This window comes from Pseudoalteromonas sp. MMG033, assembly GCF_057197785.1.
In genome coordinates this window covers 3,647,475-3,705,145 of sequence record NZ_CM170070.1, presented here as the reverse complement: position 1 = coordinate 3,705,145, position 57,671 = coordinate 3,647,475, and the positions used below count along the sequence as shown (strand labels likewise).

The window sequence follows — 57,671 nt, the reverse complement described above, 5'->3', positions numbered from 1 at the left end:
TTCCATGTGAAGCCATTTTTTAAGCCGATTAATGCTGCTGTAAACGTTGCGAACAATAACGCGATTTGGTTTGGTCCAGACGATGAACTGTCTCCATACAGATAAACTGCAGCGCCTAACAAGCTGACCAATACAATGATTGGTATAAAAGCATCCCACGAAGATGCTGTTTTTGGTTGTTTCAAATTTATGTACCCCTCGCACTCATTTTGGTGCGTATTATTATTTGACCGAGTATTTCCACTCTTTTACCAATCCGGTTTGATAATAATTCAACGCGTACTTTTCAGTATCGATTATCAAGACGGATTGATAAACATAGTCTATGTTGTCTTGTTGCGGCTGACGATAATAACAAATTTGCGTTCAGGAGTAACGAAAAAAGGCGCTATTGCGCCTTTTTTCGTAATACCAAACCATTAAATAGGTTTAAATATCGTTCTTTACAATCTTGCCAAAGTTAATCATATCTTGCGTGATTAATGCTGTTTCTTCCAAATACGGGTCTAGCTCCGAAATAACGTCAGGTACATCATCCAAATCTTTGATTGCTTCTAAGCCTAAACGCTTCAAACGTTCATTGGTTCTGGCAAGCGCTCTTTGATCTCTTTCCTCACGCTCTTTCTTTCTTTGCGCTTCGACTAATGAAATTGATACTTCGTTTTCTTTATCTTTATAACGTTTAATGTCGGCGTAAACGTATGAAAACTCAGGTTCTTTCGCTATACGTTTGGTGTGTTTTTCATTTAAATGCGCAATGACCGATGACAAATCATCAATGGTATTGTACTTGGCACGGGCAATACTATCCCACGGCAATGCGTTATCTTCTTGGCTTTCACCCCACTCTTCTGGCTCAATAAAAGACGGTAACAAAATATCTGGGATCACACCTTTATTCTGAGTACTGCCACCATTTATTCTATAAAATTTAGCAATTGTGTAGGTAATACTGCCAAGTGGGTTTTCGAACAAATCGTAAGTTCTTCTCAGCCCCTTATGTTGCTGCACAGTACCTTTACCGAATGTTTGCTCACCGATGACAATTGCGCGGCCATAATCTTGCATTGCAGCTGCAAAAATTTCAGATGCTGAAGCACTATAGCGGTCAACTAACACTGTCATAGGGCCGCTGTAATATGTTTTACCATCTTGATCTTTTTGTACGTCTAGACGATTTTGAGCAGTGTGAATTTGTACGATTGGCCCTTTATCAATGAACAGCCCTGACAGCTTTTTCGCTTCGTAAAGTGAGCCACCGCCATTCTGTCTAAGGTCAATAATAATACCATCAACTTTCTCTGCTTTGAGGGAATTGATTTCTTTAAGTACATCCTCAGAAAGGTTGTTATAGAAACTAGGTATTTCAATTACACCTATCTTACTCGTTAAATCAGAATACTGAGCTTTAAAGACTGATGATTTAGCGGCACGATCTTCTAACCTGATCTTGTCTCTAACTATTTCAACGACTTTCGGGGTACCGTGTGAATCGCTTCCTTTAAGGTATTGTAATCTGACTTTAGTGCCCTTTGGCCCTTTTATCAGATCGACCACGTCATCTAGTCTCCAACCGATAACATCTACAAACTCTTCACCATCTTGGGCTACCCCAATGATTTTATCGTCTGCTTTTATCTGTTCCGTTTTATCAGCAGGCCCACCTGGAACTAAGCTGCGAATAACAGTGTAATCTTCATCGTAACTTAATACTGCACCGATCCCTTCAAGTTCAAGGTCCATATCCATCTTAAATTGCTCAGCTCTGCGAGGAGAAAGGTAAGATGTGTGTGCTTCGATGCTTCTAGCGAATGCATTCATAACAATTTGATATGCATCTTCACTATTGGTTTGAACTAATCGCTTTTGAGCGTTTTTGTAGCGCTTAGTTAAAATCTCTTTAATGCCTTCCCAATCCTTACCCGTTAACTTTAATCGCAAGGCATCAGATTTGACTCTTTGGCGCCAAAACTCATTAAGTTCGGCTTGGTCTTTAGCAAAAACGCCCTCTTCACGGTCAAAGTAAAACGCATCTGGCGTATCAAATTTCATCTCTTTATCTAATAAAGAAATGGCATATTGAAAACGCTCAAAGCGTCTCTGTAAGCTCACATTGAACATTTCAAAAGCAAAGTCTAACTTACCATCAGCTAAGGCTTCATCAAACTTTGCTTTATGTTGTTCAAAACCATCAACATCCGACTGCAAAAAAATAGACTTGTTGTAGTCTAAGGTTTCTACATATCTATCAAAAATTTCTTCTGATAATGTTGAATTGAGTTTAAAACGTTTGTAGTGGTTCTGAGTAAATTTATCTGTCACTCTTTTCGTAGCTGTTGCGTGCTGTAATTCAGGTTTTAGCACAGGTATGTCTTTTTCTGTTACAACGCTATTAGCTGCAAAACACGTGTTTGCAACAAACAATGCAACTGCCCCAATGAGTGGTAAATTTTTACTCATACACTACTCCTTATAGAATAAATAGACTATCAGCCTTTGTCTTAACCTGCATACCAGTTACAAGTTCAACATGTACCTCGTCTTTATTGACTTCAGTAATCGTTGCGTTAACTAGCGCTTGGCCAAGTTTAACTTTTACTTTGTTATTAACCTTGACCTCATTTGCAGGAAGAGGTTCAACTTTTCCAGAGCTTCTGCGCTGCTGTTGTTGAGCTGGTTTCTTATTAACTCTAGGCTTTTTGTTAGCATGGCGTGCTTGGCCAGGCCCTTTTGATTTGTAAGATTTTGTGTCACCGTCATTGCGAGGTCTTTGCGGCTTCTTGCGCTTAGCCATTTTCGCACGGCTTTCTTCTAATGCTTTTTGTGCGTGCTCAACGTGCTCTTGCTCAACTTTCTCAGCTTGACCACCTTCTAAATCGACACGAAACTCATTTTTAGTCACAGCTTCTAAGTAGCGCCAGCTTGACGTGTACTTTCTTAAAGCTTGTCTTACTTGTGTTTTGCTCACTTTATCAGAGCCTTCGATCTTCTCAGCAATATCTTTAAAGATCCCGACCTTAAGTGGCTTGATACCATCCTTTTGTTTAAAACACTGAGGGAATTCTGAGTATAAAAACTCCAGAACCTCATTAATATCTTTTAGCTTGTTTGTGGTTTCCATGTCTAAACCTATTTAAATATCTTCATCAAGTGATGAATTAATATAGTGTGTAACCCAGTCTAAGAGTTCATCCAATTCGGTTTCAATTAAAGCCATGTCACCGCGTAGATGTTCCCAAATACCATTAATAATTTGATCAATTTGCTCACTTCCAAGATCTTCCGGTAATCTTTCCCAAGCGAAGTGGATAAGTTCGTTGAGCGTTTCTGCTACTTGCTCTTCGTCACCTTCCCAATCCCCAACATCAAAATTAGAAAACAAGTAATCTTGTACATTAAGCATATCTTTCATTTTAAAGTGTTTCCTCGAAGCTTTTAACTAACGCCTCTAAGCCCAGTTTATCTTGTTCATCAAACCTTGCCAAACTAGGGCTGTCAATGTCCAGCACAGCAAATATTTTACCCTGCTTATATACAGGTATTACAATTTCAGAGTTAGACGCCGCATCACATGCAATATGACCTGCAAAAGCATGCACATCTTCAACCAGTTGAGTTCTAGCCTCTGACACTGCAGTGCCACAAACGCCTTTACCAACCGGAATACGGATACATGCAGGATTACCTTGGAATGGGCCTAATACGAGTTCATTGTCACCATCCATAAGATAAAAACCTGACCAGTTGATATCTTCCATGTTGGTAAACAGCAAGGCACTTAAATTCGCCATATTAGCAATGTGGTTGTGCTCGCCTTCAATTAACCCTTTTGCCTGTTGATTTAACAGCTCATAAAATTTTTGCTTTTGCATTATTAATACTGAACATTCTTACATATAAACAGTAAAGGTACTCTTTCAAGCCAATAAATGAAACCTTTTCAGAGGAAAAAGTCCCAATTTATCCTCAATCTAACTGCAACTGTTCAATTTACACTCAAAGGAAATGTTATTGCCTTCTGAGACTGCATAAAAAAAGTGCGGATGCAAACGCACTCATAATCGCATTTGCAATGAGTATTGGCCCCGTAGACACTGCAAGCAAGTAAGTAAATGCTGTTCCGCCCAGCAGAGCTGTTGTTGTTAAGGCCGAATACGATAGCTTGTCACGTTTATACAAAAATAAATACGCCGGTAAAACACATAACGCCATGACCATACCCACAATATGTGCATTTGAAATCGCAGTGGTTAGCAGCTGAAAAAAAAGCTGCCCTTCTCCTGTCGAAATATAAAAGTATGCACCTAATACGCAGCCAATGATAAGAGGCGATAACATTGAAACGCCAATTGCAGTTGCGACTTTTTTCATTTCAAATTCCTTACAAGAATATGTCGTTAGTGAAGTCTTCTTTGTAAGTGAAATCCCATCAATAAGACTTTGGTCGCATGCTACTAGATTGAACTAAATATATTTTGAAAGTAAAAAAGCCCAAGCTAACTTAGCTTGGGCTTAATATGGCGGAGAGATAGGGATTTGAACCCTAGATACGCTATTAACGTATGCCGGTTTTCAAGACCGGTGCTTTCAACCACTCAGCCATCTCTCCAAGTTTGTAAAACAACACATCTCAAATGTGATGTTTATTGTAGTGGCGGAGAGATAGGGATTTGAACCCTAGATACGCTATTAACGTATGCCGGTTTTCAAGACCGGTGCTTTCAACCACTCAGCCATCTCTCCGAAATTTTTGATTGAACTGTCTTACTTTATCACTGCAAATCAATCATTATAGTGGCGGAGAGATAGGGATTTGAACCCTAGATACGCTATTAACGTATGCCGGTTTTCAAGACCGGTGCTTTCAACCACTCAGCCATCTCTCCGAAACTTTTATTATGCATAAGCACAATACAAATAGTGGCGGAGAGATAGGGATTTGAACCCTAGATACGCTATTAACGTATGCCGGTTTTCAAGACCGGTGCTTTCAACCACTCAGCCATCTCTCCGCAGCGGGGCGAATAATAGGGAAACCTTTTTAGAATGTGAAGCTTTTTTTTTGCTTTTTTTATCGTTTGGCTAAAATTCAGCTCGTTTGACGACAATTCCAGCTAGCTTGACGAATTTTTTATCAATCTTTTGTTATCTTTGAACTATTTACCTCAAAAAATGGTCTACTATTCGAGAAAGGTTTGCTCAACTATGTAACTCTTGGTAATCTTTGGAAAGTTTAATTATCGGAACATCGTGTTTCTATTAAGGAGCTATAATATGGCGTTCAATCATTCGTACACTACTGAAAAAGCAGTAATGTCAACGACTGAAACAAATAAAGTGCTTAAGAGCACTTACTTTCTTTTAGCAATGACTTTGGCATTCAGTGCCTTAACTGCTGCAATCTCTATGACTATGGCATTACCTAGATTTACAGGTCTTGTCTGTTCTCTTGTTGCTATGGGTCTTATTTTTGTTATCCAAAAGAAGGCAAACTCTTCTTCTGCTATCGGTCTGGTTTTCTTGTTTACAGGTATCCTAGGCTTTGGCTTAGGTCCACTGCTTAACTCATACTTAAACTTACCAAATGGTGGATTACTGATTGCACAAGCACTTGGTTCAACTGCATTGATTTTCTTCGGTTTATCAGCTTATGCGTTGACAACTAAGAAAGACTTCTCTTTCATGGGTGGCTTTTTAACAATTGGTATTTTAGTAACTGTTGGTATTTCTATCGTAAATATCTTCATCGGTAGCCCAATTGTATTCATTGCTATCAACGCTGTGTTTGTATTGCTTATGTCTGCAATGATCTTGTTTGAAACAAGCAGAATCGTAAATGGTGGCGAAACTAACTATGTCCTTGCGACAGTAGGCCTGTTCGTTGCTATCTACAACCTATTCACTTCCCTATTAATGCTATTAGGCGTTATGTCAAGTGATGACTAATCTTATCATTCTGATAAAATAAGCCCCATTAGGGGCTTTTTTTATGGGTTTTCTTTGAGCCAATTCATTATTTCGGTACATTGCGGTCCTTCAGATCATGATACTTTGCAATGTATTGAGCGCTTTGCTCGCGCCACACTCCAACAACAGCACTCGATCAAGTGTATTTTTCTATATCAAGATGCGGTACTCCATGCCACTCAGCATTTTGCGCTTGCAAGCGATGAGCTTCAAGTAAGCACAGTCTGGCAAAACCTTCATGACTTGGGTATACCATTAAAACTCTGTGTTACAGCAGCTGAAAAACGCGGTATCAATATATCCGATACAGGTTTATTTACTGTCGCTGGTTTAGCTGAATTCGCTATGGAAACATGTAAAGCTGATAAGTGGGTGCAATTTAAATGACAAAAAAAGTATTAGTTATCTGTGATGCTTCACCATTTGACAAGCAAATTATCCGCGACAGTTTAGATATGGCTCTGATTTTTGCAGCCATTGATCAAGAGGTAAGCTGGTTATTCAGAGGCTCTTCTGTGCTTGCATTGAAAGAAGGTCAAAAGCCTAACCAACTCGGTATAAAAGACTTTTTGAAACAGCTTAAAACACTCGAGATTTATGATGTGGATAGCATATTTGTGTGCGAGGACGCACTCAATGACTTCTCCATATCAAAAGAGCAATTGGCCATAGACGCAGATGTGTTAAACATAAATCAACAACAAGCGCTGTTAAAAGAGCAAGATCACGTGGTTAAGTTATGAGTTCAATAGTACATATTTTTTCTAAACCGATAAGCTATTATAGCAATGTTGATATGGGTCTAATTAGCCAAACAGATAAAGTGTTGCTTCTGCAAGACGCCTGTTATGACCAATCAAAATTCTTAATTAACAGCCCTGCCCCTATATTTATGCTAGAAACGTGCGCTTTAGCCCGTGGCGTTTTACCTGACAACTCCATCACACTTGTTGATGACTTGAGTTGGATTGACCTTATTGCAAGCAGTGACAAATCTTTAACGTGGTAATTATGTTAGAAGTAAACGATAGAACGATAGAAACAGATAAAGAAGGCTACTTATTAAATCACTTAGACTGGGATGAAAGCCTGGCACCAGTCATTGCATCTGGTGAAAGTATCACATTGACCGATGCACACTGGGAAGTCATTCGATTTGTACGTAGCTTTTATGAAGAATATGGTACTAGCCCAGCGATTAGAATGCTTGTAAAAGCGATTGCTAAAAAGCTAGGTGAAGATAAAGGCAAGAGTATCTACTTATACAAACTATTTCCGAAAGGCCCTGCGAAGCAAGCAACAAAGATTGCAGGTTTGCCCAAGCCCGCTAAATGCATATAAAAAGAGAAGGCTAAGCCTTCTCTTTTTTATCAAAGCTATTCATCTACTGGCCAAGTGAATGGCACATCAGGAACTGATAGTCCTCTTGCTACCACAGATTCAGCAACTGAGAGTGAAGGGTCCGTGGGTGACCACAAGTCTGTTACGAAACTAACACTTGCTGATTCACTGGCAATGTCACCTAAAACACCACTTGCATCAATATCGAATACAAAGCTGGCTGTACCATCATATTCACAAGAATTAGTCGGTGCATATTCAATATTTGCACGATGATCGGTACCTAAATACGTATTCGTCGATGAATCATATTCAAAAAATTGTCTTTGAGTAAAATCTTGTAAGGTGTGGTTATTGTTAGGCCCAGCCCAATTACAAATAAACCCTTGTACCATGCCATCTGTCACATCAATGTCAGTACCATAACCAAAATGCGCTTCGCCGTTTTCTAAAGATGCATCATTAAATCCAATATTTAAGATCCGACTATTTGAATCATTCACACCCGCTTGCCATGCATATGCATAAGCACCCGCTAAACTCGTGAGATTAAAATTCGCACCAAAAATTGCAAAATTCTCACTCCAGCCATCTGGGTTATCGGTATTATGGTATTTGTTTTTCACATCCACTTGTTGGTCACTGTTAAATGCCCCACTAATACCATGACCACAATTGATTGCCGATCTTGATTGCAAAGACATCTGCTCTGCACTTCGTTCGTAAGCTAGGGAACCCACCAATGTGCGTTCATTTTGACTACAATTACCACCGGGGAACTCTATACCTGTTACGCCGACTTCGCCTTCAACTGTAAAGTTTAATAGCCCAGTATAATTCATGGCATCACTACCTGGTGTATGTACCATAGATAACGTAATTCCATAATCTGACCCGGACACTGTATAGGTTAGATTAACGCGATATTCCCACACACCAGAAGCCAGCTCTATGCTCGCAGTATCAAAATTAATATCAGCTAATCCCTTACTATTCATCTGCGTGGTCAAATCAATCGAGCTGCCGTCAGATGGTAAACCCGCACCGTCATCAATAGCTGCTGAGACCATACTCGCCAAAGTCATCAATGCCATTCTTGTTCGCTCTCTCACTGCTCGCAGTTGAGCATTAGTTTGAGCAACAGCACACGCATTTCCATTTTTTGCACTGGCTAGCCACAAACCAAGATCCCCAGTCGGTAAAGTACCTGAGCTCATACTAGGATCAGTGGCATCAGGGTGGCCCTGATAGCTCACTTGGGGTCCAAAACAATCCGCATTTTCACTATTTCTATAAAAAGAACGAACTCGAAATACATCTCTTAAGGGTGTTTCACCACTTAACAATGCATCAATCCTTCTCGTCGCCCAAAAGTATGTTGGTGATGCTGGGCCTCTCGCCTCTAGCGTTCTGTAAACATATTGCCTATCTTGCTCATCACTGCTATCTGAAAACGGAGATGCGACAGCCAATGATTGCGGGAAATATACGCCACGATTATTCGTCACATCATTATCTGTACTTCCACTACTATCACCGGCATCTGCTTGTCCTGATGAATCATTATTCACATTTGAGTTTGTATCACTACTATTATCTGTAGATGTACTTGTCTGACTGTTTTCAGTTTCCTGAGTCGATGTTTCTTGCTGGGATGAATTGTTCACTTGACTGGGGCTATCACTTTCAGATGATGAGCAGCCTGCTATTAAAGACACCATAACTAAGGGGATGTAAGATTTCATGATTGCATACCTTCTTTGCCTAACCTGTACAAATAACTTATGCGAAAAAATACAATTGGACAAAGTAACTGACGTTAACACTTGTCAGTTACTGTTGATATATGACCCACTTTAGGATGAGTTTTAAACCGATAAACAAGAATAATTATTCAAGTTAATTGATAATTAATTGCAACTCAATCATAAAATGCAGAAATAACTACGTTTTCCAACTAATCTAAATGTTAGTTCATCAGAACATGCTTAATACAGTTTTTTACATCAAAAATTGAACTTTATGGAGAGAAATTTCGTTAAAAGCGAAAAAGGCGTTAAGCTAAGCAGTGATCGCCCTAGCTTAACTCGCATTGTTATTTAAAAATGCAGCTTGTCGCATCTAAATAAAGAGGTGTTACTTTACTCGTTTCCAGATTTCATATTCAACAAATTTACCATCTTCAACGAGTTTGTGATGCCAAAGATCACCTTTGACTTCATAAGTGAATGCCATCTTACGGCCGATTAAACTCTCAACATTGCCAAGTGTTACCGTCTCAATAAAATAATTGTCTTTAAGCTGATAAGTGCCGCCGCCAGCATAATGAAACTTATTGTCGCTACTGGTGATATAGCTAAAATGTGTATTATTAATGATTTTAGTTGAGGTGACTTGAGGCGCAGACGCTTTCACTCTGCCGTCTTTAGTCGCATATTCACCACTAACAAACTCCCAAGTCCCCATCAAAGGATTTGACAAGGCAAGTGGACTTGCAAGCGCGCACAATAACGTTAAACACTTCATAATCTTTCCCTATTTTATTGTCATTATTTTTAGCAATTATAAAGTTTTGGTGATGAAAACCTCAAATTCGAATTCTTCAAGTTGTGAGTCAAACCCTAAACAGCTTGACCACAATCAGATTCATCGATCACTTTATTAATCAGTTCAAATAACCGAGCAAGTGCCCTTTCAACATCTTGCCAATTTTCTTGTTTTAACAAGGAATCGATTTGGGATACTGTTTGATAAATTTCATGACAATCAAACATAGCCGAAGTGCCTTTTAGTGCATGAATAGAACGTGCAAGGCCCTCATAGTCTTTATATTTTAACTGATTTTGAAGCTGAACTAGCTGCTCATGCAAACCATCAATATATTGCATTTTGAGCTGCTTAAACTCTTCATCTGGTAAATTAAGATCATCATCTACTATAATATTCAAATAATGTGAAATTTTCTTGGCAAACTGTGCTCTGTCTATTGGCTTCGCTAGATGGTCAGTAAACCCAAGTTTAATATACCTTTCCACTTCATGACTCATGGTGTTTGCTGTCAAAGCAATAACAGGCGCAGTACACCCTGTTGCTTGAATAAAGTTAAATGCTTGCTCACCATCCATAACGGGCATTTGAATATCCATTAAAATCAAATCAAATTCATAGTCTAAAACTGCTTGCACTGCTAACTGGCCATTTTCTACCGCCGTTACATTCAAACCCATTCTTTCTAAAATCCGAGTTATCAGGCGACAATTATCACTGTGATCTTCTGCCAACAATACTTCACCTTTAAGATCCTCAGAATCTAACTCTGATTCAGCCTGTATGTAAGGCTCACTTTGATGATGTATTTCTTCAAACGAGTTTACCCATTTAGTTCGTTCAGTGGTGAATAAACTCAATGACAAGGTGAATGAAGTTCCAGATCCAACTTCACTGTCAACGACAATATCACCATCTAACTTTTGAGCTAAGCTCTTGGAGATATTAAGTCCTAATCCCGTTCCACCATACTTACGTGTTGTAGATGAATCCGCTTGATAAAATGCGCTGAACAATTCTTTTTGTTCTTCTGTTGTCATGCCAATACCCGTATCTTTAACACTGATATATAGCCTGTCGTCCTTACAGCTTACTTCAATTGAAATTTTACCAACCGATGTAAACTTCAACGCATTTGATGTCAAATTCAACAGTATTTGCCTCAGTCGCGTTGGGTCAATAACGACATAATCTGGCAAAGGGAATTGATAATTTAAATCAAACTCTAACCCTTTATCTCTTATTTGCTTGCCAAGCAGGGATTCAACATGCGCAATAGACTGAAATAAATTGGCCTCGATTAATTCAACTTCCAGTCTGTTGGCCTCAATCTTAGACATATCTAAAATATCATTAATTAATCCGAGTACATGCCGAGAGTTTTGTAATATGACGGTAATCGCATGATTGCGCTCGTGCGGTTTAATATCTCCTAGAATAATACCATCTGCATAACCAATTATTGAGGTCATAGGTGTCCTGATCTCATGGCTCATATTGGCCAAGAATCGACTTTTCGCTTCACTGGCATCACGTAACTCTGAAGCTAACTGTTCTAGCTCATAAGTGCGCTTCAATACCTTCGCTTCTAAGTTTTTATTGAGTTCAATATTTTCTTCACTGGTTAAACGTACTTTATCCGCAACGGCGAATGCCAAGAACATTGCATCCAGTGCCACACCAACCAAACCGAGTAAATACAAATTAACTGCTATTGGTGGTAACAAGCCCAAATTAGTGAAATTACCAATCATGTTAGGTACCGCCATACATACATAAGCTAAGATGAAATAGCGAGCAGGCTTAAACCCTTCTGAAATCCTTAAAATACCAACATAAAGACCCAAACATAGTGCAACACCTGTTGACATTGTCGCCCATAGAAAACCAAATCCAGGAAATAAAATACTGAAAGGCGTACCTATCGCAGCAATTACCCCAACCCAAATAGAGGCCGAAGATAAATTTGGATGCTTTTCTTTTAATTTAAGTAAGCAATTATAAAACAATGCATTACTAATTGGAGATAACGTAAAGCCTAGCCAATGCAAGTGGGCCGAGTAGAACCCAAAAAGCTGATCTGATATATGAAAAAAGTGGCTCCATGCAAACACCATAGTGGCTGCAAATATCGCATAATAAAGGTGTGTCAAATCTTTAGAGCCAATATAAATGAGTAAATTATAAAGGCCCAAAACAATGCCAACACTAAAGCAAATCATCATGATTAAGTTATCAATCACAACTTGCTCTTTAAATTCTTTGACTGGCACCAGCTCTAATTTAATAGGCGTATAAAAATAATCACTTTCAAACAAAGTAACGACGTAATAGTCTTTGTCTGGTAACAGCTCGATGGTGTTGCCATAATGAAACGCAAACTCATTAGGCACCATGCCTCCGGAGTAGTAGCGCTTAATATCATCTTTTGAGTATATTCTAGTCTCAATATTGGATAAAACAGTGTTGTATGGATATAAAACCAACTGCTCATAGTTAGAGATGTTTTTAATTTGAGTAACAAGCCAATAGCGCCCAGAGAATAATGCTCGCTCTTCTTGTTTCTCTAAACGACTCGCCCAGTTCATCACATCACCAAATGACTCAGGGAAACGCGTATCGTCCTTTGCAGCAAGCACCAAGCCCTTGTCGTGTAGATTGACACCTTTTTCGATACCATTGTACACGTACTGCTGGGCACTCACTGAGTGCGACATAACTAAAATTATTAAGCTAAGAGTCAGTCTAATCAAATACATTATTGACCTAAAAACCCATATGAATAAGCTAAGAGAGCTCTAAAAGTTATATGTAACATCAACACCAATTCTTTGCCCCTCGCCCTTAAAGTCTTCTAACATGCCAAGGAAAGAACTGAGATCAAACTTTAAGTGGCTGTACTCTTTATCGAATAAGTTTTTACCCCATAAACCGATCTGCCATTGCTGATACTGATAAGTAACATTAGCGCGCCATAACGCATAACTAGCTTGCATCGCATATGGATCCTGGTTTTGATCAAAGTAATATTCGGACTGGTAATCAACACCAATAACTGTTGCTAACTCGCCACTATTCAATTCATAAGAATACGCGAGCTCTGCAGAAACATTCCATTCGGACGTAAAAGGGAGTCTATTATCAGTTAATCGGTTACCGAGCGGATCTATGAACTCTTCAAAATTTGCTTCAGGAATGTAGCCAATGGCGACCCGCGATGTTACAGCCTCAGTGAACAAATATACTAGCTCAAGTTCTGCACCATAAATGGTCGACTCACCAACGTTTTCCAAAAGTTGCAAAGGTGGCGCATTGGGTGTTGAAGAGGCTTGGTTCATGAACACTTGCTGATTTTTATAATCGTAATAGAAAATCGCGCCAGAAAGAAAATAGGCATCCTCTTCAGAGAGCTTAAAACCGACTTCATGAGAGAGTGTTTCTTCAGGACCATAATCCGCTAACTCAGCTTGTTCTTTAGATGACAGTAGGCCTCCATTATAGCCTCCACTTTTGGTGCCATTTGCCAGTGAATAATAAATTAGCAAATCATCACGCGGTGTATAATTCCAAGCAACTTTCCCCGAAAAACCATCGTCTTTGACCTCTCCATTAACCGTATAAAAAGGAATAAGCGACCCCGCAAGCTCCCCTGGCGTTGTGATAAAGTTTAATCGTGAAATAGAGTCATATTTAACTGACTCGTCTGAATAGCGCGCGCCAATCGTTAGCATATGATGCTCGTTCACCTGCCACTCATACTGAGAGAACAAAGCAATCGACTTTGTGACAATCTCATTGTCGTAAAAAAAGGTTGTTGTTAACTCCGGCGAAAGAATACCTCTGAAGTCCCTTAAAATATCATTGTGATTATTTTGATAGATGCGCTCTTGGTATTGAAATAGACCAATTGTCCAATAGTCTTCATCTAATTGGCTTTGATATCTTAGCTCATTAGTTACAAGCTCACTTTTCAAGCCCAGCTCGCCTTCACATAAACGTTGAGGACTGCCATCACAATTAAACGTGTGGTCTCTATCAAGACGATTAAAACCATTTGAATAAGTTACGAATGCATCTTCATTTAATTGCCACTGTAGTTCAGCTGTCCAGCCTTTATAGATACTCAAATGAGGAGAGTCATTGTTTACACTTACAGCCCAAAAATCATCGCTGCCATCATTAAAGCCAAAACTATCTACACACACAGCACTTCCTGCCTCACTAGGTGAACATTTTACTGGAGCAGCAGGGTTTGGATCTTTGAATATACCAATATTACCGACCGGCTGTACTATGCCATCCCAATGACCGTAGTACCCTTTTACAAATGCGCTCCAATTGTCCCACTCTCCCAAGTAACTTAGCCGAAAATCACTTTGTTTTAGGCCTGCCTCTGGCGATGTTTCGAGCAGGTTATAACTTGTATACTCATAGTCTGCATGATTAAAAGCAAAACGAATGGCACTTTCATCATTAATTGTTGCGTTATAAGCGCCTTGCGCCCTTCGCCAATCATCTGTACCAGCTCCTAAGCTAACATAACCATAGTTGCCCGCATCAGGTCGTTTTGTTCTTACGAGCAATGCACCACCAGTACTGTTTCTACCAAATAAAGTCCCCTGCGGGCCCTTTAAAACCTCAACTTGCTCAATATCAAACAAGTTAGCTATTTGATTGTTGGCCGAGCCGACAGATACACCATCGACATACATGGCAATTGGTGAGGTATTTGCTGTGTTGTAATCTAACAAGCCAATACCACGAATATTAATTGCTGGCGGCGTGCCTTCAGCTGCATTTTGGCTGATTTTTAAATTTGCGACAAAATGACCCAGCTCAGTCGCATCTTTGATACCCTGACGGGCAATACGGTCGGCGCTAATCGTTGAAATCGATACGCTCACATCTTCGATATTTTGCTTTCGTTTTTGTGCATGGACCTCAATAATCTCGATTGAATCATTTGCTGCATAAGATAGAAATGAACTTAGAAGCACAGGCATTATGGATATAGAAATGGCAGAGAGTTTAAACATGTCCGTTCTCGTTAGTTATTGCAGTATTCACTTTGCACTACTGAGTATAGTCCAAAAGAAAAGACCTCCAATAAAATTGCAGGTCTTTTCTGTAACTTACCTAATATTATCTATCAAGTACCATCTGGCTCAAAGCCATTTTCACCACTTATTTCCTCAGGTAAACCGCAAATAGCACGTGATGTTTGCATGCCGGCCATCACAGCAGCCTCTACACACCCTGCATTAACACCTGTTTTGATCCAATCACCTGTTATAAATAAGTTTTTGAACACTGTGCCATCAGTCGCTAAGCGAAAATCGCTGCTACCTGTCACTGACAGAACATATCGCTCACTTGGGTCAACGTTGACGCGCCAATATTGTGAGTCAAACCTTTGCTCCGTGGGCGCAGCACTTGGGTCATAAATGACATCCCAAATAAACTGACCTACATCATTATATGCGGATGGCCACAACGGCTGCATTTCATGGTTCAATTTATTGAGTGAATTAACCTTAACGTTGGCTGTTTGTTCTGCAGGAAACGTATGCTCTGATGCTGGCGGGTAATAGTCGCAAGTAAAAGCACTACAAAAATAAGCGATATTACATGGCCCCGATGAAGGCCAGTCCTCTACACCAAGTAAATTAGACATTGCCGCCCATGTATCAAATGGCTGAGAAAACGCACTTAATATAGGCCGCTCTTCACTGGTCGGTGTATAGTTAAAACCTAACTGCTCATCCGTTTTATTTAACCAAACCTGAAACGCTTGCGTTGCGACTGTCTTTACCTTACTGCTTTGCTGCTCAAAGCCATAGTCTAACGCGAGTAGCTCTGGACAAAGATGCTCTAACGACCCAACCGAAATACCAAAAACGACTTTATCAAAATCACGCATTCTTGTGAGTGTCTTACGCGGCAAAGGTCGCTGATAATGCTGCTCGTATATAGCGGGCCAGTCAGTCCAGAATGATTCTAAGTTCACCTTATGTTGTCGAATGAGGTTAGCCTGCTCATCAACAATTTGATCCAAGTTTGGCTGTGAAGGCCAGCAAGGTAAACCTTTCACATCTACAAATGGCTGATATTGACCATTTTTAAGCTCGACTTGCTCAATAATAGAAATCTCATCTACGACATAGTTGCCATTTTCATCTTGTCCGGGTTTAAGCCCTTCAACTTGATTGAAGAACTCAAATTTAACACCTCTTTGGCTAAGTAACTCATAGATTGGTGAAAAGATGATATCACCCATCCCCGCCTGCATTTTCCACATCACACCGCCTTTGTAACAAAGCATAATGCGCAACATAGCCAAAGAAGCAACGCCGGCCTCGACGTCACCATTTTTAAAGTCCCCATCGACAAAACCAAAAACAAGATCATAGAAGCCTCGCACAGGCGCAGACTCAACAGCGTATTTTTTATCTGCACCGTTTCTAGCAAGCCAATATTTAAAGTCGTACTTATTTAGCACACCAAATCCATTGGCGTGTACTCTGTCCCTAATCATGCCAACTGTCATCGCTATGGCTAAATCAGCACAGATATATGCACGTCTCACAGCAGGATTATCATCAATCAGCTCTAACGCCTCTGAGCGCAGCCAACGCTTTAACTTTCTGACAATATACCAAGTAACAAGTCTATCTTTTGAATTTGATAGATTTTTATCCTTCGCTCGCAAGCTCATCAAATCATGTAGCTGAGATATAAGTAGTTTAGGGGTCGACAAGATATCTTGCGCTTCATCGATAGCGCTATCAAAAAAAGACTTAACAGAGTCTTCAACGCTGTCAAATGCGTCCGAGATCTCTCCGGCTAAATGTTGTAATAGACTTCTATCACGTTGTTTACGAGTTTGCAGCTGCGTTTGACGATTAGATGCTTCTATCGCCTCTTCTAACTCATCAATCCACTTGTGTAACCATGCAACAACCAGCTCTATCAACTGCCAAAAGTGAAGGTCTAATGTACCATCAGCGGGGTTTCCATCAATCAACGGAAAATCAACGGGCCAGGTCTCCCACTGATTGTCGATATACTCTTGTAAAACAACAAAACTATGGGGCTTTAACGCTTGCTGCCAAGTATGAATTGGCACGGTGGCCGGCCTGTTTAATTTGTCATACACAGTCTCAATCGCGCGAAATGAATTAACATATGCGCCAAACCATACATGCAAGCCATGTTCTTCAATTCTTTCACCAAAATGGGCGTTTCTGCCACTAGCTCCTTTCCCACCTAATCTCCAACCTAACTGATAAACCGTAATATCATACAGATCTTGCCAATTTTCCTTTTCAGTTAAGTAAACAGCAGCAGTCATCGCAGACACGCCACCACCTAATATAGCGATACGTTCTTTAGTCATGTTATGTCCTTACTCACTTCACAGATCGGCTGTTACGATTTCATGCGCACCATCTTGATCAAAATCCATACACAAAAAGTAAGGCAGTCTGGCGAACTGTTCACCCACCTTGATCCCAAACATCTCTTCTAAGGGAAATGCATCAACTTGGTTAAAAGTGACTTTATATTCATCTTTAAGAAAACCGAGTTTATGCACCTTTTTCACAGTTGAGGGAGAGTGAACAACCGCACTATAAACACTATTTTCTGCAAAGCCGTCAGGGAACTGTTTAAATAAAATTTGGGCAAGTTGCGGATTGGTAAAGCCACTAAATAGCTGTTTAAAAAAGTCTATACTAACGCCTAAATCATGCACACTGCCATGGATAAGTTCGGCAACTTCTTTGCCAATCTCTATCGCTTCTTCGAACCAAGTGTCATCATCCGCCACCCGGTCAATAGACAAAAGCTCATACCAAGCCATTTTTTTGTCTGCTTCAAAAGGTTGAAAAGTCTCAAGACTAAGCGAAAAATGGTCCGCGCGATGCTGGTTATCCGGCATTTGGTACTTACACAAGTATTTGTTATAACCCCAAGTCTCACGGCCATTAACTAACGCGTTGATATTGTTAACCGTAATAAATGCTGGATACCAATATAGATGCGTCATCTTGTTCTCTTGCTTGCTTATCTGTGCAATCGGCAACCAAACAATGATGTCAGTCTCTTGCATATAGCCGTAATTACTAAATGGCGGCACTTTAGACGCAATATTTTCTATATCTGTGAACGTTAAAAGGCAATATGATGATAATGCCCTAAACGCAATTGTTTCACTGGGTACGCTGTTAAGTGTTGAATCTACATAGCTTTGAATGGTTTCCAACTCCCCTTTAACAAAAAAGCCATACATCATTGCGTTAAGCATTCTGCATGGCGGTTTTGCGATTGGGTTACCTGGGAAGTGTCTGTAAGGAATACGAGGCTGATCTGACATACATAACTCCTTTTCATTATGATTTACATAGTCAATTCTAGTCCACTTTTTATCCTTCGGTTGGCTAATTTCAACTTAATTGCTTCGTCAATATTGTATTGGCACAAAGCAGTAAAATGCTGCAGAGCTGCGGCATCAAAATTGCTCGAAAGCGAGTTCATAAATCCATGCTCATAGCGTGTTCTATGGCAGTTTATCCCCGGCATGCCAGACAAATGATGTATAACAGGTTTAATATCAAAGTGATTCTCTTGATAAGGAAAATATATATCGACATCACATTTTGGGTGCAGCTGCAAATAGTTCCTTATCTGACCCGGATAAAACGCAATCAGCTTTGTGGTGCTTTTGATCGGCATGGCAGCTAGCGCTCTCCAACATGCAACTCCACCGGCCGAAAAGCCGATGACCAAATCAGGCTGTTTATCAGAAATCGCTTCAACTACTTTTTGAAAATATTTATCGTGGCCGACAGAATCCATGAACTGCTTATATGCTGTCTCTTCATCTCTATTCAAATGACCTTGTCTAAATGGATAAGGAGAGCAAATTGAGGTGCTGCCATCTAGCTCATTAACGAAGTTTTCTAAGCATTTTGTTTGCCCAAAAATATCACTGACGATAAGCGTATTCATAGTTTTCTCTTGTTATTGAAATTAACTTAGCTCGCCAACCTTGCATACTAACCTAAGTACGACTTTAAAACACTTTTAATCACAAATAAAAGACCAATCCTTGTTCAAAACCCATTGGCCACCACTTTAAATTGCTTTAAGGCTGGTGTTCGTATTTTAATGTAGCAAAAAGACACAAGTTGTAAAATAAATCACAAATAATAAACAAAGATTTTAACTTAATTACTTTTATAGCTGTTGGCAATTGAATGATCTTTGCTAAGCTTTAATAGTGACAATTATACGAGGGCGAAATGTGCGCAAAGCATTGCTACTATTAATGTTGTTAACCGGTGTGGCAGAAAGCAAAAGCATTGACTGGATTATCACTGACTTCCCTCCCTACTACATGATTAATGATGCAGACGAAGGTACTGGTAGAGATGAATTAATCATTGATTTATTCCACACGTACTTACCTGATTATGAAAATAATAAAGTCTACTTTCCTGCAAGTCGAGCTATTAGAGCTCTAAGTGATAAACGCAACACGTTTTGTATGCTTTCTTTGTACAAAACACCGCAACGTCAAAAATTCATTCGTTTCAGCCAAAACTATACCACCATTGGATTATCGCCAACCATTGCCACAACCACCGCAACCCTTGAGGCACTTGGTTTTGAAAACGCGTCAAAGGTCAGGCTTAAGCCGTTTATAGAGCAAAATAAACTGGTGCTCGGTGTTGTGATGCAACGTTCATACGGCAGTGCATTAGACCAAGTAATTAGTTCTATCGAAAAAGATCAGGTTGTTATCAGGCCTGGACAAGATGCGCTTGAAAGTTTGACCTACATGCTTAAAAAAGGTCGTGTCGACGCCGTTATTGGCTATCCCAGTGAACACTTTTACCTTCACAAACAAACGAATACTAAAGACGTGGTACAACTGCTTCTCGAAGACGTTGACCCTATTGTTCATGGTTATGTTGGTTGCACAGACAATAAAACTGGCAGAGAGATCATCAAAAAAATTGATTCTGTTGCTAATACTGTCGTTAATAGCCAAGAGTTTAAAGCAGTGATGCAAAAATGGTTGCCAAGTTATTTGGAGATAAAGCTCAGTAAATTAATGAAAAATAAGGAAGCGAGATAATAATGTGCCAAGTACCGCTGAGCGCGATACTTGGCACAAGACATTAATTAGATATTTGTCACATCAATAAACAAAGACTCATCAATGTTTGTTGATGACACTGTCGCTTCACTAAATTGATACTCATCTCGATCATTTTCCCTGTCGATTGGCAGGTTTTCAAAATCAAACAAGTTTGTATCCGCAAGCTGGCTTGGGCTAACGTTCTGTAGTGATTTAAAAATACTGTCTACACGACCAGGCGTCTTTTTATCCCATTCAACCAACATTGCTTTGATATTTTGTCTTTGCAGGTTTTCTTGAGAACCACACAAATTACAAGGAATAATTGGAAATTCTCTATGCTCGGCGTATTTTATTAAGTCTTTCTCGCGGCAGTATGTTAACGGTCTAATAACCACGTTACGGCCATCATCAGACCTTAACTTAGGTGGCATAGCTTTTAAGCGCGAACCATGGAACATATTTAAAAACATGGTTTCAACAATGTCATCCATATGGTGTCCCAAGGCAAGCTTGGTTGCGCCAATTTTTTCTGCAAATGAATACAGTGTGCCTCGACGCAGACGAGAACATAAACCACATGTTGTTTTGCCCTCTGGCACCTTTTCACGAACAACCGAGTACGTATCTTTATCAACGATATAATAAGGAATATTCAAGCTTTCGAAGTATTCAGGCAAAATATGCTCAGGGAACCCAGGTTGCTTTTGATCCAAGTTAACTGCGATAACTTCGAATTTAATAGGCGCAGCTTTTTGCAGATTAAGTAATATATCAAGCATTGCAAAAGAGTCTTTACCACCACTAATACAAGCCATCACAACATCACCTTCTTCGATCATGTTGTAATCTTTTATTGCGTTACCAACATTTCTGCGCAGTTTTTTCTGCAACTTATTAAATTCAAGTATTTCTTTTCTATCGTCTTTTTGATTCATCACGACTTCTCAAGCCTAAAACGGACGGCTTTTTAATTGCTACGGGTAAAAATTTTAAGGTGTGAATTATACGGGCTTTTAGACTGGGTTGGAACATATCAATGCAGATAAACAATTTACATAACATAAATATCTACCTCAAACAGAAAAATGCCCCAAAAGCGTGCACTTTTAGGGCATGTAAAGGGCCTTTACAAATCTGACTTAGCGCATCGCCATCATCATTTTCGCAGGTTCTTCCAGGTATGATTTCCACAAATTGTTAAATCTAGCAATCGTACCACCGTCAATAACTCGGTGGTCACCAGACCAACTCACTTGCATAATCGAACGTGAAACCACGTTACCATCAGCATCAAAGCGTGGTAGATGCTGCAATTTACCAAGTGCAACAATTGCTACTTCTGGTTTATTAATAATTGGTGTCGCAGTTGTGCCGCCAATTGCGCCAATGTTCGATATAGAAATTGTGCCGCCTTTAAGGTCATCTGGCGATACGCGCCCTTCTCTTGCTGCGTCAGTTAACTTAGTTACCGCCTCAGCAACATCAACAATAGACTTATTTTGACAGCCTTTAATATTTGGCACTAACAAACCTAACTTACTATCAACGGCCATACCAATATTATGATCATCAAAGTATGTAAGCTCTGTACATTCATCGTTAACTTGCGAGTTTAAGATTGGGAATTCTTTAATGGCAAGAGACAGCGCTTTAATAAAGAAAGGCATCATAGTGAGCTTAATACCTTGCTTTGCATATTGCTCTTTCAAAGAAAGTCGCAGCGCAATGAGCTCTGTTAGGTCAATTTCATCACTGTAAGTGAAGTGAGGAATTGTGGATACAGACGCAACCATTTGCTTAGCCATCGCGGCTTTCATGCCACGAATTGGTTCAACTCTAGTGCCACCCGTCACAGTGCTCACTGTGGTTGTCGCAGGCTGAGGAGCCGCTTCGCTAGCAACTGGTGCAGCAGGACTCGCGCCCGCGCTCAAGAACTTTTCAAGGTCTTCTTTATAGACACGACCATTCTTACCACTTCCAGGCACTTGACGAATATCAATATCCATTTCACGTGCACGTCGCCTTACCGCAGGTGAAGCGACCGCTTTACCATTAATAACAGGCTGTGAAGGCGAAGTTGAAGAAGAAACAGGTTGAGGCTTGTGGATTGCAAGCTCCTCTTCAACAGATTTAGCAGGTACTGCTTGCGCACCATTAGATTGTGCCAAACGTACCTGAAATAATGGGCTATGTACTTGTGCTATATCACCTTTTTGATAATACAATTTTTCCACAACACCATCATACTTCGCTGGAATTTGAACAAGCGCTTTGTCTGTCATTACATCACAAACAGCTTGGTCTTCTTTAATTTCTTCACCTTCGCTTACCAGCCACTCAACAATCTCACATTCAACAATACCCTCACCAATATCCGGTAAGATAAAATCCTCTAAGTGAGCGCCTTGTGTTGCTACTGGTTGCTCTTTTGCTGCCGAAACCTCAGCTGCCGCCTCTTCTACAGGGGCATCACCTTCCACATTCATCGCAAACAGTGGCTCGTGTACCTTTGCAATATCACCTTTAGCGTAATGCAATTGAGTGATAACACCATCATGTACTGCCGGGATTTGTACCAAAGCTTTGTCTGTCATCACATCACAGATTGGCTGATCTTCTTTGACTGTGTCACCAACAGCGACTAACCACTCTACAACTTCACATTCAACGATGCCTTCGCCGATATCCGGTAAAATAAACTCTTTAGACATGACTTATCCTTAAAATTCCACTGACTTCTTGATTGCTTCAAACACTTTTAAAGCATCTGGTACATATTCTTTTTCAAGAGCTAAAGGATACGGGGTATCTAGACCACATACGCGTTCAATAGGTGACTCTAAGTGCAAGAAACACTCTTTTTGGATAGTCGCAGCGATTTCAGCACCAAAACCATTTGTAATTGGCGCTTCGTGACTTATCACCAAACGGCCAGTTTTAGTCACAGACTTAATCAGTGTTTCAGCATCCCAAGGTAAAATTGAGCGAAGATCGATAATTTCACAGCTAATACCCGCTTCTTCTGCTTTCACAGCGGCCTGTTCAATGATCTCCATCTGTGCACCCCAAGCAAGTACAGTGATGTCAGAGCCTTCTTTAACAACTTCCGCTTTACCAATTTCAATAGTGTAATCTTCTTCTGGTACTTCACCAACAGATGCACGGTATAAACGTTTAGGCTCAAAGAAAATCACTGGGTTATCGTCTTTGATACAAGCTCTTAGTAAGCCTTTTGCTTGATAAGGATTACGAGGTACAACTAACTTCAAACCTGGAGTATGCGCAAAATACGCTTCTGGAGATTGCGAGTGATACAAACCACCGGCAATACCACCGCCGTACGGTGTACGAATAGTCAGATTACCAACATTAAACTCATTACCAGAACGGTAACGGAATTTAGCTGACTCGTTTACGATTTGGTCAAACGCTGGGAAGATATAATCCGCAAACTGAATCTCAGCTAGCGCTGGCGCGCCAAATGCCGCAAGACCATTGGCAAAGCCAAGAATACCTTGCTCTGTCAGTGGTGTATTAAATACACGATGCTTACCATACTTCTCTTGCAATCCAGATGTTGCACGGAATACCCCTCCAAAATAGCCAACATCTTCACCAAAGATACAAGCTTGAGGGTGCTCTGCCATACTAATATCAAGCGCCGAATTAATGGCGTGTAACATATTCATCTTAGCCATTATTTAATTCTCCCTGCTGTTACTGGATAGGCATCTGGGTATTGTTTGATATGCTCTTTTAATTCTTCGTATTGTTTTTGTAGCGCTGGAATTGGCGTGTCATACACATCAGAAACAAGTTCTTCAAGTGCTGGTTTTTGTACTTTTTCCGCTACTTTTAGTGCCGCCAAAATCTCTTCACGGATCTTGTCTTTAATTGCTTCGTCTTCTTTTTCATCTAACCAGTTTTGCTTCAATAACCACGCTTTAAATCTGGCAACTGGGCAGCTATTTTTAAACTCAGCTTCTTCGTCTTTAGTACGATAACCCGACGGATCATCAGAAGTAGAGTGAGCGCCAAGGCGATATGCAATTGACTCGATGAGCACAGGCTCACCTGTTGTGACTGCTATTTCACGGGCTTTTTTAGTCGCTTCATACACAGCTAGTGTATCAGCGCCATCAACACGAATAGTCTTAATACCGTAGCCAACACCACGCGCTGCAATACCGTCACCTTTAAACTGCTCATCCGCAGGTGTTGAGATTGCGTAGCCGTTATTACGGGCAAAGAAGATAACAGGGGCTTTGTGTACTGCGGCCATGTTAAGGCCAGCATGGAAATCACCTTCTGAAGCAGCACCTTCACCGAAGTAACAGATAGTTACGTTATCGATTTCAGAGCTTAATTCACCTGACTCTTTATCAATATGCTTAAGCTTTTGACCATAAGCATAGCCTGTAGCTTGCGGGATCTGCGTGCCAAGTGGTGAAGAAATTGTCAGATAATGTAATTCGTTAGAGCCATAATGCACCGGCATTTGACGACCCTTACCCAAATCTTTTTCATTTGAGAAAAGCTGGTTCATGAATTGTTCTAGTGTAAAGCCACGATAATGCAGTGCAGCTTGCTCACGATACTGAGCCATGATCATATCATCTTGCTTTAACGCTGCAGCACTTGCTGTAATTGCAGCCTCTTCACCTAGACACTGCATATAGAAACTAATACGGCCTTGGCGCTGAGCAGCTTGCATACGTTCATCCAACAAACGGATAAATCTCATCGTGCTATAAATTTTAAGCGCAGTTTCTTTATCTAACTCAGGTGACGTCGCGCCATCTAAGATCTCGCCTTGCTCACTTAAAATTTTCAATGTTGGGATGTTAAGCGCATGGCCATCGATAAATTCGAGTGCATGGCTTATGTTTAACGATATGTTATTGGGGTTAGTCATAACCTACCTTCTCTTGTTGTCATCGCCAATTTGCAATACTTGCAGTCAATAGCATTGACATAAAAGCCCGCGTGTTGAGTTTTGAATAATTAGTGCGGTAAATGCAAATTACTTAAATTAAAGCTTTTGCCACTTTACGTTAACGTAAACGGTTATTCAACTAATCCTAGATGAATAACCGGTAATTTGCATTTTTATTCTGGAAAGATTTCGATACGGTTACAAAAAAACTTTTATTTCAGTGGGTTAAACAAAGTTCTCGTTTACTTCCATTGGGATCACGGTTAATAATGCACGTTGGCCGAGGGCAACTTTAGCATTTGGGAAGATAATTGCTTCGCCTTCCACTTCAGCAAATATCTCAGTGTCTCCGTCTGTTGCAAGTAGCTCGCCTTTAGCGAATCCAGTAAAGTTCACCGCAGAATCAGGGAATGGAAATGAAAACGCTTCACAAGTTCGGTTAATCGTTCTATGCACTGTGAATAGCTCAAAATCTTTTGCATCGAATTCTTTATATTCAACTTCTTTTTGGCTAATTAATGCACTAAGCGTCTTCTTTGTTGCTTCAAAGCTTGCCATGTTATTTTCACCAAATGGCTTTACCTGACCCAGCTCTACTGTGAATGCATCCGCATCAAATTGCTTTGAAGAAAAATAACTGAAAGTCGTGGCGGCTGCGCGCATCATGAGTACAGTGTTTACACCGCATGACAATAAAAATTGTAGTTGCGACTTTTTCCAAGGTTTGCCATGCAAAAAAGGATACACGGCAAACTTTTCGTTTTTAGAACCACGAATAGCGGTGTGCAGATCATAATGCGCACGATAACGGCCCGCTTCTACGCTGGTGAAAAACTCACGCACATAGTTTTCTAAATTTGCTGCGCGAACCTGTTCTGGGTTATCAGTTTTATTGTCGTGTGCGCCATTGAATAACCGGTTTAAGTTTTCATCAACAAAACGCTGACCAATATTAATCGACTTCGGATTACCGTAGATAAACAAAACACGTTGTTTCAGTTCTAACTTGCCAGTGATTATGTGCTGGATCAGCTCATCACAAATTTCGATTGGTGCCGTTTCATTACCGTGCACAGCACTTGAAAAAACAAAGTCTTTTTGAGTTTCGCATGCAGGGGTAAATTGAATAACACCAGTGTCAATTACCTTGACCTCAGTACCGTTCTCCAAAGTAAATTGACAAGGTGCTAATTCAAACTCATTTTCACGAGTAATGGTTAAAAAATCGCCGGTTGCTTTTAATGTATCAAGGTACATACTGTCACCTTATGAGAGATGTAAAAAAGAAAAAGGCCATTAAAAAATGGCCTTTAATATCAGATAATTTAGCTAATTACACTGTCAACCAGTGCTTTTGCTTCTCTTTCAAGCTCAGCAAGATGTGCTTCGCCTTTGAAAGATTCTAAATAAATTTTGTAAATGTCTTCTGTGCCTGAAGGTCTTGCAGCAAACCAGCCAGAAGCAGTCACTACTTTTAAGCCGCCAATTGCTGCGCCATTACCTGGAGCATGGGTCAGAATATCGGTAATTTCATCACCTGCAAGCGCTGTGGCTTTCACGTCATCAACACTGAGCGCTTTTAATCTGGCTTTTTGCGCATCATTTGCTGGTGCATCGATTCGTTTGTAACTTGGTGCACCAAACTCTTGTTCAAGTTCTTTATATCGCTCAGAAGGTGTTTTACCTGTCACGGCTAAAATCTCAGCTGCGAGTAAGCCTAGAATAAATCCGTCTTTGTCAGTGTTCCAAACATCGCCATTTTTTCTTAAAAATGACGCACCTGCACTTTCTTCACCACCAAAAGCAAGCCACTTATCACTTAAGCCTTCAACAAACCATTTAAAGCCAACTGGCACTTCATACACTTCATTGCCATGGCTTTGCACAACTTTGTCAATCATGCCACTTGAAACCAGTGTTTTACCGACTTTGATGTCTTTTGCCCAGCCTCTGTGTTTTAGCAAGTAATCTATCGCTACCGCCAAGAAGTGGTTAGGATTCATCAACCCATCTTTTGTCACAATACCGTGACGATCATAATCAGGGTCATTACCGATACCAATATCAAAATCGTCTTTGATTTCAATGAGGTTTGCCATAGCAAACGGTGAAGAGCAATCCATTCTAATTTTGCCATCTTTATCTAGTGGCATAAATGCAAATCGAGGATCTACTTCATCGTTTACAACCGTCATATTTAGACCAAACTTTTCAGCGATAACAGGCCAAAAATTAATGCCTGAGCCACCAAGAGGGTCGATACCGATGCTAACATCCGCTTTAGCTATCGCTTCTAAGTCAATCACATTTGCTAAGTCTTCAACATATGGCGTGACCAAGTCTTCATATTTGATAAACCCCGAACGCTTCGCTTTAGCATAAGGAAATAGCTGCACTTCTACCAAGTCTTCACGTAATAACTGGTTAGCTCTTTGCTCAATCCAATTCGTTACATCTGTATCAGCAGGACCACCGTTTGGCGGATTGTACTTAAACCCACCATCTTCAGGCGGGTTGTGTGAAGGCGTTACAACAATACCATCAGCCAATTCATGTGGATGTGTTCTGTTGTGACACACGATCGCATGACTTACTACTGGCGTCGGAGTAAAGTCATCATTTTCTTGAGTAATTACCTGCACTTCATTAGCAACGAGTACTTCAATTGCTGAATTAAACGCTGCCTCAGACAATGCATGGGTATCTTTACCTAAAAAGAGAGGGCCAAATATATTATTTGCCTTTCTGTAATCACAAATTGCTTGCGTGATTGCAAGAATATGTGACTCATTAAACTTTACATTATAAGAACAGCCACGATGACCAGAAGTACCAAATGCTACGCACTGTTCTGGGTTTGTTTCAAGATCTGGCTCATTCAAATAATAAGCTGACACCAGCTTTGGAATATTTGCGAGCTGTGACTTGGGAGCTTTTTTGCCTGCGTTAGGATGGTTTGCCATCACATTTCCTTATAAGTAATCTCGAACTGTTTCTGCCTGCTGCTCAGTGTAGCCTAAAATTAGGGCCACTTCGTGCAACATCATCTTTTTACGCGTGGTGTTTGAATTTGTCATGACCCAATATTCACTGTCTGTGATATTTTTTGGGTTCATACTGCTCCCGCTTTCAAGCAACGCTTCTTTACTCATTGCAAAGTAAATTCTATCTCGCCCTTTTATTTCCAGTACTTTTTTAAACTGAGCTTTGTGCGTACGGTGAAATGCTGCAAGAATAAATAAAAAACGCCCTACTACGCCTTTTTGCATAGCAAGCTCTTCTTTATTTAGAATATTAAATACATTCGCAGACTCTTTTACTGGCTCAGGTTTAACTTCCGTTTTACTTTCCACTGGAACTGGCTCTACTTGTGACACCTCGGTTTGCACTGCTACCGAAGTACCCTGAACTGGCTCTAACTCTAGTAAACGACGCAGGATCTGTGAGGCGCTCTCTCCAATACTTTGCGTGTTGCTTGCAATGTATTGATAAAGCTCGTCATCTATTTCTATTGTTTTCATGCTTGTCCTGTCATTTTATACATATACCGCATTTGGGAGGGATTATATCTAAATTTTTCTTCTTCCTCTACGGCTTTGATTTTTGATTTAAGGCTGGCAAAATAGCGACACAAATTTGGAGGTAGTATGTTACTTAATTTTAAGCAAAGCGGACTAGAGCAAAGTAGCGCCAAAACTGTCATATTAATACATGGCTTATTTGGCTCATTAGAAAACCTAAACATCATAGCTCGAGCACTAGAGCCACAATTCAATGTCGTCAATGTAGACTTGCGAAATCATGGCCGTTCATTCAAAAGTGACGATATGAACTATCAGGTCATGGCGCAAGACATATTATCTCTGATTGATCACCTCAAGCTTGAACAAGTGATTCTTGTTGGGCACTCAATGGGCGGCAAAGTCGCGATGCAAGTGGCAATGCTTAATGAGCATAAGGTAAGCAAGCTGGTAGTGCTTGATATCGCACCTGTGCAATATCCCCCTAGACATGACAACATCATAGCTGCGCTAAATAAAGTGACAAACAGCGCACCAAAAAGTCGAAGTGATGCTGACAAAATCATGTCAGATAATATAGAAGAGCTTGGCGTCAGACAGTTTTTATTAAAAAGCTTGGCAAAGAATGCGGATGGTGAATTGGAATGGCGTTTCAATTTACCCATAATAGAAAAAAATTATTCTAAGATTATCGATAACATAGATACACCTCGTACCTGTTTGTGTGATACGCTACTCGTCAAAGGTAATAACTCCGACTATATACTACCAGAACACAAAAATGACATTGTAAATGCGTTTTCTAAAGCGCGCGCAAAAATCATTCAAGGGGCTGGTCACTGGCTGCACGCTGAAAAACCAGAAGCTGTCAATCGTTCAATTATTGATTTTATTCAATAATTGTCGGAGATTTTTATGTGGCTAAACTTAATTTATTGTAGTTAGGTATGCTATAGTACCCGCCGTTTAAGGTTTTAGTAGTGCAAAGATGATCAGTCAATACATAAATGAGTTTGAAACTCTTGGTTTTTACTTTGCGCTCGCATGTATATTTTTTCTTATTGGAATGGCTATTCAAGACGTTCTAAAGAAAGGTGACGTGCCTAAATTTGGTCGATACATCGTTTGGCTGGTGTTGTTTTTAGGTTGTTCAGGTTTTATAGCCAAAGGTGTAATACAAGTGTTTTGGCAAGGTGCGGGTGTTGGTTAATGGCCAAGTCTGAATTAGATAGAACAACTATCGACTTATTTGAAAATGAAAAACGCCCTGGTCGGCCCAAAACAAATCCCTTACCAAGGGAAATGCAGCTTAAGATCAACAAGCGTAATCAAATTAAAAGAGATAGAGCAAGGGGTTTAAAGCGCGTAGAGTTCAAAGTATCTTCTGAACTTTACCAAGCCTTGAGTGATATGGCTGAAGAGCAAAATATTAGCCGTAGCGCACTCATTGAGACCATCTTGCAAGAGAAATTAGCGATTAATAGATAAAGGTAAGTAATTAATGGCAAGCGTAGGTATTTTTTTCGGCAGTGACACGGGTAACACCGAGCACGTTGCTAAGCAAATCCAAAAAGAACTAGGTAAAAAGCTAATTGATGTTAAAGATATTGCGAAAAGCAGCAAGGCTGACATCGAAGAGTTTGACTTAATTCTATTTGGTATCCCTACTTGGTACTACGGTGAAGCACAATGTGACTGGGATGACTTCTTCCCTGAGCTAGAAGAGATTAACTTTGAAGGCAAACTAGTTGCTATCTTCGGTTGTGGTGACCAAGAAGATTACGCTGAATACTTCTTAGATGCGATGGGCATGGTAAATGACATCGTTACTGAGCGTGGTGCAATTGTTGTTGGTCATTGGTCAACTGACGGCTATGAGTTTGAAGCGTCAAAAGCACTTGTAGATGACAATAACTTTGTTGGTTTAGGTATCGATGAAGACCGTCAACCTGAGCTTACTGAGCAACGTATTAAGGCTTGGTGTGCACAGGTTTATGATGAAATGTGCCTAAGCGAATTAGAAGATTAATTCATTGAATTAATAAAACAAGCTTTGACTTGTTGCCCGTGCACGTTATTCTTAAGAAAATGGTCGTGCTTATTCTTAAGAATTGAAGTAAAAAGATAATAGATTGAGACAGATTAAATGACTGATCACAACTTAGAGCTTAAAAAGGCGGGCTTAAAAGTCACCTTACCGCGAATTAAAATTCTTGAGATTTTACAATCTCCAGAAAATCAGCATATCAGCGCTGAAGATGTTTACAAAATTTTGCTCGATAAGGGCGAAGAAATTGGTTTAGCAACTGTTTATCGTGTACTGAACCAGTTTGATGATGCCGGTATTGTGACACGCCACCACTTTGAAGGCGGCAAGTCAGTTTTTGAATTGTCTGGCAGCACACACCATGACCACTTGGTTTGTTTAAAGTGTGGTAAAGTTATTGAATTCGAAGACGAAGTTATCGAAACTCGTCAGGTCGAAATTGCAACAACTAACGGTATCAAACTAACAAACCACTCTCTTTACTTGTATGGTGAGTGTGTCGATGAAGAAGAGTGCAGAAGATTTACAGAATCTGATGATTCTTAATTCGATAGCGTATGCAATTTAAATTAAAAGCCAGCTTTATGCTGGCTTTTTAACTATATGATATTTGGATAATAAATCGATTAGGCTTTTTCAAGCCGATATAACGCATCAGCCACCTGCTTCAGATCAACTTCACTCACAAAGTCATTTGATAAAGTTAAAATAGCATTGAGATTATTTTTAAGCTTTTCATTACACATAGGCTCAGGCTTAAGAGCCGTTTGCAGCAAATGCAAAGACATATCAGCTATCAATAATCGTTGCTTTTCGGACCAGTCATCGTCCCCTTCAACGGCAGTGTGATGCACTATTGCTTGCTCAACTTCATCGTGGATCCCCCAACTCAAGGTTAAGATCTCCTGTCTTTTTCGTTTATCCATAGCTCCCTCCTATCCCTTAAGAGACTGCTACAGAGTCAGCCAGATTTCAATTGACAATTCGTCATATGCTAGTCCAAATTTTACTACTCATTGGCAGATTTACACTACTCGCAATAGTGCAAATCTATGACTTTGGATTTTTCGGATAGTAGTTATCAGGCTGTTTTGGACACAACTCAAATTCTCGGGTATTTTTGTAGGGAAGCTTCATAAAGCCTGCTACACCATAGTCTTGAATGCTCACCGTATACTGAATAATTTCTTTGAGCAACGCCGCAAAAGCAGCCTCTTGCTCTGCATCTAACAACCGATAATAATAGTGAATTTTTAATCTATCGCTCAGTGACTCGAAAATGATACAACCTGTGTGATGAATTTTATTCAGCTCAAAAACACATTGAATAATTTGCTTAGGCAGCTGCAACTGCTCATCAGGATCTTTACCATCTTCAAAATAGGAATGCGGCCTAGTTACTTCTGACGCCGCAACATGACTCACGGTGTACTGTAATTCTGGCAGCTGCTCAAAAATATATGCACCAGTTTCGTCACGCTCTAACTGAATCGTCTGCCTTGCGTCAAATAAGCAGCATTTGAATAAGCCCTTCTGCTCGATGCCCTGTGCCAGCATAACCGTAGCATTTACCGCATCCGTAAAAGCACTTTGCAAGCTTTCATCATGCAACATCAAGCTCGACTCAACATATAACGACTCTTGCTGCCAGTGGAAACTCAACCCGCCCACAACAGGATATTTCGCTAATCGACTAATAGAAGCTAAAAATGCTTTTTCCGTATCGCCAGTATCAAATAAGAACTCTTTATAATATCTGTCAAGCTGTGCATCATTTACGTCTAAAAGCTGTTGGTTATGATCAGCACGGCGCAAAAATTGCTTCCTAGAGCTGTAGACCACGGTATCAGGCAGATCGGTTTGCGTAGTCGTCCAAAACGGTATATTCGCTTTTATTTGAAGTGATTCTATATCTGGTAAATATACTTTGGCCATGGCAGGCATATTACGCATAAAATAATCACCTGCATTATCTCTGGTCATTTTATCTTTACTCAACATACCATCGATAACTTTTGCAAATTCAATAGGTAGCCCCAGGCTAGTCGCAGGGATCACCTGCGCGCCAAAGCGACAAGATTGCGCACTTGCCAATGCGTAAATCGTCGAAGCAACTCCCTGCTCATCAAATCGCGGTGAAGAGCGTGAGCCAGACATTTGCTCATCACCAATAAAATAGACATCCCCCATTCGGGCATTTGTGCTCGCAATATCAGAAGACATTAAATCCATGATATTGCTGGCTACAGGTTCTCCATGTACATCAATTTGTGCGTAAACAGAGCTGCCCCAATCAACCAATGAAAATGCATCTGAGTGCTGATCCCAAACAATATTCGAAGGTTTGATGTCACCATGTACCACAGGTTGCAAGGACATACCATTTTTTCTCTCACGTAAGTCTTGTAGCACATTTCGTAATTTCAGTGCTAAATGAACCAGAACATGGGGTTTTAGGTGCCCCTGCTTTAAAGAAACCTGCTCAAGATCTTCCCCTTGCGCTCTGGCCATCATTAAGATCCCTTGCTTTTTAACTCGTTCAAAAGCAAAGAACTTAGGTACCATTGGATTATTTATCTGGGATAACATATAAGCTTCGTCTTCAAGCCTATCCCTCACACTTTGCGCTAAGGTAATACGAGAAAATTTGAAAACCCACTCCTCACCGCTGTCTTCTATGCCTGCAAACACAAATCCAAACGCGCCAGAGCCTATTAATTCTACATCTTGATAGCCCAAGAGCGATAATTGCTTCTTACAGATATTGAGCCACTGACGATGTTTTTTTGCATCATGGTGAGATAGCAAATAAATCGATTGCTGTTCATTAATATAGAAGTTGTGAATTGACTGTTTGCTCACGGCGCGACTTAATAAAACTAATTTGATGAATATATTGAAAAAAAGGCCGACAAATGTCGACCTTTTTTGGAAAAAATAAAGTGTATTTAACGTACTTTATGCTTTTTCAATTTTCGCCCATGAATCGCGAAGCCCAACCGTTTGGTTGAATGTTAAGCTTTGTGACTTGTTATCACGACTATAATAGCCTAATCGTTCAAACTGAAAGCCTTGCTCTGGGCTTGCTTTTGCAAGTGATGGCTCTAATTTCGCATTTGCAATAACGACTAATGACTCAGGGTTTAGCGTAGTAGCAAAATCTTCAGCAGCCGCTGGGTTAGGTACATTAAATAGACGGTCATACTGACGTACTTCCGCTTCGATACAATGTGACGCTGAAACCCAATGAATTACGCCTTTAACCTTACGGCCATCTGCTGGGTTTTTACCAAGTGTATCTGCATCATATGTACAATAAATAGTCGTGATATTACCAGCGTCATCTTCTTCAATGCGCTCAGCTTTAATCACATAAGCATTACGTAAACGTACTTCTTTACCCAACACTAAACGCTTAAACTTTTTGTTCGCTTCAACGCGGAAGTCTTCACGCTCAATGAAAATTTCACGAGTAAATGGCAATTCACGCTCACCCATTTCTAATGTTGGGTGATTTGGTGCAGATAACATCTCAACTGTGTCTGCATCATAGTTTTCGATAACAATTTTAACTGGATCTAAAACAGCCATCGCACGTGGTGCATTTTCATTTAGGTCATCACGGATACATGCTTCAAGCATTCCCATTTCAACCATGTTATCTTGCTTTGTAATACCAATACGCTTACAGAATTCACGAATAGATGCCGGTGTGTAACCACGACGACGTAGACCCGCAATTGTAGGCATACGGGGATCATCCCAACCTTCTACCTGACCGTTCACGACTAAGTCGTTAAGCTTACGCTTTGACATCACGGTATATTCTAGATTTAGACGAGAAAACTCAATCTGCTGAGGTTGGCACTCAATGCTGATGTTCTCAAGTACCCAATCGTATAAACGACGATTGTCTTGGAATTCAAGCGTACACAACGAATGCGTGATCCCTTCTAGCGCATCTGAAATACAGTGCGTGAAGTCATACATTGGATAAATACACCACTTGTCACCAGTCTGATGGTGATGAACAAAACGGATACGGTAAATAATCGGGTCACGAAGTACCATGAAAGAGCTCGCCATATCGATCTTTGCTCTAAGTACACATTCACCTTCTTTGAACTCACCATTTTTCATTTTTTCGAAAAGCGCTAAGTTTTCCTCAGGAGACGTGTCTCTGTGCGGACTATTTTTACCTGGCTCAGTCAATGTACCGCGATATTCACGTGCTTGCTCGGGAGACAAGAAACATACATAAGCTAAGCCTTTTTCAATCAGCTCTACAGCATAGCCGTATAGCTTGTCGAAATAGTTTGATGAATAGCAAATTTCGCCATCCCAATCAAAACCTAGCCACTTAACATCTTCTTGAATTGAGTTTACGTAATCGATGTCTTCTTTTTCTGGGTTCGTATCGTCAAAACGTAAATTACAAAGGCCTTTATAATCTTGCGCTATGCCAAAATTAAGGCAGATAGATTTAGCATGGCCAATGTGTAAAAAACCATTTGGCTCTGGCGGGAAACGCGTATGTGTTGATGCGTGTTTGCCACTTGCCAGATCACCATCAATGATATTTCTGATGAAGTTAGTTGGGCGATTCTCTGTATCCGCCATAGGAGGTCTTTCCTCTGAATTTGTAGCTTGTTAACTGACGCATTATTACAAATTAATTTGGTAACTTACAGCGCTTATCGCCTCATAAAGTCGATTTATTTGATGTTTTTTATAGGCTGGGTAAATTACATGCAAAATTAGTCCAATGTAGGTGGCGTCTGACTAAAGTAATCCCCTAAAAGAAGTGATCTTGCATGCTTATCCAAACTAATTAAGCTGATTGAGAAGTATTTTTCTCACATTACAGTAACTTGAAAATAACACAAGCTCGATTGGTTTACTTTTTAAGCAGCAGTGATTAACTTAAATATGCCTGTTTAATATTTAGGCACATCTGGATTTTATCTAATTACTAATATGTAGAATCAAGGAAATATGATGAATCATAAAGTTTTAATTTTATCCGCTGCATTAGCTAGCACATTAAGCGTTGCTTCTTACTCATCCGCAGCGTCGGAAGCCAAAACCGAACAGATCAATGCATCACATTCTGTTCGCGTTTGCCATTATAAACTTACGTTACGTGGCCCAGGAAGTGATAGATTCCCATCATGGGAAACAAAAGAAGTGCTAGCAAACAAATCATGCCCAAGCGGCTGGACTGTCGGGTTTTATTGGAGTCGGGTTCCGGCTGGCTATTATGCTTATCAGTACAGTACGTATAGATAGTATTTAATTTTATAATCTATATTTGCCTGCCACATGTGCGTATGTGGCAGGTTTGTAATTAAATTATTCTTTTGATGCTGAGCCCTATTTACAGCTACATAAGTAATAAGAGCAATCAAACTATTGCGTTAATTTATAAATCGAGTCTTTTAAGTATTTCAGATTTCGGCGTAATTTTTATTCACTTATCGTTCATAATGTGTTCTAGTAATAGGGCCTAAATCAAACTCAATGGATGAGTTGAATTGTACAACGACCTGAAAGTATTTAAAGGAAATATGATGATAAAAAATATATTGGCACTTGTGCTTACTTTTAGCTTTATTTTTAGTGCATCAGCCCTAGGCTCGGACAAAGAAGCGACTAAAGCAAACTATAAAGTGTGTCATTATAAGCTGACCTCAGCAAAGAGTAATTCAACATATCCTTCGTGGGAAAAAAAGACTGTCCGACCTTGGCAAGATTGCCCACCTAGCTGGACAGTTGCAGCGCCCAATAGCAAAATAACTGTTGGTATTTACGTTTACCTCTTTACGACGTATCGCTAATGAAAAAGTATTTAATCTGATTTATATAAATCTTAATCAATGGCATTAAAGCTTTTTAGCATGCTCAAATATCACTTTTTCGCACTTTGAAAACCATCCTTTTTTACTGATTTCAGAATATTTTAAATATAAAAAAGCATTCATTAGTATTGATTTTTGAGTGTTTAGTACGCCTTATTTCTTCCCAATGTGCTTACACTTTTTTAGACCGTAAAAAACATGTAAAGGAAAACTAATATGAAATACTTCACACATACTGTGATGATTATGGGCATAATATCCGCGTTAAATACAACGGCTTTTGCTAATGAGCCCCAAAATTCAGCGATCCGTGTTTTGATTGACGACCAAGGTACACCTTACATTCACAAAGACGATGCGTTTGATCCTTGGCAAATTACGCCACTTCCTTATTATCAAAAAACGGTCGCCGCCTCAGGTGGTTACTTTCATTATCGCCCAAGCAGTGAAAGCTCCCCGGGGTACGCTTACAATGAAGGCGCTACGTTTGCAGTTGGGGAGTATGGCATGGTCTTTAGATATCAAAACGATACTTGGCAACATGTATTCGGTTGTTTGGGTGCCGCAGATGTTTCAACTTATAGCCCTAAACACGCATATTGTGTTACACAAACTGGGGATTTAAAGAAATTCAACTTGGTAGCTAAAAAGTTTGGTGGAAATTATGGGATCCCCAATAAGCGCATTGTAAAAATTGATGTGAATGAAACCGGCGCTATATGGGCAATCACAGATGATAATGAGCTTTACCAGCGGAACAACGGAAATTGGCATCAAATTAACATAAACTGCCCGCAAACATGCACCCTCAAAGATGTCGCTGTTGGTAGTGGTGAAGTCTATGTCACCGCGCATATATTTAAAAATACACGCGGTTCACAACAAGTTTACAAACTCAATGGTGATGAGCTAGAAAAGTTTGGGCACTTTTATAATATTGACGTCGATCGCGATAACACGATTTGGGCTATTTCATATGATTCAAAAACCCTTCACTATAAGCGCCCAGGCATGATTGATTTTGTAGAAGAGCAAAGAGTAAATCATACTACAGTTGTGGATATTGGTGGCTAATTAAACCATTTTTTGTGGCCAGATACATGAACTGAATCGGTCTGGCCAATAAAGCCTTGGGCTTAATATTTAGCAAGGTTCCCTTCATCCCTCACCTCATGTTATTATAAATCTTTACTAATTATAAATATTTCATTAAAAAAAGGGATTTAATTGCTAAAGAGCATCATATTATTCTTTGAAAAAATATTTGAGTGGCATTTATATTTTTTAGGGTGCCTTGTATTTCTACTCTTATATTTACAAATTGTGATTGTGCCAATATTCTTTATGGGTGTGCTTGGCTCCATTGCATATTTACATTTTGACCACTTTACTGCTTCAAGTTTAATAGTAGGTTGTTTATTGCTGGGGTTATTGGTTGGCATATATTGGGCAGAGCGAACTCGTCGTGGCCTCGGCATTATTACTTTCCATGCATACTTGCTCTCAACACCAGAAATCGATGGTCATGGAACACACCTTCGAAGCGAAATAAAAACACAACATAATAAAAAAGCTGCCTAAGCAGCTTTTTTATTATGTTGTGGTCAAATACGCTAAACGCTGTTTAAAACGCTCGCTTGGCACCTTGTGCCACAACTCTCTGTCAGACATCTCTTTACTGAATGCTTCAAGGTCATTTTGCACAACATAACGTTGGATCCGTCTACGGGTAGTCGGAGTATAATCACCGCGGTAACGCAAATCGATTAAGATCTCTTTAATTTTTGGATGTAAATTATCCCAATTTACCGGCCCGTATACCTTAACGCAATCAGCTTTATCACAGATGCGTTTAACATCTTTTGCCATCACTTCATATGTCTGCTCAAATAATAGGACTTGCTCTTTCGGGCTGACCTCAAAGCCTTGTAATCCATGTTTTTCTATAAACTCTTTTGCCTCACTGCCATACAAGCCCGATGCCTTTGCCAGCACTTGGGCGTCTTCAAAAGCCACCCCAGCAAGTTTTAAAGCTTGGATAATTTGCTCCGAACTGCGATGCTTCAAATCAAAGCCTCTTCCAATAGTTAGACCAGAGTACTGAGATGGCACGTGTAAGACACGGCTGTGGTATCTACCACCCTCTTGCCCTTCTTGTTCAAATGTAAATTGGCCCACGCTAGGCTGCTGTATACTCATGCCTCTTTCCCTAAAAATATTATTTTGACTAGATTTAATCAGTCAAATGATTACTCTATTGATTTTCTATATTGGGTAAATTTAGTAAAATTCAACCCTATTGGTGCAGGGCATGCTCTTTTTGCATATTGCCAACAAGAGAAAAATAATTGATACCTGCAATGATCCAATCATGTAATTTATCCGCAGGTATTTGGTTTATTCGATGCAACGTTTGCTCGCACATTTGGCTACTTGGTGAAATACCATAATATTTTTGCATTTCAAGGAGCATCATCGCTAAAAGACCATGCGCGTTAAGCAGCAACAATAACTCTGCTGTTTTTTGGTTCTTTATGCGTTCACCTTTAAACTGTCGCCAAAGTTCCACCCCGTAGACTTGCTTAAGTAAAACTTGGATTTCCTTATCATTAAAACCTTGGCTATATAAGCTGTCCAAACGCATAGTTTGATAATTAGTATCTTGGTTATATTTAAAGTTTTCTTCAAAAACATATCTAAACGCTTCTTGATAATTTGCCACAGAGTCTCTCCTTAGGTTCTTTAAACACTGACGCAAAAACTTTTTATATGTGACAAAAAACCAAGGCGTAATTTATTTAATTTAACTTAACTTCCCTCTGATCTGTAAAAATACCAAACTCAAAAAGTCTGACAACATTGACTTAAATTCGCTATGGTCTTCAAAATTAGGGGGGAATGGGAAGTGCGGAAATTGGTTTTCTGACGGCATATTTTGATAATAATAATCGTCAGCAAAAAACAATGGCTGTGTTTGGCTTGTCACTAAGTCTGTAATATATTTAGCATAAACAAACGCATGATTTGGACGCGTAAATATTAATAGCCTATTTTGTGTCAATCCGGTGTCAAGATCATCTGAATTTCCCGAAAAAACAAATGACACTTGTGTGATCACCTCTATCGCTTCGCTCTCTTCAAACAATGTTTGCTTCTCTATCTCAATATCCGCAGCATACCCTTGCTCAACTAATAAAGATTTAGCTAACTCCAAGTGTGGTAGTACGCGATTTGTAAATAAGTTATTCAAATGTTGGAGCAAATACCTGCGATTATACTCCAAATAGGCTTGTACTTTATTTTCTGCAACTTGATACTGCTGTTGACGCACTTGATGTTCCTCAATTAACGCGCGTAGATTCGAATGATTATTTACAGGCATACACTTCTCCATATTTAATTGGGACCAGCTCACTCGTTCGCGAGTCCATTTGATGATTGGTCTTGGGTTTGAGACACATCACTTGCCATATAATGTGTCTTCGTTTTAAGTTTTATTCTGGATTTTTTGTTGTGAGTTAAATCAATTTAAAAGCCGTACTGCCATTCAATATTGATTAAGTCATTAATCAACCAAGGAAGTTGAACAATTCCTAACCCCCAAGGAAGCTTCATAAGCAATATATCTTGAGGTTTACTATCGATAACAATGCAAACACCATTTGCGGTGAGTTTGACTTCGCCGGCTCTTTGTAAAAACATGGATTTAAACGCATCAGCTGGCATGCCTTTTAAGGCTTCCCAGCGGCTTATTGCTGCATTGACCATGTTGGTAATTTCATCACGTTCCTGTTCACCTATTGTGGTTTGCTCTTCGTACCTATGTTCAAGAGGTAAGCCAAGCAGCGCATTAATAACAAAAGTCTCAGTCTCATCGTCATCAATACCAACAAGTTCACAAAGCAACGCATGCGCTTTATGTTGCGAAGCTTCGCTTTCAAATAACACGCCAGATTCATCCGTATTGTCGAGTAACGCTAACTTGTTAAATAAAATTTCCAAGAACGGCCAAAGTAAAACAACGCCCGCATCGGCACTGATAAAGTGCTCAGAAGACTGCTGATAATGATATTTAAGCTCAGCCAGTGCTTCCTCACTGTGTGTCTTAATCTTTTGCGCATTCAAGTTGGCGAGTCTATTTCGATGTTTTTTAGCTTGTAGAGTCAGCCCTTTAAGTACTTTGTTTATATTTTGTGCTACAAGTGGAGGCGCCTCGTTATCAGTAACGTGCGATACTTTTTCGATGTCCTCATGGCTAATATCAGATAATTGCAAGCGTTCATCTAACGCGCTGGCTTCGAGCTTATGTTGAGACTTAGATAACTTGCCTTCATGTCTCTGTTTAGGCTTCGATAATAATGTGCAGCCCTCTAATAGTCCCTCTGACTGAGCAACTACATGGCTATCCAAGGTGTGTTTCACGTCGCTTTTATGTGACACATAAGGTACAAGCTGATTTTTTACTTCTTCTAGTGTCTTTGCCGAGCGCAGCTGACTAATTACCTGCAGAGCATAATCTAGGTGCTCTTTGCAATTTTTCTGAGGTGAAATTGGAGAACCGTCACTCTCAGCTTGATTATCAGCGTCTCTTGTGATGGCTGCATTTAAGGAGCCTAGTCTCCTAGCATCTTTTTGGTCGAGCTGATGCTCATCAAGCAAAGACACCCACCACATAGATGACTTTTGTAATTGACCAGGTAGATAGGGGTTTAGCGCATATAGCTGTTTTCTAATGCCATCAAACGTAGAGATAGTTGAAATTAAAAGTTGCTGCGCTTCTTTGCCAGCAGGTGATACTGAATCCACTGGAAATAAAGCTTTCCAACTGTGCACATACGATAGCAAATTAACCACCACCTCATGACAAGCATGCAATTGAATTCCCAATTGATTGGCTGAAATCTCTTGTTGTAGCGCTGTCATATAGCGCTTCAACTGAGTGATCATGACCAACTCTCGAGCGAGAACAAGCCCTGAGGTAGCTAATGGCCCATCTGATTTTTCATTTTGCGTTTCAACGCCCGCGTCTGTTAGCCCATCAGCCTCATTCATGCTCACGTGGTTAGCAGATTGCTTTTGCGCATCAAACAACAAGTCATTGGTTTGGTTTGCATCCATTGAATGCAGCGTACTTTGCTGCATCGTTCTGATGTGATTGACTATTTGTCCCAGCTTTTCACAAACTGGCGCCAACGCACTCAGTAAATTGTTTACAATCGACATCTGCGTTTGAGCATCAAGGTCATTTAGCTTTGATTTAGCATATTGTTCGGTTAATGAGCTGTGTTCAATTTGCCCTATGCGCTTTGTTTGGCTTGCAATCAGCTGCTTTAATTTTGTCGCACTGGCCTCAAACATCTCACTTCGAACGATTAACTGATACGTTTCATCCACTTGCGGTAGTAAGACAGACAGTGTTAACTCTAATTGCAGCAGCTCAATTTGTTCTAATTGTGCGATCTGCTTGCTATCAAATACAACACGCATAGATGACTCAAAATAACTGACCTCACCCAGCATATGCTCTGCAGAATCACACAGTGCTGTATGCTCATTTGTGGTACTCGTACCTGACTCGATACCCTTGTTTTGCTGCTTTTGTTCGTTTTCTACAGACTCATTATTATGATCCGTAAGCTGATAGCCCGATGTTCGCTGCTCACTTTGCTCGTATTCATTATTCAGCCATGCATGCACTTGCTCAAGCAAGGCGCTATACACCACCACTTTTGCTTCAGTGCTGTCACCTCCTTTACTACCCAACACATTTGCAAAGAAATGATTAAATTGAACAATAAATTGCGATGGTAAGTTAGTGATTTGACAGAGTAGCGCAAAAATACGTCGAGCATATTTAGGTGATTGCTTAGGTGCCCAATTGTACTCGAGCGCTTTGCGCTCACGAGTAATTAGCTCAATTACCTTATTGCTTGCTCGCAGATTTACTTCGTATGGACTCTCAGCCGCTAACATTGCAGCCAATAATCGCTGAACAGGCGCTCTTACTTGCACAGGCAAAGTTTGCTCGATGTCGTATTTAGCAATGAAGTTACGCCAGCGAATTTGGCTCAAATAAGGCAATTCTTTGGAGCTTGTTTGAGCAGCCAAAAGTTGAATTAAACGCTCAAGCGCACGAATTGTTTGTCGGCAACCTCCTCCTAGCGCCCCTCTAATTTGTGCAAGTAGATAAGGTGTGCCTTGCTCGGCGAATTCTGCCGTCTGTTGCGGTGAGTCAAGACCCGCACTGCGACTCTCTAACACTTGTGTAAGCGCACCTGACTGATATGGCGCCAAATCAGTTTTATAATGAGGTAATGTCTTTGTTTTACTGCTTGCTTTGTTCAGCACTTTTAATAGTGATTTACAATCTTTGGCCGTGATTGTTGCTTGGCCTTTCACTGCAAACCAGGTGCTCAGGGCGCCAAAAATAGTCCGCTTTGTTTTTATTGTATCAATGACACTTTCTCGAACCGTTTCGTTAAACGCAGTCTGCGCTTTATAAAATTGATAGCTTTGTACAAGCAAAGCTAAACTTCTTTGACGAGTATGTAGATTTGATGCGTAGGCGCTTCTCAGTGACTCAATATCGAGCCACAATTGATAATGCTCAGGCTCAGATAATCGAGTTAAAAGCGCCATTGAACGGTTAGAAACAACCCCTTCACTGATCACAGCAAGTGACGCTGCTAAAAGTGCCTCGTCCTTATAAAATGCATTAATGACATGTTTGCGCAAGCTTGGCCATTCTGCACTACTTACCAAGCTTAAAAATTGTTGAGGGCGATGTTGCAAACTCAGTTCACATGCTTTGATAACATCCAACATGGCCTGTTTTGACACCGCATTTTTACTGTGCTCGATTAACCCGCCAAACAGCGGCACAGCCAGTGCATAATTATTTTTCGGTAATTGGCGTATATACTCGCTTAACTGCTGCGCCAAGGCGGCATTAAAAGCCGGCTGAAAAATAGCTTTGAAATAGCTCCCTGGATCGCTTTGTAATCTGTGTAGATCAATGTCAGGCAACACAATTTCTAGGTCACTGAGCGTCACAGAACCAACCGGCAATATTATGGACGGTAAATCTATTTGGAGTCGATTTATTTCCTTAGATAACCAAGTTTTAAACAGTGACTCTAGGTCAGCAATACTTCGCTGACCTGAGTTCACCAGATGTGCAGGGGCTTCTAATTCAGCCCCTATTTGACCAATTGCTAACCTCATCATTAAATGTGGTCATTGCGCCAGAAGAAACGCGAGTGATTTAATGGCCTGTCCAAATAAACCGCATGCCACAAGTAGTCACCATGGTGCTCTTCTTGCTCTTCTAGGTGATAACAGCCCACACTGAAGATGTGATCACCCTCGCCTTGTTGTGCAGTATTGCGTCGCCAGAACCCTTTACAAATTAAGTTTTGACACTTATACGCACCGCCACCGTGTAGCTGCGCTGTATTATTAATCGCAACCACTTCACTGTCATCACAGTGAGCAACCGCACCGCCGCGTTCAGCTTGACAATTTTCGGCGTTAATCTGTGCATACCTTAAGCCATAAGCTGCACCACCTTGGCGGCCAGCGCGGCAGTTTCGAACATTATTGGCAGTCAGATTGGTTACATCTTCACCATAAATTGCACCACCATCACCACTGACAGCATGGTTTTCAATCACACAATTAAGCTGTATTTGATCTGCATAGCGCAAATTGAACGCGCCACCATTGCCTTCATAAGCACTCAATTCTCTGGATACTTCATGGATCGCACCATCAAACGTGAAACCATGCATCTCAACGTGTTTTACCATGGCATCTCTGTCACCGCGAATAAGGAAACGGCAACCTGCATGGGCTTTTACAATACGAGTTTCTCGCTCATTAAAACCGACAATGCTCAGGTTTGATCCCACTTCAACGGAGTTTTTCAGCTTATAGGCTCTTGAAACCTGACGATGACCGTTGTGTGGGAACAACAAGATGGTCATGTTATGCAAACAGTCTCTAGAGAAGATCTCGTCAAACTCTTCTTGGTTGTGAATTGCGACAACTTTTTTGCCACGACCAAAGCGCCATGCATGCTCATCGACATACGCTTTCACTGCAGCCTGAGTGGCAAGGACGTTGTCAGATGCCATTTCACCGCCAAGCTCACAATCTGGAGAAATCGCCTCAATATGCGGCCCTTCTGGAAGCTGCAATTGCGCCGGTGCAATTTGACCTTGTACAGCACAATCACCAAAAATTTCTGCGCCTTGCTGTAAGTGAAGCCTGCTTTCAAGCAATAAATCACCTTCAACAGTCAATGTGTCCGATACTCGAACGTCGCCACGTACATCTAATTTGTGCTCAGGTGCTTTACAACCAATACCCACATTCGCATTGCCATCAATAACAAGCTCAGACTTTCCACGCACTGCGATATCAAGCGCTGATTCACCTTCACTGGTGTTTACTGCCACCATGGCGCTGTCATTATGAGATTCACCAACTTTGAGGCTGTGCTCTGTGACTAATTTGGCTGCTTGTACTGAGCCACTAATGAAAGAATTGCCTTTTACATGGGTATCACTGCCAAAGTTTGCTTCCCCTTTCACTGCTAAGTGGCTATGGATATCCACATGCGGCTTAAACACAACTTGATTTGCTGCATCGAGGCCTTCAACCACTAAGCTGCCACGTACTGTCGTGTCTTTATCAAAATGAACCGCTTCTTTGAAGAACGCATTGCCTCGAACCGTCAACTCTTCACCTAGGTGTAAGCTCTTTGCAAAATCGGCATCGGCCAGTAGGTTTAATTTACGCTCAATCGTTGTCAGGCCTTCGATAGTCACCGTGTCTTTGAACAGCGCGTCATCATACACCGTCAAATCTGAGCGCAGTTCAACATCCCCTAAAATTTTCGCACCATCTAAGCACTCAAGTAGACCAGTACCGCGTAGCACCCCATTGAGCTCGATATCCCCTTCAACCTTAATATCCCCTAGAATATCCAGCTCTGCTTCTGGCTGTGCATTACGGATCCCCACTTTGCCATCTTTGAATACAATCGGGTTAACGCCTTTGTGATAAATCGCTAGGCCGTACTCAAAGTGATTTTGATCGACACTCAGTTGCGCACTGCGGCGCGTGGTTGACGCTTCCTCATCAGAGGCATGCATTGCCAAACCAATTCTTGTTTCGCCTTGTAGCTCTGACGTGCCGTATATGTTCACGTTGCTTCTAAAGCTTGCGTATTCATTAACGTGCAGACTGTCGTCTACTTCCACTCGTCCATTAACAGATAGGTCTTTTCTAAAGCAGGCATCTTCTCCCACATCGAGAATATAATCTGGGCGCTCAACACCCAGGCCAAGATTTCCATGAGTGAATACCAGTTGTGCAGCGCCGCTAGGGTCATCAATACGAAGTGCTTGTTGATCCGTTTCACAGATGTGCACTCTCGCCGTGGCTTGGTAAGGAGCTAAAGACAAGTTGCCCGCAACATTGACGTCTGTTCTAAAGCTGGCATCGTTATTTACAGTCAGTGCATCCCGACCTTCTGTACCCTCAATTTCTACACTGCCACCAGCATAATGTTCACCTGCAACAGATAAATTCTCACCTAGCTGAGTACTGCGCCCTACCTGCAGGTTTGATTTAATGTCACTGTTGCCATCAACGATCAGATCAGCGTCCAGATGTACATCGTCTGAAACAAGGAGCTCTCCCTCTAATTGTGACTGCCCCGCAACAAATAACGCCGCTCGTTGTACGTCGCCTGAATTATTGGTCACGCTGACGTGCATGCCATTTTTCAGCTCAGCATGGCCCATTAATTTTGATTTACCATCAACCGTTAAAGCGGTGCCTGTATCTTTAATGGTTAATTGGCCTGTGATATCAGCAAGACCTGTGACTGCGAAGTTAACGCCATCTGCTGGAATTGCTTGATTAATGGCAAGTTGACCCGCTGCTGCCAATATTTCTGCATCTTGCGTCTGATTAGTAATTTTAAATACTGGAGTTTCAGATAACTGAGTTAATGCTAACTGGCTACTCGCAAAGTTCACTGCCACATGTTCGTTTTCAACGATAGAAAACTCACCGAATAACTGTGAATTACCATACACATCAAAATTCGCTGATTTTTGCTCGCTGCCCACTTGGGTGTGCATTAACGACGCGCTAAAACCGCCAAACTCACTGCTTTCATTGGCAACATAAACGCCTTTGAGTGCCGTGATATCTTTATCAAAAAGCGCATTTTCGCCAACATGTAGGCTTTGCTGAGGACTTGATTGGAATAAACCAATCTGCTTGCCCGTTGCATTAATAACAGACGTGGTGTTAAGCCCATCAAAATAACTGATGTCGACACTTTGCGGCTGTCCATTATGCGCCAGTACACCCAATTTCGCACCGGTCGTCCAATCACTTTGTAAAGCACTCGAAGCAATAACCACATGTTCACTGACGTCAGCTTGATGAATAGTCGCCTCATCAGATACCGTGAGTTCTGGCGTTATAATATTGCCTTTTACAGTCAATGTTTGGTCTTGCGCTGCGCTGCCCATCACGGCCTGATCATTGTCAATACGCAGTAATGGGTTTCCTTCCTTGTCAGAAACAAGTAACGATGACTCATTTACCGTCGTGCTTTTAACCGTGAGTGTTGCTGCTGAATTAACCGCTTGCTCACCCACCGTTAGGTTATCCTTTACGACCCCCTCGCGTGCGCTAAACTGCGTGTCAGTGATGATACTGTCGCTTGCATGGAGTGAATTAAACGTAGCGTGATCTTTTACATCAAGCGTCGTGTTAATAAGCGCACCAGCATCTGTTTGCACAGGAGTACTAGGTGTTTCACCTACTTGCAACTGACGTGTGCGTGTTTGCCCGTTAATTTGTGCATCTTGACTAATCGTTAGATCGTTAAGCTCCGTGCTGCCAGCCGTTAACGTATCCGCAATCTGCGCTGTCTGTGCGTTCACTTGCCCCGCGGCAGTTAAGTCATCTGCAATATATGTATGTGCAAACATATTGATTGACTGCTCACCCGCAAGCGGCATATTAGTGACTTTGACTAAATTCGTATTGCCATCGCCGATATTCAGTAAGTCTCCGCTACCAGCTTGAATATCCACCTTCGCATTAGGTGTTTCAGTGCCAATCGACAACATCCCATCAATATGCGCATCGCTTTCTACGTTCAAATTGCCTGCAACGTCTGCTGTTTGCTCTATGCGCACAGTGCCAGAGAAATGTGCGTGCCCATCTTCATTTAATGCAATGTGTGGATGATCTTTATCTTGTCCAACTAACACCGAGTCCGCAACATGGAAACGCGCTTTAGGCACACTGGTACCCACACCCACTTTACCTTCTGGGTTAATAATAAACGGCGTATTGTCTTGGTTTAGGTCATCAACTCGGAATAAATCGCTGGTATCTGATGAACGCTTGCCGATATGCAGTTTCGCCAAGGTGCTATTTTCATCTAAACCAACCCCTAACATCGGCGCTTCTACATGCCCTGCAAAGATTGCATTTTGCGCACTGAGCTCACCGAGTAGCATGGTACGCTCTTCGACCGATAACATTTGTGTTGAGGTATTACCGCTCATGCTAATGTCATTTGTCACAGAGATAGAGTGTGCTTGAACATTGCCTGCAACGTTAACATCTGCGTTTACTTCAACATCACCATAAGCCGTGACTTTTGGATTGTCATCATCATCCAAGCCCGCTTCCAATGTTTTTATTGTGCCTTTGCTGACAGACAACGCACCTGCTCTTAAGTGCTGATTAATATCCGCAGTTTGCGACTTAATGCCTTGAGTTAACTTAGCACTACCTGTAACACGTAGCACCTCTTCAGCCTCAGGGAGCACTTCGACTTTGTCATAAATGGAGACACTTTGTGCGTCAGCAGTCAATACATTACTTTCACTGTCTGATGCAGACACAACCACATCATGACTAATTTTTACCGCATCGGTATCGACTCTAAAACACTCAGTTTCGCCGTCAGGACTGACGGTTAACGGTGACGTGACGGCAATTTCCTGTGCATCTGCATTTTTCACTACAGCGATAGGATCGTCTATCTGGTTAAAACCGGAGCGAATGAGTGACTCAAAATCATCCCCAGTAGGCGTTTTGAGGTCGTCAAACTTTTCAATTAATTCAGCGCGACTGCGCTTAGTTACTATGGATGTTTGGTCACATTCGACTAACACTTCTTGGTCACTGACTTTGTTCATTCTTCGTTTCCTTCAGGATCTATACGATTTGGCACGCTGGTTGCCACGATAAATTTCGAAACCACCGCGGTGTTTGAGTTAATTTGTGAAAAAGACACAGGCAAAATGGGTTTAAGAAACGGCAGTGGTGAATACCCAACCGTAAACCTGGTATTGTTTGATTGTGCAAATGCATTGGGTGTACAAATGTGGTCAATGCAAAGCTGTGTTGCTAAATAAAGTACTTGGTCAGCACTAAAACCATCTGGATAAAGCGCGCTGTTGTCGTTAATTATCAGCGCAACAGCAGCATGGACTAAAGCGTATGTTTGCTCGTCTATTGCAATGTCTTCTGGGAGTGGTTCGCAGGCATATTCAGATAATATCTGTATCAGGTATGCTTCAAGTACTTCCATTCCTTGAGGTTTTGCAAGCACATAATTAATAATGAGCTTAATCATGTCTTGTGGATCAGATATCGCCAACGTCTCAAGCAGGCCACCAATATCTTGTGCAACACTGGCAATATGCGCTTGCCCATCTGCAAATCGTTCACGTTGCGCCTGACCATAAAAATTGAGCCATCCAAAATACAAGCGCTCAAATAAACTCATTTGCTCTCGCGTGAGCCAAATACACTCAGCGGATAAATGCAGCGGCCTGTGCTTAGCAACCTGACTTTCAACTAACACTCTAAATGCCGAGTTTTGCAGTCTAGTTGTCCAATTCGGTAACACACAATACAAATGGCCTGTTGTGGCACTGGTGAGCAAGTCGCTTTCAAGTAGATAGAAGCTTTCTCTGTTATGGGTTGCCAGTGGCATTTGCCCTTGGTGCGAAAAGCCAAGGTTACGCATAATTAAGCGACTTAAACTTGCAAGATGATCCGTTTTGGGTTCCTTGGACAAATAGTCGAAGCCACGACAACGGTTTTCCCCCAGTAAGCCAACTTCTGTCAATAATCGACACTTATCAATGTACTGACGTAACAGCACCAAGCGTAATAGGAGGTCTTCTTGATCATTTGGATCTTGGTGGCAGGCACCGATGACATGAACATAAAAACCAAAAACCTCTCGATACTTCAGCAAGTTGGCATTCGGTAACTTAACCGCAAATCGCGCCAGCAAATGCGCTAGGCTGTCATTTAAACGTGTCAGTTGAGCAACAGAAAAATCGGCTTCTAATTGTTGCTGTAAGCCACTTTGCTCATAGTCCTCTAGTGCCTGTTTTACCAAGTGATTAACGCCACTTATTCCCGTAACAGCTTGACTCAACTGGGTATGTGGCAACTGCGTTACTCGGTGCCAAAATTCATCAAGTAAAGCTTGTGACAGCGCTTCACTGGCGAGCATACGATCCATTATTTGGCCTAGGCGTTCAAAATGTGCGCACTGCGGTAAAGCTAAAATGTGTGGCAGTACATCTAATTGCTTGTGCTGATCAGCTAATATTTGATCGAAAAGGTGCAAGTACCCTTTAAATTGCAGTAGCTGTGCTTTTTGTTCTGAGTCGATATCTCGGCTGAGCGATTGATCTGCAACGGCATACACTTTTGGTAGCTCATGCTGCAAAGAGCGATATTGGCTTAATGATAAATAGTCTTCAGTTTCAGCAAACACCTGAGTCATGCTATCTGTGGATTGCTCCAAAATGTATTCACTGACCAATTGCTTTATTTGCTCAACTTCCTGGTCATCAAGTACATAACTCTGGTCTTCAATTACGATTGAAATGGCATCAAAAAACTGCTCACTCAAAAAGCCAAGTTCTGGGGCTAAATTGACTGACTCGGGCTCTAAATCTTGTATCTCAACCTGCCAATAGTCATATCCCGGCTGCGAGCCACTGCCCACAATAAATCGAAACTCTTCTATTTGCTCAATGTTAGGGTGATTGCGCAGTGCATCTAAAATATCTGAGCTATACAGGTGTTTTTTTACTGGCGTATTTTCTAAGTCATTATCCAAAATAAAGCCATGCTTTAGTGATGGCCCAACATAGACATCTTCAACATACATGCCTTTTTCGCGCAGTTGCTCCCCAGAGTAACGCGGTAAATTAGGTGAAATTTCAAGCGCCACTTTACTCAGAATATCAGCCATGACTTGTACCAAGTCTTCTGCATCTTGGAGCACAAGGTTCATACCCAAATGCACAGGTACCGACTTATAAAACTCAATGTTGCCAAGCTGATGTGTCACACATCGCGCATTAGCAAACGCGCTATGGACTTGGTGGCGCAGGCTTTCTTCTGATACGGGGCTATTTGGCACAGGCTGTACGACTAAGTCAAACATAATCGCGCCGCTTTGACCTTCATCACGCACAGTTATCGTGATGTTTTTTACACTTGGAATATCCAGTAATAATCGTCGATAATCTGCAAGCGTGACGCAGTGGCTAAACATGACTTGCTCTGACGATAAAAACTGTGTCACCGCAGACGCTTCATCTGGCGTTGGCGTGGTTAAATCTTCAACGGAATAATTAAGCTTATAACTGAGATCCGAAAGCACAAAGGCCAGTACTTCAAGTAAGGTAATGCCCGGATCAAATACGTTGTGATCGCTCCAAGTCTCTGGCGCGAGCTTTTGTAATTGCGCAATACCTTGTTCTCGCAGCTCGTCTAGGTTTTGCCCAGAGTGCAACAAGGCATCTGAAGCAATTTTCAGTGCATTGGTTTCCATGATTTTCCTTTGGAAAGTAAGTCGATATGGGAGATGACGTCAAACCCTCAAGACTGTGAAACGCTTTATGGGTTTAACGCTGCTTTAATTACTGAATTGATTTACTGCACAACAAAGTTATGCTGAATTTTCCACTTACCGATCCCTTCAAATACATCACCGTCAACATTGGCCAATGAGATTTTATGATTGCGAGTCGGTACCAGAATTTCGCTGTTATTATTCGGCGAAATTTGGGCATAGTGCTTAATATTCTCACCGACTTTCATGCCTCGTATGACCTGTACCATATTCACAGCTTGATGAGCCTCTAAAGCCTGCGCAACATCTGCGAGGAAAATGGTTTGCGACAACTCAGCATCCGGTTTATTCCAAGGTGTTAAAGTATCGACAATCAAATCATTGAGCTCTATAACCGTAGATTGAATATCAAACCTTGGATCTATTTGAATGATGGCCTCAAGCTGTACTTCGATATACGTTGGATCTTTAACTTTTACATTAAGATAAGGTGCACAGCGCGCTTCAACTTCATCTTGTATTTTGCGCATTAAGTAACGCGGTACTTTAGGCTGTAAAATGTCAACATCATGATTAAGCGGGATCACGGTGATATTCACGCCTTCTTCTGTTTGGTATGCATTCACAGAGTGCAACTCGGGAAACGCTTGTAAGGCAAAGTGCTCATAGTCCCAGCCAGTTAAAAGTCTGTCTCTGTGCCTTAAACGTTCACTCACTCTGCGATACAGTCGGCTATCATCTTCTTTTACCTTGGCACCAAAGCTTTCAAAAGGTTGTTCAATCGATGCGATGAGCGGATCGGTGACAGTTAATTTACTGATACTGCCCGCTTCGAGTGGTTTCAAATAATGAGATTGCGCATGTTCAGTTGAGTTTAATATGACTTGCACGGCCTGAGCATACACACCTTTTAGCTTTGAATAGATGGGAGTGACATATTTATCTTGCAACACATCCGAGTCAATCACAGCTCTTATCCAAACCTTGCCGTCTTGGTTAAATTGATCGTCTAAATCAAATTCCGGTAAAGAGAAGATAATGATCCCAGAATCTAATAAATCATAGGTATTGTCTTGTAAGATCCGCCCTTCTTCACCACTTCCTTGGGAGTCTTCTCGGCTGAAGTGGTGCCATTGACCTTGATTGTAGTATTCCCATTTAAATTCTGGAGAGTCACTAAAGTTAAACCCATCAACAGCTTCAAGTTGAAATAACACACTACATTGCCCAGGCGTTGGTAGCGCCCCAAGGCCAATGTATAAATACCCTAAATCGTCGATTTGCGGCAATAAGTGAACCGTGTTTTGGTTTTCTAATATTTGTAGCTGTCTACCAATGGGTGAAATATGCTCAATCCAAATTGAGTTCCCGATGGCTGTTCTTTGCGCCCGTGAAATACTTTGCGTGCGATAATGTAATTTAACGGAATCTAATAAGGGTGTGTAAGGCTCTGGCACCTGCGTTGGCATAAAGTCGCCATCTGCAGGGTTCCAATTTGCCAGTTTAACACTATTTTGGAACGCATAATATTCAGCAACCTTGATATATTGTGGATGGCCAAAGTCTTGATTTGAAAGCGCTAATGTATACCATTTAGGCCAATGTTTCGCCTGTGTCAAATTAAATGGCAAAGATAAATAATCTGTTTCACCATTGTCATCATCATAACTAAACACCAAGCGGTTTGTTGCGATATTATTTACGACATCAGGTAAGGTGTTGGCACTGTCATTGGCTACCAAGGTCTGCTCTTGCGACGTCAGTTCCTCATTACTCAGTTGCCATACCGTGTCGTTATAAAACAGATCCGCCACCACTTTATGTTGCTCACTTGGATAAGTTTCATCCGATTGTGAAATCATCACTTGGTTTCTTGGCCAAGACTCATCAGCAGCCTGAAGCGGATCTGCTGGCGGTGTGGTGATATTTTTATATGACAAGTAAGTTTGGTAGTGACTATCGAAATCCGTCGGCCTGCCGATCCAATTAAATTCAATGCTGGCTCGGGTAACACGTTTGCACAAAAGCTCAGGGTGAGTGAACTCAAACTTGTCGGCTAACTGAGGAGAATAGCCAAACGGTTCAAAAGGTTTGGTTGTATCTAAAAAGCCAATGCCATTGTTGGCTATCAGGCCACTGGCGCCCAGTACAGTCACCGCCATGCGCACTTCTTGAATGTCACTGACGGTCAAATTTGCCAATGCTTCTTGGCGCTTTTCAAGATCTAGCGCATATAAGGCATCATATTTGGATTGCTTCAGTATAAATGCAATATAAGGTAAGGTTTTATCTTGGCCAATCATGATGTCAGATACTGGCGCAATCGGCGCAAATAACTCATCAACATGAATAACCAACTCATTCTCACCATTGAGTGTTAACTGCGCTGGGTCCAATTGCACGGCTTCTTCGGCGGTACTGAGCCAGATATCAAAACTGTCTAACCAAAGGGATAAATCTATTGGGCTTTCACCAAATTCATCGGTAGAAAAACGTAGCGTAATAATACGCTGACCACTGCTTAAAAATAAGTCTTGTGACGCAATTTTGAACCCTATTTGAACGGGCGCTTGCTCTGGTGACGTTGCATTGTCACCAAATGTCATCGCGCTATTTTCAAGCTTAATGCCCTGCTCAGTATCCAGTAAAACATTACGACAAATTTGCACACCGCTATTGTAGTTAGCTTTATTAACCGTCGTTACTGTATCCACCACAGCTCGATTTATCGCGCTTGGCTCAGCCAACTGATACACACGATCTGCACCGTCATCATCCTTACCACCATCAAACTGAGTGCCCGGCTGTAAGGTCAAAGAATCAACCTCATTGAGCTCGATTAGGACATGGGCTGAGTCTGGAGTGGCTGCCAATAATTCAAATCCCAAAACGTCACGATAATAATGATCAAGATGGCGCTGTACAAAATCGTTAAATTGCTGCTGAGTATGCTGCAGCAAATCAACAAACGTCAGTAGTAGCGCCAGATCAGGACGACTGGCAATTTGCACGGTGAGTTCATCACCCTGCCCTGAAGCGATTAACTTAGCCAAAGCAGCAAATTTGTCAGCGTCAGGCAATACCTTGTACCAACTTTGCACCGGCTTCCAAGTGGCTTGACCAATAAACTGAGTTTGCTCAGCTACAGTTGATAAATATGATAACCACAGTTCAATTGTACGCGGTTCGATACTGAAAAACTCACTGGAAAGCTCGGGGATCTGCCGTGCGGTTTGACTTAACCCCTTCCCATTGCCTGAGATAAGTGATTGACTACGAGACTTAAAAGTCATGAGATTACCTTATTAATGTTATTTATAAGCATACCAATGCGCTGCTTGGTTAAATTAACCTAAACAAAAGAAGAAGCGGTGCGGGTCTGCGTCTTGCTTGATGAGCGAGGATGAAATGAACTAATGAACTAGTGCTGAAAAACCTAAGTGTAAGAAATGCTGATTTATACAGATTGCTCAGCGAGATAAAAAGGAAACACCATATTGCTGCGACTGTTCGTTTTACGGATCAGGTAAGTGAGTTCAATCAGTAGCGCACCTTCATATGCATCTGACATATCAAACGAAATATCTTCTAAGATGATCCTGGGTTCGTAATTTAGCAATACCGCAGAAATCTCTTGCTTGAGCGTGACGAGCGCCGACTCACTGACATCTTCAAATACAAAATTTGATAAGCCCGAGCCTAGCTCACTCCAATATGGACGCTCGCCTTTGAGTGTATTTAATGCCACTGAAATGGCTTGTTTCACCAGTGTTTCATCCTCGTCCATATCAGGACCTGCATCTGGGCTAGAAAATTTAGGTGGAAAACTCCACCCTCGACCTAGAAATGAATTGTCCATATTTGCCTCCTCGTTATCCTATTTCCATCTTATCTGTGGCCACCTCGACTTTTGCGCTTTCAATGGTAATTTTGCTATCCATTTTTATCTGGCTATCGTCTGGTGTTTTAATCACAACATCTGTTTTAGCGGTCATACCGGCTTTATCTTTTTGAGATAAAGCATAACCAGAGCTTTCACCTAAAGAGATTGAGTGATCCTTGCTGCCTTCCATAATGATATGTGGCTTTTTAAAGGTGAACTTCAGTGCCGTGGCTTGCTCCTTAAATAGCAGTCCTCGAACATCATATTCTTTCTTGTAGCCGCCCAAAGGAGGAATGGCCACAGGGTTATGACAGGCACCAACAATCACAGGGTGTCTGGCATCCCCACCGATAAAGTCCACCAGCACTTCTGTGTCTGGGTTTGGAGGTAAAAATAATCCCTCTTCCTTACCTACATAGGTGGTTAGTAACCTTGCCCAAATTGGCTCCGTGGTTAGTGTATTTAAGGTGATAGGTATGCGATGTAGTTTTTCTTTATCGTCTTTAAACGGCGCAACAGTGGCAACCAACATAGGTGTAGCCGAAAGCTCAGCCCATTTAGACCAGCCACTTTTTGTTAAAGATAAGCCCAGTGTAAATTCACAGAACCAGCCTTGATTACTTAAATGATGGTGAATTTCTGTCACCATGTAGTCCGCTTTGTTGTTTTCACCTGCCCCCGATACTTTGATTGCATCAAGTAGCTTTAATTTATGTAAAGCGGTCGCTTCAGACATATCCACTTGAATACGGCCTTGGCTGGTATCTAGTAAACGATATACTTGCTCGGCTTTGGCCTTGGCTGCCAACTCAACTTTATCTATCGGTGCTTGTGATTTGATGACTACATCTTCGGTCGCGCCTTCTTTTTTCTCACCTGAATCATAATTTTCAAGTAACATAGCTTGAGTTTTTATATCCCAGGCACTGTGATCGACTTTTTGCGCATAGGAGCTATTGTCCATACACAGCTCAAACCCTGTACAGCCATCCATCGCAACATTAAATTCCGTCGCCGAAGGCGTATGCGTTGTCAAATCAACAATGTTGATCCCTTCTTCCTCATACAGGGCGAACCCATTTGTCAGTATGCGATTCATGATCACTTCCCATGGCTTTTTCTCAACCATGAGATACTGATAATGTTTAATTTTACTGTCCGCGACCGTTTTTTTACCGCCACAAGGCTTGAGTAGGTCGTTGATAATATCTGTGTCAGTGGAGTCAGGTTTGTAAAGCTTACTGATTTTAGACTGGCATAACTTGTTGGCTTCACCCTTTGCGATCACTTGAAGGTAGGCTTCACTGCAATAACCCACTTTACCGCCCGTTATCACGCCAACAAATAACGTGATTTGCGCGTCTTCACCAAAACCGGCTTTGACTTCAATGGACTTCCCAGGCTGAAAGTCTTTATTTAAATCAAGTTTAAAGCTTTCATCAGCCATATCGCCGTCTTCAAATAGGATAGATAGTTCTGAGATCTGGTTAAGCCCACGGTGCGTGATAACTTCACGGACACCAACTTCCAGTTTCTTTTCACTACCATCCACTAATATCGTGTAACGAATATCCATGTCATCGCTCCAATGGCGGGTAAGTAATGTAGTCACCCACCTTGGCACTGCGGATCGAAGGCAGTCTGTTTACGCTTGCAACTTGGTGAACATAGTTAGCTTTACCGTATATGGACTCCACCTTTGACACTAGGCTATCTCCATCCATAAACTGTAATTCGTGCGTTAAGTCAGGCGAGCTTTTCCCTGTTCTGAGCTTAATTTCTTTGCTAGATAGACACTCAGAGATATTACAAACGACTTGAGCTTTGACTCGATTACCTTTGGAATTAACCAATTCAGTTATCACATTAATATCACTGAACATGCCGTGAAAACCGCCATCGGCACCATGGTTAAGTACCATGTTCAAAGGCATAATTGTGACAAACCCGGGCAAGTGTGTTTCCCCTTGCACAGCGAGGCCGTATTTAAGCATATCCTGAATGCTGTCTTCAGTGGTGGTTTCACCGCTAAGCGTCATTGCATATTGAGCGGGTGTTTCGATAATCGTGTCATCTAATAAAAACGTGATCGCTAAACTAGATGGGGGGGACTTTTGATAACGTGCAGAGCCGCTTTCAGAGCCAATGGCTTTAGAGTCTTTTAAACAATTTTGATGAGTGACATTGAGTGATTTAGGATCGTACGGCAGCGTCAACTCCCCCAATTTATTGCCATCGCCGCGCTCAATTTTTTTATAAAAAGTCACTTTACAAAGTGGTAAGCCACTTGCGTTAATGCCGTCTGCTTTATTCATAATTAAGGCCTTTTTTCCTTACCTTGGCGTGCAAATCTAAATTCGATGTGTCGTTTTAAATCTGACTCTAACTGGTGTAATAAGTCTTGTAATTCGGACCAGCTTACTGCATTGCTATGATATTCGGACCCAAGAGCCTGCTGCGTTTCCTCGCTGGGCATGTCACTCGAATTTGCC

General features: G+C 41.1%; 49 protein-coding genes and 4 tRNA genes (2 of these 53 cut by a window edge). 15 read left to right on the top strand and 38 right to left on the bottom strand.

The window, feature by feature from the left end:
• The 10 genes from nhaC to AC2CZC_RS16085 form a co-directional block, all read right to left on the bottom strand.
• A protein-coding gene (gene nhaC, locus AC2CZC_RS16130) for a Na+/H+ antiporter NhaC (protein WP_063360857.1) crosses the window boundary here: on the bottom strand, positions 1-185 show its 5' portion. The gene continues 1,264 nt to the left of window position 1, outside the view; only the first 185 of its 1,449 coding nucleotides appear in the window; it begins with the start codon at positions 183-185; its stop codon lies off the left edge, out of view.
• Positions 186-429: 244 nt separating this feature from the next.
• Positions 430-2,460, bottom strand: coding sequence for a carboxy terminal-processing peptidase (gene prc, locus AC2CZC_RS16125; RefSeq protein WP_484582572.1), 2,031 nt, complete (start codon positions 2,458-2,460; stop codon positions 430-432).
• Between the two features lie 10 nt (positions 2,461-2,470).
• Positions 2,471-3,121 carry an RNA chaperone ProQ gene (gene proQ / locus AC2CZC_RS16120; protein WP_484582571.1) on the bottom strand — a complete coding sequence of 217 codons (651 nt, stop codon included), beginning with the start codon at positions 3,119-3,121 and terminating at the stop codon, positions 2,471-2,473.
• Between the two features lie 12 nt (positions 3,122-3,133).
• Positions 3,134-3,412 carry a hypothetical protein gene (locus AC2CZC_RS16115; RefSeq protein WP_063360860.1) on the bottom strand — a complete coding sequence of 93 codons (279 nt, stop codon included), beginning with the start codon at positions 3,410-3,412 and terminating at the stop codon, positions 3,134-3,136.
• 1 nt (position 3,413) lies between these two features.
• A complete protein-coding gene (locus AC2CZC_RS16110) occupies positions 3,414-3,872 on the bottom strand; it encodes a GAF domain-containing protein (protein ID WP_484582570.1) in 459 nt (152 codons plus the stop codon).
• A gap of 136 nt (positions 3,873-4,008) precedes the next feature.
• Complete coding sequence (locus AC2CZC_RS16105) at positions 4,009-4,371, bottom strand: hypothetical protein (RefSeq protein WP_484582569.1); 363 nt, start codon at positions 4,369-4,371, stop codon at positions 4,009-4,011.
• A gap of 147 nt (positions 4,372-4,518) precedes the next feature.
• Positions 4,519-4,609 (bottom strand) — tRNA-Ser (locus tag AC2CZC_RS16100).
• A gap of 43 nt (positions 4,610-4,652) precedes the next feature.
• Positions 4,653-4,743: transfer RNA gene (locus AC2CZC_RS16095), tRNA-Ser, on the bottom strand.
• 52 nt (positions 4,744-4,795) lie between these two features.
• Positions 4,796-4,886, bottom strand: a tRNA-Ser gene (locus AC2CZC_RS16090).
• Between the two features lie 35 nt (positions 4,887-4,921).
• A tRNA-Ser gene (locus AC2CZC_RS16085) sits at positions 4,922-5,012 on the bottom strand.
• A 262-nt stretch (positions 5,013-5,274) separates the two neighbouring features.
• Between AC2CZC_RS16085 and AC2CZC_RS16080 the strand changes: the two genes are divergently transcribed.
• The 5 genes from AC2CZC_RS16080 to AC2CZC_RS16060 are packed head-to-tail and all read left to right on the top strand — an operon-like array spanning position 5,275 to position 7,308.
• Positions 5,275-5,946 carry a Bax inhibitor-1/YccA family protein gene (locus tag AC2CZC_RS16080; RefSeq protein ID WP_063363920.1) on the top strand — a complete coding sequence of 224 codons (672 nt, stop codon included), beginning with the start codon at positions 5,275-5,277 and terminating at the stop codon, positions 5,944-5,946.
• A 54-nt stretch (positions 5,947-6,000) separates the two neighbouring features.
• The gene (gene tusD, locus AC2CZC_RS16075; protein ID WP_063363921.1) at positions 6,001-6,354 is read left to right on the top strand and encodes a sulfurtransferase complex subunit TusD; all 354 of its coding nucleotides are present in this window, start codon (positions 6,001-6,003) and stop codon (positions 6,352-6,354) included.
• Positions 6,351-6,710 (top strand): sulfurtransferase complex subunit TusC, encoded by a 360-nt coding sequence (tusC, locus tag AC2CZC_RS16070; protein ID WP_484582568.1) that lies wholly within the window; start codon positions 6,351-6,353, stop codon positions 6,708-6,710. Before tusD ends, tusC begins: the two co-directional genes overlap by 4 nt.
• On the top strand, positions 6,707-6,976 hold the full coding sequence (locus tag AC2CZC_RS16065; protein WP_484582567.1) for a DsrH/TusB family sulfur metabolism protein: 270 nt from the start codon (positions 6,707-6,709) through the stop codon (positions 6,974-6,976). The genes tusC and AC2CZC_RS16065 overlap by 4 nt, the downstream gene beginning before the upstream one ends.
• A gap of 2 nt (positions 6,977-6,978) precedes the next feature.
• Entirely contained in the window at positions 6,979-7,308 is a 330-nt protein-coding gene (locus AC2CZC_RS16060) for a TusE/DsrC/DsvC family sulfur relay protein (RefSeq protein ID WP_484582566.1), read from the top strand.
• 35 nt (positions 7,309-7,343) lie between these two features.
• Here AC2CZC_RS16060 and AC2CZC_RS16055 read toward each other — a convergent pair whose 3' ends face one another.
• The 7 genes from AC2CZC_RS16055 to AC2CZC_RS16025 form a co-directional block, all read right to left on the bottom strand.
• Positions 7,344-9,053, bottom strand: coding sequence for a hypothetical protein (locus AC2CZC_RS16055; RefSeq protein ID WP_484582565.1), 1,710 nt, complete (start codon positions 9,051-9,053; stop codon positions 7,344-7,346).
• A gap of 391 nt (positions 9,054-9,444) precedes the next feature.
• Complete coding sequence (locus AC2CZC_RS16050) at positions 9,445-9,834, bottom strand: hypothetical protein (protein ID WP_484582564.1); 390 nt, start codon at positions 9,832-9,834, stop codon at positions 9,445-9,447.
• A 95-nt stretch (positions 9,835-9,929) separates the two neighbouring features.
• Complete coding sequence (locus AC2CZC_RS16045) at positions 9,930-12,572, bottom strand: ATP-binding protein (protein ID WP_484582563.1); 2,643 nt, start codon at positions 12,570-12,572, stop codon at positions 9,930-9,932.
• A gap of 81 nt (positions 12,573-12,653) precedes the next feature.
• A complete protein-coding gene (locus AC2CZC_RS16040) occupies positions 12,654-14,891 on the bottom strand; it encodes a TonB-dependent receptor (protein ID WP_484582562.1) in 2,238 nt (745 codons plus the stop codon).
• Between the two features lie 113 nt (positions 14,892-15,004).
• Positions 15,005-17,251 (bottom strand): NAD(P)-binding protein, encoded by a 2,247-nt coding sequence (locus AC2CZC_RS16035; RefSeq protein ID WP_484582561.1) that lies wholly within the window; start codon positions 17,249-17,251, stop codon positions 15,005-15,007.
• Positions 17,252-17,269: 18 nt separating this feature from the next.
• The gene (locus tag AC2CZC_RS16030; protein ID WP_063363930.1) at positions 17,270-18,229 is read right to left on the bottom strand and encodes a hypothetical protein; all 960 of its coding nucleotides are present in this window, start codon (positions 18,227-18,229) and stop codon (positions 17,270-17,272) included.
• Positions 18,230-18,252: 23 nt separating this feature from the next.
• Entirely contained in the window at positions 18,253-18,864 is a 612-nt protein-coding gene (locus tag AC2CZC_RS16025; RefSeq protein ID WP_484582560.1) for a dienelactone hydrolase family protein, read from the bottom strand.
• A 295-nt stretch (positions 18,865-19,159) separates the two neighbouring features.
• On the opposite strand from AC2CZC_RS16025, the gene AC2CZC_RS16020 reads away from it, so the two are divergent.
• Positions 19,160-19,996, top strand: a complete 837-nt coding sequence (locus tag AC2CZC_RS16020; RefSeq protein WP_484582559.1) for a TIGR02285 family protein — start codon at positions 19,160-19,162, stop codon at positions 19,994-19,996.
• A 47-nt stretch (positions 19,997-20,043) separates the two neighbouring features.
• On the opposite strand, the gene ttcA is transcribed toward AC2CZC_RS16020, so the two are convergent.
• The 7 genes from ttcA to seqA form a co-directional block, all read right to left on the bottom strand.
• Complete coding sequence (ttcA, locus tag AC2CZC_RS16015; protein ID WP_063363933.1) at positions 20,044-20,937, bottom strand: tRNA 2-thiocytidine(32) synthetase TtcA; 894 nt, start codon at positions 20,935-20,937, stop codon at positions 20,044-20,046.
• 204 nt (positions 20,938-21,141) lie between these two features.
• Entirely contained in the window at positions 21,142-22,713 is a 1,572-nt protein-coding gene (locus tag AC2CZC_RS16010; RefSeq protein ID WP_484582558.1) for a dihydrolipoyllysine-residue acetyltransferase, read from the bottom strand.
• A gap of 9 nt (positions 22,714-22,722) precedes the next feature.
• Positions 22,723-23,700 carry an alpha-ketoacid dehydrogenase subunit beta gene (locus AC2CZC_RS16005; RefSeq protein ID WP_237137533.1) on the bottom strand — a complete coding sequence of 326 codons (978 nt, stop codon included), beginning with the start codon at positions 23,698-23,700 and terminating at the stop codon, positions 22,723-22,725.
• Positions 23,700-24,917 carry a thiamine pyrophosphate-dependent dehydrogenase E1 component subunit alpha gene (locus tag AC2CZC_RS16000; protein WP_063363936.1) on the bottom strand — a complete coding sequence of 406 codons (1,218 nt, stop codon included), beginning with the start codon at positions 24,915-24,917 and terminating at the stop codon, positions 23,700-23,702. Before AC2CZC_RS16000 ends, AC2CZC_RS16005 begins: the two co-directional genes overlap by 1 nt.
• 246 nt (positions 24,918-25,163) lie before the next feature.
• Complete coding sequence (gene astE / locus AC2CZC_RS15995; protein WP_484582557.1) at positions 25,164-26,195, bottom strand: succinylglutamate desuccinylase; 1,032 nt, start codon at positions 26,193-26,195, stop codon at positions 25,164-25,166.
• Between the two features lie 68 nt (positions 26,196-26,263).
• The gene (gene pgm / locus AC2CZC_RS15990; protein WP_484582556.1) at positions 26,264-27,901 is read right to left on the bottom strand and encodes a phosphoglucomutase (alpha-D-glucose-1,6-bisphosphate-dependent); all 1,638 of its coding nucleotides are present in this window, start codon (positions 27,899-27,901) and stop codon (positions 26,264-26,266) included.
• A 9-nt stretch (positions 27,902-27,910) separates the two neighbouring features.
• Positions 27,911-28,459: a replication initiation negative regulator SeqA gene (gene seqA / locus AC2CZC_RS15985; RefSeq protein ID WP_484582555.1), complete on the bottom strand. Its 549-nt coding sequence runs from the start codon at positions 28,457-28,459 to the stop codon at positions 27,911-27,913.
• Between the two features lie 126 nt (positions 28,460-28,585).
• Between seqA and AC2CZC_RS15980 the strand changes: the two genes are divergently transcribed.
• From AC2CZC_RS15980 to fur, 5 genes are all read left to right on the top strand, one after another.
• Complete coding sequence (locus tag AC2CZC_RS15980; protein ID WP_484582554.1) at positions 28,586-29,359, top strand: alpha/beta fold hydrolase; 774 nt, start codon at positions 28,586-28,588, stop codon at positions 29,357-29,359.
• Between the two features lie 88 nt (positions 29,360-29,447).
• Complete coding sequence (locus AC2CZC_RS15975) at positions 29,448-29,669, top strand: DUF2788 domain-containing protein (protein ID WP_023399386.1); 222 nt, start codon at positions 29,448-29,450, stop codon at positions 29,667-29,669.
• Positions 29,669-29,947: a LexA regulated protein gene (gene ybfE, locus AC2CZC_RS15970; RefSeq protein WP_023399385.1), complete on the top strand. Its 279-nt coding sequence runs from the start codon at positions 29,669-29,671 to the stop codon at positions 29,945-29,947. The genes AC2CZC_RS15975 and ybfE overlap by 1 nt, the downstream gene beginning before the upstream one ends.
• A 13-nt stretch (positions 29,948-29,960) precedes the next feature.
• Entirely contained in the window at positions 29,961-30,488 is a 528-nt protein-coding gene (gene fldA, locus AC2CZC_RS15965; RefSeq protein WP_237137545.1) for a flavodoxin FldA, read from the top strand.
• Between the two features lie 117 nt (positions 30,489-30,605).
• On the top strand, positions 30,606-31,052 hold the full coding sequence (fur, locus tag AC2CZC_RS15960) for a ferric iron uptake transcriptional regulator (RefSeq protein WP_063363942.1): 447 nt from the start codon (positions 30,606-30,608) through the stop codon (positions 31,050-31,052).
• An 80-nt stretch (positions 31,053-31,132) separates the two neighbouring features.
• Here the strand turns inward: fur and AC2CZC_RS15955 are convergent, their stop codons facing one another.
• The 3 genes from AC2CZC_RS15955 to glnS form a co-directional block, all read right to left on the bottom strand.
• Entirely contained in the window at positions 31,133-31,432 is a 300-nt protein-coding gene (locus AC2CZC_RS15955; protein WP_063363943.1) for a hypothetical protein, read from the bottom strand.
• A gap of 124 nt (positions 31,433-31,556) precedes the next feature.
• The gene (locus AC2CZC_RS15950) at positions 31,557-33,368 is read right to left on the bottom strand and encodes a protein kinase domain-containing protein (RefSeq protein ID WP_484582553.1); all 1,812 of its coding nucleotides are present in this window, start codon (positions 33,366-33,368) and stop codon (positions 31,557-31,559) included.
• 96 nt (positions 33,369-33,464) lie between these two features.
• A complete protein-coding gene (glnS, locus tag AC2CZC_RS15945; protein WP_484582552.1) occupies positions 33,465-35,126 on the bottom strand; it encodes a glutamine--tRNA ligase in 1,662 nt (553 codons plus the stop codon).
• 375 nt (positions 35,127-35,501) lie between these two features.
• Between glnS and AC2CZC_RS15940 the strand changes: the two genes are divergently transcribed.
• The 4 genes from AC2CZC_RS15940 to AC2CZC_RS15925 all read left to right on the top strand — a co-directional run bounded on the left by AC2CZC_RS15940 (position 35,502) and on the right by AC2CZC_RS15925 (position 37,945).
• Entirely contained in the window at positions 35,502-35,795 is a 294-nt protein-coding gene (locus AC2CZC_RS15940; RefSeq protein WP_484582551.1) for a hypothetical protein, read from the top strand.
• 278 nt (positions 35,796-36,073) lie between these two features.
• Positions 36,074-36,343: a hypothetical protein gene (locus tag AC2CZC_RS15935; RefSeq protein WP_484582550.1), complete on the top strand. Its 270-nt coding sequence runs from the start codon at positions 36,074-36,076 to the stop codon at positions 36,341-36,343.
• 237 nt (positions 36,344-36,580) lie between these two features.
• Positions 36,581-37,438 (top strand): hypothetical protein, encoded by an 858-nt coding sequence (locus AC2CZC_RS15930; RefSeq protein WP_484582549.1) that lies wholly within the window; start codon positions 36,581-36,583, stop codon positions 37,436-37,438.
• A gap of 153 nt (positions 37,439-37,591) precedes the next feature.
• Positions 37,592-37,945: a hypothetical protein gene (locus AC2CZC_RS15925; RefSeq protein ID WP_484582548.1), complete on the top strand. Its 354-nt coding sequence runs from the start codon at positions 37,592-37,594 to the stop codon at positions 37,943-37,945.
• Between the two features lie 12 nt (positions 37,946-37,957).
• Here AC2CZC_RS15925 and AC2CZC_RS15920 read toward each other — a convergent pair whose 3' ends face one another.
• From AC2CZC_RS15920 to AC2CZC_RS15870, 11 genes are all read right to left on the bottom strand, one after another.
• Complete coding sequence (locus tag AC2CZC_RS15920; RefSeq protein WP_484582547.1) at positions 37,958-38,563, bottom strand: hypothetical protein; 606 nt, start codon at positions 38,561-38,563, stop codon at positions 37,958-37,960.
• A gap of 97 nt (positions 38,564-38,660) precedes the next feature.
• Positions 38,661-39,086, bottom strand: a complete 426-nt coding sequence (locus AC2CZC_RS15915; protein WP_484582546.1) for a hypothetical protein — start codon at positions 39,084-39,086, stop codon at positions 38,661-38,663.
• 81 nt (positions 39,087-39,167) lie between these two features.
• Positions 39,168-39,746, bottom strand: coding sequence for a hypothetical protein (locus AC2CZC_RS15910; RefSeq protein WP_484582545.1), 579 nt, complete (start codon positions 39,744-39,746; stop codon positions 39,168-39,170).
• Positions 39,747-39,892: 146 nt separating this feature from the next.
• Positions 39,893-43,591: a contractile injection system tape measure protein gene (locus AC2CZC_RS15905; protein ID WP_484582544.1), complete on the bottom strand. Its 3,699-nt coding sequence runs from the start codon at positions 43,589-43,591 to the stop codon at positions 39,893-39,895.
• On the bottom strand, positions 43,591-48,606 hold the full coding sequence (locus AC2CZC_RS15900; protein ID WP_484582543.1) for a hypothetical protein: 5,016 nt from the start codon (positions 48,604-48,606) through the stop codon (positions 43,591-43,593). The genes AC2CZC_RS15905 and AC2CZC_RS15900 overlap by 1 nt, the downstream gene beginning before the upstream one ends.
• Complete coding sequence (locus tag AC2CZC_RS15895; protein ID WP_484582542.1) at positions 48,603-51,275, bottom strand: hypothetical protein; 2,673 nt, start codon at positions 51,273-51,275, stop codon at positions 48,603-48,605. The genes AC2CZC_RS15900 and AC2CZC_RS15895 overlap by 4 nt, the downstream gene beginning before the upstream one ends.
• A gap of 101 nt (positions 51,276-51,376) precedes the next feature.
• Positions 51,377-54,589: a hypothetical protein gene (locus tag AC2CZC_RS15890; protein WP_484582541.1), complete on the bottom strand. Its 3,213-nt coding sequence runs from the start codon at positions 54,587-54,589 to the stop codon at positions 51,377-51,379.
• 164 nt (positions 54,590-54,753) lie between these two features.
• Entirely contained in the window at positions 54,754-55,155 is a 402-nt protein-coding gene (locus tag AC2CZC_RS15885) for a GPW/gp25 family protein (protein ID WP_063363957.1), read from the bottom strand.
• A 13-nt stretch (positions 55,156-55,168) separates the two neighbouring features.
• On the bottom strand, positions 55,169-56,755 hold the full coding sequence (locus AC2CZC_RS15880; protein ID WP_484582540.1) for a phage baseplate assembly protein V: 1,587 nt from the start codon (positions 56,753-56,755) through the stop codon (positions 55,169-55,171).
• 1 nt (position 56,756) lies between these two features.
• Positions 56,757-57,494, bottom strand: coding sequence for a CIS tube protein (locus AC2CZC_RS15875; RefSeq protein WP_063363959.1), 738 nt, complete (start codon positions 57,492-57,494; stop codon positions 56,757-56,759).
• 2 nt (positions 57,495-57,496) lie between these two features.
• Positions 57,497-57,671 carry the 3' portion of a hypothetical protein gene (locus AC2CZC_RS15870; protein WP_063363960.1) on the bottom strand. The gene runs 71 nt beyond the window's last position, so only the last 175 of its 246 coding nucleotides appear in the window; the start codon falls outside the window, past its right edge; its stop codon occupies positions 57,497-57,499.

Coding starts and splice junctions, on each gene's coding strand:
- prc (WP_484582572.1), bottom strand. CDS start 2,460: ATGAGTAAAAATTTACCACTCATTGGGGCAGTTGCATTGTTTGTTGCA.
- proQ (WP_484582571.1), bottom strand. CDS start 3,121: ATGGAAACCACAAACAAGCTAAAAGATATTAATGAGGTTCTGGAGTTT.
- AC2CZC_RS16115 (WP_063360860.1), bottom strand. CDS start 3,412: ATGAAAGATATGCTTAATGTACAAGATTACTTGTTTTCTAATTTTGAT.
- AC2CZC_RS16110 (WP_484582570.1), bottom strand. CDS start 3,872: ATGCAAAAGCAAAAATTTTATGAGCTGTTAAATCAACAGGCAAAAGGG.
- AC2CZC_RS16105 (WP_484582569.1), bottom strand. CDS start 4,371: ATGAAAAAAGTCGCAACTGCAATTGGCGTTTCAATGTTATCGCCTCTT.
- AC2CZC_RS16080 (WP_063363920.1), top strand. CDS start 5,275: ATGGCGTTCAATCATTCGTACACTACTGAAAAAGCAGTAATGTCAACG.
- tusC (WP_484582568.1), top strand. CDS start 6,351: ATGACAAAAAAAGTATTAGTTATCTGTGATGCTTCACCATTTGACAAG.
- AC2CZC_RS16065 (WP_484582567.1), top strand. CDS start 6,707: ATGAGTTCAATAGTACATATTTTTTCTAAACCGATAAGCTATTATAGC.
- AC2CZC_RS16060 (WP_484582566.1), top strand. CDS start 6,979: ATGTTAGAAGTAAACGATAGAACGATAGAAACAGATAAAGAAGGCTAC.
- AC2CZC_RS16055 (WP_484582565.1), bottom strand. CDS start 9,053: ATGAAATCTTACATCCCCTTAGTTATGGTGTCTTTAATAGCAGGCTGC.
- AC2CZC_RS16050 (WP_484582564.1), bottom strand. CDS start 9,834: ATGAAGTGTTTAACGTTATTGTGCGCGCTTGCAAGTCCACTTGCCTTG.
- AC2CZC_RS16045 (WP_484582563.1), bottom strand. CDS start 12,572: ATGTCGCACTCAGTGAGTGCCCAGCAGTACGTGTACAATGGTATCGAA.
- AC2CZC_RS16040 (WP_484582562.1), bottom strand. CDS start 14,891: ATGTTTAAACTCTCTGCCATTTCTATATCCATAATGCCTGTGCTTCTA.
- AC2CZC_RS16035 (WP_484582561.1), bottom strand. CDS start 17,251: ATGACTAAAGAACGTATCGCTATATTAGGTGGTGGCGTGTCTGCGATG.
- AC2CZC_RS16030 (WP_063363930.1), bottom strand. CDS start 18,229: ATGTCAGATCAGCCTCGTATTCCTTACAGACACTTCCCAGGTAACCCA.
- AC2CZC_RS16025 (WP_484582560.1), bottom strand. CDS start 18,864: ATGAATACGCTTATCGTCAGTGATATTTTTGGGCAAACAAAATGCTTA.
- ttcA (WP_063363933.1), bottom strand. CDS start 20,937: ATGAATCAAAAAGACGATAGAAAAGAAATACTTGAATTTAATAAGTTG.
- AC2CZC_RS16010 (WP_484582558.1), bottom strand. CDS start 22,713: ATGTCTAAAGAGTTTATTTTACCGGATATCGGCGAAGGCATCGTTGAA.
- AC2CZC_RS16005 (WP_237137533.1), bottom strand. CDS start 23,700: ATGGCTAAGATGAATATGTTACACGCCATTAATTCGGCGCTTGATATT.
- AC2CZC_RS16000 (WP_063363936.1), bottom strand. CDS start 24,917: ATGACTAACCCCAATAACATATCGTTAAACATAAGCCATGCACTCGAA.
- astE (WP_484582557.1), bottom strand. CDS start 26,195: ATGTACCTTGATACATTAAAAGCAACCGGCGATTTTTTAACCATTACT.
- pgm (WP_484582556.1), bottom strand. CDS start 27,901: ATGGCAAACCATCCTAACGCAGGCAAAAAAGCTCCCAAGTCACAGCTC.
- seqA (WP_484582555.1), bottom strand. CDS start 28,459: ATGAAAACAATAGAAATAGATGACGAGCTTTATCAATACATTGCAAGC.
- AC2CZC_RS15980 (WP_484582554.1), top strand. CDS start 28,586: ATGTTACTTAATTTTAAGCAAAGCGGACTAGAGCAAAGTAGCGCCAAA.
- AC2CZC_RS15975 (WP_023399386.1), top strand. CDS start 29,448: ATGATCAGTCAATACATAAATGAGTTTGAAACTCTTGGTTTTTACTTT.
- ybfE (WP_023399385.1), top strand. CDS start 29,669: ATGGCCAAGTCTGAATTAGATAGAACAACTATCGACTTATTTGAAAAT.
- fldA (WP_237137545.1), top strand. CDS start 29,961: ATGGCAAGCGTAGGTATTTTTTTCGGCAGTGACACGGGTAACACCGAG.
- fur (WP_063363942.1), top strand. CDS start 30,606: ATGACTGATCACAACTTAGAGCTTAAAAAGGCGGGCTTAAAAGTCACC.
- AC2CZC_RS15955 (WP_063363943.1), bottom strand. CDS start 31,432: ATGGATAAACGAAAAAGACAGGAGATCTTAACCTTGAGTTGGGGGATC.
- glnS (WP_484582552.1), bottom strand. CDS start 35,126: ATGGCGGATACAGAGAATCGCCCAACTAACTTCATCAGAAATATCATT.
- AC2CZC_RS15940 (WP_484582551.1), top strand. CDS start 35,502: ATGATGAATCATAAAGTTTTAATTTTATCCGCTGCATTAGCTAGCACA.
- AC2CZC_RS15935 (WP_484582550.1), top strand. CDS start 36,074: ATGATGATAAAAAATATATTGGCACTTGTGCTTACTTTTAGCTTTATT.
- AC2CZC_RS15930 (WP_484582549.1), top strand. CDS start 36,581: ATGAAATACTTCACACATACTGTGATGATTATGGGCATAATATCCGCG.
- AC2CZC_RS15920 (WP_484582547.1), bottom strand. CDS start 38,563: ATGAGTATACAGCAGCCTAGCGTGGGCCAATTTACATTTGAACAAGAA.
- AC2CZC_RS15910 (WP_484582545.1), bottom strand. CDS start 39,746: ATGCCTGTAAATAATCATTCGAATCTACGCGCGTTAATTGAGGAACAT.
- AC2CZC_RS15905 (WP_484582544.1), bottom strand. CDS start 43,591: ATGATGAGGTTAGCAATTGGTCAAATAGGGGCTGAATTAGAAGCCCCT.
- AC2CZC_RS15900 (WP_484582543.1), bottom strand. CDS start 48,606: ATGAACAAAGTCAGTGACCAAGAAGTGTTAGTCGAATGTGACCAAACA.
- AC2CZC_RS15895 (WP_484582542.1), bottom strand. CDS start 51,275: ATGGAAACCAATGCACTGAAAATTGCTTCAGATGCCTTGTTGCACTCT.
- AC2CZC_RS15890 (WP_484582541.1), bottom strand. CDS start 54,589: ATGACTTTTAAGTCTCGTAGTCAATCACTTATCTCAGGCAATGGGAAG.
- AC2CZC_RS15885 (WP_063363957.1), bottom strand. CDS start 55,155: ATGGACAATTCATTTCTAGGTCGAGGGTGGAGTTTTCCACCTAAATTT.
- AC2CZC_RS15880 (WP_484582540.1), bottom strand. CDS start 56,755: ATGGATATTCGTTACACGATATTAGTGGATGGTAGTGAAAAGAAACTG.
- AC2CZC_RS15875 (WP_063363959.1), bottom strand. CDS start 57,494: ATGAATAAAGCAGACGGCATTAACGCAAGTGGCTTACCACTTTGTAAA.